Raw genomic sequence first — 57113 nt, forward strand, 5'->3', positions numbered from 1 at the left:
CACGCAGCCGATCCATGTGTTCGTTCGCGTGGTGCTGGCAGAAGAGCAACTCTCCACCTGCGGGCAGTACGGCACGCACTCGGGCAGCCGCCCCGCAACGGTCGCAACGATCGACCGCGGTCAGTGGGGTGCTTGTCAGGGTTCCTGGCATGACTCCTCCGTCCTGGCTCCCGGTCCTGACGACCGTTCGCCTGGTGTGGGGCCCGTGGTCACTCACCACGAGCTCGCTACCGCTACTTCTCAGCAGGGGTATGACTACTCTGTCAGACGTTCGGGACGGGGGCTTTGTTCCCGCGGGTGATTCTGTGTGTTTTCGATAACACGACCAGGGATTTTCGCTACGGGCGAACATTACAGGTCACGTCGTCGACCACCGCTCGATCACCACCTCGAATCGGCCGATCCAGTTGTCCACCGGGAGATTACCCGTGACCTACGACACTCACACGCTTGTTCATCTATGTACGTTGGCCGAGTGGCTTTCCGCTCGGCAAACGGGTGAGTACCGCGCGCCGTCGCTCGACGCGGAGGGGTTCATCCACCTCTCGGCGCCGCAGCAGGTGCACCTGCCCGCCAACCGGCTGTACGCGGGACGGCGGGATATGGTGCTGTTGCGCATCGACCCCAGCCGGGTGGGATCGCCCATCCAATGGGAGCCGGGCGTGCCGACCGATCCCGAGTCGATGCTCTTCCCGCACTTGTACGGCCCACTGCCGGTGGGGGCGGTCACGGCCGTCGAGGAGTACCGCCCCGCCGCGGACGGCGTGTTCGTCCCCCTCGGCAGGTGAGCTATCGGTCGCGGATCTCCCGGGCCGTGATGGCGGCCTGGACCCGCGACCGCACACCGAGTTTCGTCAGCACGCGCGAGACGTGCGTTTTGACCGTGGTCTCGCCGATGAACAGCCGGCTTGCGATCTGCGCATTGGACAAGCCGTCGCCGAGGCAGTCGAGCACCTCGCGTTCCCGCTCGGTCAAATCGTCCAGACCGTGCGGAATCGGTTGCGGCGCATCATAATTCGTCGACGCGAACGCCGAAATCACCGCCGCGGTCACCTCCGGGGCCAGCACGCCGTCACCCGCCGCTACCGCGCGCACCGCCGCGACCAGCGACTGGCCCGACGCGGATTTCAGAACGAATCCCGCGGCGCCCGCGCGCAGCGTGCGGAAGACGTACTCGTCCAAGTCGAACGTGGTCAGGATGAGTACTCTGGCCAGTCCGTCGGCCGTGATCCGCGCGGTCGCGGTGATTCCGTCCACGCCGGGCATCCGCACGTCCATCAGCACCACGTGTGGACGTAGCGCTGCGGCCTGGGCCACCGCGACGTCGCCGTCGGCGGCCTCGCCCACCACCTCGATATCCTCCTCGACGTCCAGGATCACCCGCAGGCCCGCGCGGATCGCGGCGTGGTCGTCGGCGATCACCACCCGAATCGTCATGATCCGCCCTCGATGCCGAGCGGCAGCCGTGCCAGCACCTCCCAGTAGCCGGAATGCGGTCCGGCGCGGAAGCTTCCGCCGAGCGCGCCCGCCCGTTCGCGCATGTTCACCAATCCGCGGCACCCACCCTCTGCGTCCGGACGTGGCGGCGGCACCGGCGCGGTCGGATTGCGGATCGACACGCGCAGCACCTCGTCCTCGGCGCGCACGTCGATGGAGACCTCCTGTCCCGGTGCATGTTTCATGGCGTTGGTCAACGCCTCCTGGACGATGCGGTACGCGGCCTGGTCGACCGCGCTGGACAAGGCCGCGCCGTCGAGCGTCGATCGCGCACGCACCGTGATCCCGGCCGCACGTGCCGCGTCCACCAGCATCGACAGTTGTGCGAGCCGCCGCGGCGCGGTCACCTCGTCCTCGGTGCCGCCGCTGCGCAGCAACCCGATCATCGTGCGCATCTCCTGCAGTGCGCTGACGCTGTTCGAGCGGATGGACCGCATGATCCCGCTGAGCGCGGGATCGGCGTCGCGGCGGGCCAGCACCCCCAGCGCTGCCTCGGACTGGATTGCGATCGCCGACAGATGCCCGGCGATCACGTCGTGCAGGTCGCGTGCCATCGTGGTGCGCTCGTCGGCGATGGCCGCGCGGCGGTCGAGCGCGGCGACCAGAGTCAGCGCTTGTGCGCGGGTGCGTTCGGCGTCAGCGATCTCCTTGTGCGTGCGGACCGAGTTCGCCCACCAGATCGGCGTGGCCACGAAGCTGAACACCGCCACCAGTGCCAGCGCGACCGAACGCAGATCCCCGGTCAGCGTCAGCGTCAGCGTCACGACAAAGCCGGAGAACACCGACCAGCACACCGCGGTGATCCGCGACGCCCGGCCTCCGGTGTACAGCACGGCGGAATAGATCAGGTCGGCGTAGATGATCCACACCGGCACCGTCGCGCCGAGGCAAGTGTCCACGGCCAGCGGGAGGAGGCCACCGAGCATGGCCCACACCGGTTTTCGGCGACGGAAGAAGGTCGCGACGCACAGCGCGACCAGCACGCCGAGGCGCATCCACAGCGACAGCTCCCCGCCGCGCTCGGTCATGGTGGACAGGCCGGTGCGATACAGCGCCGCGCCGCCTGCGAAAGCGCCGAGCGCACCGAGCGCGTCCCGCGTCGTCTCCGGCAACTCCGACCACCGCCTCACGCCTCAATCAGAGCACAGCTCTCTCGCCGCGCCGTCGGCCGAAGTGATGACCGCGCGGTTTATCGACTCGGACATCCGGCTAATCTGGATATCGTGAACGTCGACGTCACCGCACTACCCGGGATCGGTGTCCGCAAAGACTTCGAAGTGCGTTCCGGCCGCCGCATCGGCGTGGTCGCGCACCGTGACGGTGACATCGACCTCATCGTCTCCAAGTCCGACGATCCCGATGCCTGCGCCGCGCAGGTCCCGTTGACCACCGACGAGGCGGCGGTGCTCGCCAACCTGCTCGGCGCGCCGCAGCTGGTCGCCAAGCTCAACGACGACCACCGCGACCTGCCCGGGATCACTACCCGTCAGCTGCCGATCGGCGACGACTCTCCCTACGACGGTCGCACCCTCGGCGAGACCGAGATGCGCACTCGCACGAAGGTCTCCATTGTCGCGGTCATGCGGGCGGGGCAATTACATCCGTCGCCCGGCCCCGATTTCACCTTCACCGGAGGAGACCTGCTCGTGGTCGTCGGCACCCCGGACGGCTTGGACGCCGCCGCGAAGATTTTGACGCACGGCTGAGCACGTGACGGACACCGCGCTCGCCCTGATCGAGCTCGGAGCGGTTCTTTTCGCCCTCGGCATGCTGGGTCGCGTCGCGGGCCGAGTCGGCTTGTCACCGATTCCGCTGTACCTGCTCGGTGGTCTCGCCTTTGGTCAGGGTGGCTTCATTCAGCTCGGTGCAGCCAACGAATTCGGCCATATCTCCGGCGAAATCGGCGTCGTGCTGCTGCTGTTGCTGCTCGGCCTGGAGTACACGGCGGCGGAACTGATGACCGGGCTGCGCCGCTCATGGGCGGCCGGCCTGCTCGACATCGTGGCCAACGCGACGCCGGGCGCGCTGGTGGCGCTGATACTCGGCTGGGGGGTCAACGGCGCGATCACGATGGCGGGCGTCACCTACATTTCGTCCTCGGGGATCGTCGCCAAGGTCCTCGACGATCTGGGGCGCCTCGGTAATCGCGAGACACCGGTGATCCTGTCCATTCTGGTGTTCGAGGATCTGGGGATGGCGGTGTACCTGCCGATCCTCACGACGGTTCTCGCGGGGCTGAGCTGGGTCCGCGGATTGCCCGCGCTGGGGATTGCCCTGATGACCGTCACGGTGGTGCTCTTCGTCGCGCTGCGTTATGGCCGCCATGTCTCGGCCATCGTGGACAGCGCCGACCGCGAGGTGTTCTTGCTCAAGCTGCTCGGCGCGGCGCTGCTGGTGGCGGGCGCCGCCTCGGCGCTGAGCGTGTCGGCCGCGGTCGGCGCGTTCCTGCTCGGCATCGCGATTTCCGGCTCTACCGCGGCCGAGGCGGCGAAGCTGCTCGAGCCGCTGCGTGATCTGTTCGCGGCGATCTTCTTCGTGGCCTTCGGACTGAGTACCGACCCGAGGTCGATTCCGCCGGTGCTCGGGTGGGCTCTCGCGCTCGGGGCTACCACCATGCTGACGAAGGTCGCTACCGGATGGTGGGCCGCGAGCAGGCAGGGCATCCGCCGGATGGGCCGGGCGCGGGCCGGTGCGGCACTGGTCGCCCGGGGCGAATTCTCGATCGTCATCGCGGGGCTGGCGGTGAGCATGGGCGCGGTCGACGGGCAGCTCGCTGCCCTGGCATCGGCTTACGTGTTGCTGATGGCGGTGCTCGGCCCGGTGGCGGCGCGGGTGGTCGAACCGGTGGCCGGGCTGGTGCAGCGCCGGGTACCGCCCGAGCCCGCCGTCTCCTGATCAGGACTGTGCTGTCTCGGCGCGCATCTCGGCCTTGCGCTTCAGCCAGCGCCAGAACGTGGTCGCGGTCGCGCCGACCAGCAGGCCGATCGCGGCAGCGCACAGGTGGCCGTAGTCGGTAAAGGTCGGACCGATCCACAGTGCCGCGCCGAGCACCATCAGAATCGTCCCCGCCCACCCCAGCCGGACCACGCCGCGGAACCGGAACGCCAGCGCGGCCAGCACGGCCGAAAAGCCGTAGCTGGTGCCGACATCCGCGGCGACGGCCACTTTATGGGGAATGAGGCCGCGATCTATGGCGTTCGAGATGCCGGTGACGGTCAGCAGCGTCGCCCCGATGTGCCCGGTGGCGAACAGAAGTATCCAACGTCCGGTGCCCAGCCATCGCTCCGCGTAAGCCATCACGATCAGGAAGCCGGCGATAGTCGTCCAGGGGAAGCCGCCGTCAGTCCAGAAGGCTGAGGCCACCAACACCTGTACCGGGTTGTGCCGCATGTTGTAGAGGTTGGTCGAGGCGGAGAAGATCAGCCGGCGCTCGACTGTGCCGCCGACCCCGCGCAGCGTCCACCAGGTGACGAACAGAGTGAAGGCGTACGCGGTGCTGGCCGGGGCGGCCCCCAGGTGTTCTCGAACCGCGGGCACGATCCGACGCGGCAGTCCGGGGCGGCGTAGCCACGCCCAGGCGACGCGCAGTTCGGCGCGCAGGTCGATGGTTCTGGTCCAGGGCGACCGAAACTGGCTGAGGGTTGAGGCAACCACCCCGCAAGTGTGCCGTGCGCGGCGTCGTCGCACCGTGTGTGCTGTGTCACTGGCTCGCAGACCTCGAGGGATCTGCACCCGCTGCTGGTGAACACGGTGGTCGGTTTCATCGGTCCGAGCGCACGGTGCGCAGTCCAGGCTGGACGCACCCTGATCGACGCGATCACGCCGAGTACTCGAGGTGATCATGCCCAGCAGATACGCCATACGCGTGCACCGGCAAACGCGCGACGCCCGCATTCATCGCGCGCTGGAACGAGAAGCGGCACAACGAACACGGGCGTCGCGGCGGGGTGACCTAGTCCAGGTAGTCGCGCAGGACCTGCGAGCGGCTGGGGTGGCGCAGTTTGCTCATGGTCTTCGACTCGATCTGCCGGATGCGCTCACGGGTCACCCCGTACACCTGGCCGATCTCGTCGAGGGTGCGCGGCTGGCCGTCGGTGAGGCCGAACCGCAGGCGGACCACGCCCGCCTCGCGCTCCGACAGTGTCTCCAGCACGGACTGCAGCTGGTCCTGCAGCAGCGTGAAGCTCACCGCGTCCACCGCGACTACGGCTTCGGAATCCTCGATGAAGTCGCCGAGCTGGCTGTCACCCTCGTCGCCGATGGTCTGGTCCAGCGAGATGGGCTCACGCGCGTACTGCTGGATCTCCAGCACCTTCTCCGGAGTGATGTCCATTTCCTTGGCCAACTCCTCCGGCGTCGGCTCGCGGCCGAGGTCCTGGAGCAGCTCGCGCTGGATGCGGCCGAGCTTGTTGATGACCTCGACCATGTGCACCGGGATGCGGATGGTGCGGGCCTGGTCGGCCATGGCGCGGGTGATGGCCTGCCGGATCCACCATGTCGCGTACGTGGAGAACTTGTAACCCTTGGTGTAGTCGAACTTCTCCACCGCGCGGATCAGACCCAGGTTGCCCTCCTGGATCAGGTCCAGGAACGCCATGCCGCGGCCGGTGTAGCGCTTGGCCAACGAGACGACCAGGCGCAGGTTGGCCTCGAGTAGGTGATTCTTGGCTCGATTGCCGTCGCGGACGATCCAGTTGAAGTCGCGGCGCATCGCGACCGGCAGCTTCTCGCCCTGCTCGGTGAACTCGCGCACCTTCTCCGCGGCGTAGAGGCCCGCCTCGATCCGCTTGGCGAGCTCGACCTCCTCCTCGGCGTTGAGCAGCGCGACCTTGCCGATCTGCTTGAGGTAGGCACGGACCGAGTCGGCCGAGGCGGTCAGCTCGGCGTCCTTGCGGGCCTGGCGCAGTGCCTCCGATTCCTCTTCGTCCCAGACGAAATCGCCGGAGGCCTTGTCCGCGGCGGTCGGCTCGTCGGCACCTTCGCTTTCGGCACCTTCGCTTTCGGCTTCCTCGGCGACGTCGTCGACCAGTTCGTCGCCATCGGCGAGATCTTCCTCGGACACCTCCAGCTCGCCGAGGTCGTCGATATCGAGCGACTCGTCCCCGAGCGACTCATCGGCACCGGGCTCGCCGTCCGGACCCGCTTTCTTGGTTGCCTTCTTCGCCGGAGCCTTGGTCGCCTTGGCGGCCTTCTTGGCGGGAGCCTTCTTGGCGGCAGCGGCCTTTTTCGCCGGAGCCTTCTTGGCGGCAGCCTTACGGACCGGCCGTGCTGCGGTTACATCTGCGGAGTCGGCATCGGCCGATTCGGCGGTCTGACGGGTATTCGTGGCTACCACGTACGCCCTTTCGTGACGGTCTCGTGCGGCGTCACGCCAGAGTGGTTTCCGGCGGAGCGGTCTGTCGGGTTGCACCGGCGGAGGGCCGGTCGGGGTTTCTCCGGCTCAGCCGGGCACGTTCCATTGTAACGATCTAACCAGGGTACCTATTGCACGATGCCAGGAACGGTATCCGCCGCCGCGCCCGCGCGCCTCAGGGGGTGATTCCCGCATCGATCGCCATGGCGGCGCCGACAATGCCCGCGGTGTTCCTCAGATGCGCGGGGATGACCGGAGTTCGGTTGGTGAGCAACGGAATCCACTGGTCAGCGTCCCTGCTGATGCCGCCGCCCGCAACGAACACGACCGGCCAGAAGAGGTTCTCCATCCCGATCAGCACCGTACTCACCTCAGCGGCCCACTGCTCGTAGGACAGGTCGTCGCGGTCTTTCACCGATGCCGCGGCGCGGTGCTCGCTCTTGGTGCCGCCGATCTCCAAATGGCCGAGTTCGGTGTTCGGCACCAGCGTGCCGTGGACCAGCAGCGCGGAACCGATGCCGGTGCCGAAGGTAAGCAGCAGCACCAGGCCGGCGAAATCCTTTGCCGCGCCGTAGCGGTCTTCGGCCAAGCCGGCCGCGTCCGCGTCGTTCAGCACGGTGACTTCGCGACCGCCGAGCGCGTCGGAGAACAGTGTCCGCGCGTCGGTGCCGATCCACGATTTGTCGATGTTGGCCGCCGTCTGCGCTACGCCGCCGAGCACCACCGCCGGCAGCGTGACGCCGACCGGACCCGCCCACTCGGCCTCGGCGACCAGCTCGGCCACCGCCTCGGCGACGGCGAGGGGTGTCGCCGGATGCGGCGTCGCGATCTTGATCCGCTCGTGGACCAGGTCGCCGGTGGCCAGATCCACCGCGGCGCCCTTGACACCGCTGCCACCGATATCGATACCGAATGCGTGCCCGCGAGCGGACATGACTTACCCCTCGTTTCCTGTGCTGGCCGGTGTGATGACAGCGCCGCCGCACAGGTTCCACGGCGCCGCACGGAGGCGTTGCGGTGAGGTGCCCGACGACGGCGCTGTGTCGTGCACGACAAGAGTAATGCGAGACCGATGCTGCGCGTTCCCGAGGATCTGTGATGCGATGGGGGGCGTGCCGGAAACCTCATCGTCAGTGACCGACTACAGCTCCGAGTCCGTCGTCGCCATCGTCGCGCGCGGCGACGAGGCCGATCTGCGCCGCGTCGCGGTCGACCTCGCCGAGACCGCCGCCGCCCATGTCCGCGCCCGCCGCCCCGAAGTGTTCGGGCCCGCCGGCGTGTACGCCGACGGCGCCGTGCAGACCAAGAGCCACGCGACCGACCCGGTGACCATCGTGGACACCGAGACCGAAGAGCTGATCCGAAGACTGCTCGCCGAGCAACGTCCCAGCGACCCGATCCTCGGCGAGGAGGGTGGCGGCAGCCTCGACGACGCGACTGCGGACACCATCCACTGGGTCGTGGATCCGATCGACGGCACCGTCAACTTCCTCTACGGCATCCCCGGCTACGCGGTCTCGGTGGCCGCGCTGCGCGGCGGGCGGCCGGTCGCGGGCGCCGTGGTGGACGTCGTGCGGGCAGCGACCTACAGCGCCGGGCTCGGGCTCGGCGCACTGCGCGTCGGCGCCGACGGCGCGGTGGAGCATCTGCGGTGTACGCCGGTCGAATCGGTCTCGATGTCGTTGGTGGCCACCGGATTCGCCTACGGCAGACAGCGCAGGACCAGGCAGGCGGAGTTGGTCGCGCAGGTGTTGCCGCACGTGCGCGACATCCGCCGCTTCGGTGCGGGCGCGCTGGATCTGTGCCATGTCGCGGCAGGCCGGGTGGACGCCTACTACGAGCACGGTCTCAACGCCTGGGACTGGGGCGCAGGTGCGCTGATCGCCGCGGAGGCGGGCGCGAAGCTGACCCTTCCGCCCGCGACGGCGCCGGGCACCGACGGTGACCTGGTGGTCGCCGCCGCGCCCGGCATCGCCGACGAATTCGGGGCGCTGCTGAACCAGGTCGGCGCTACCGAGCCGATTCCCGATCGCTGATCAGCAGCGAGCCCGCCGGGCCGCGTCGAGCAGCTCGATATCGATCGAGGTCGAGTTGCCCGGCGCCGGGTTCTTCAGCGAACGCAGCACCTCCTCGGCGTCGTTGCTGGGCCGGATGTCTCGGAACAGCGACCCGAGCACCAGATCGACGGTGTCGTCGCCGCGCTGGTCCTCGATCAGCTCAGCGCATGGCGCGACCAACTGCACGGACGCGGCGGCCGGACGGCCGCTTACTCCGAAGCGGATCTGGCCGGTGCATTCCAGGTCGCCGTTGACGTATACCGAATCGTTGCCATATTGCGTCCCAGGCGCGCTCGCGAAGCCGAGGTCGCCGAGCTGGGCGGCGACGTGCGCGGCCTGGCCGCGCTGGTTGTTCGCGTTCAGCACGCGTACCTTGCTCGCCGCGAGCGCTGCGGGTTCCACGTCCTGCAGCCGACCCGCGCCGACCCGCTGGCCGAGCGGAACCGGTTGCGGCGCACCGGGGTCGGTGGCCGGACTCGGAGAGTTGCAGGCCATCGCGGTGGTGTCGGCGTCATGTGTTGTCAAGGCCTTGATCCAGACGATCCCGCAGATCAACGCGAGAACGCCGAGCATGATGAGCCAGGGCTGGGGGCGGCGCCGGAGGAAGGGTCGACCTTGCGAATCCGTCGCCCTGCCTTCGGTGATCAGTGAAACCACCAGCACACTCTACGAAAATGTGTTGCGGGAGGTGCGCAAGGTCTCGGCGAGTCCATGGATAGTGTCGATTACCCCTCAGTTTCGACTCGTCTGTGTTTTGATTGCGACTTTTTCCCCAGGGTCCGCTATTGTCTGGCGGCCCAGATCGAATCATCGGCGGCGAAATCGGTGGTCGGTCGCGGGAACAAGAAGGGCATGCCCTGCGTTTACCGATCGCTATCCGGAGTGGATCCGCCAGATCCGCCCTGATAGATGACCGGTGCACGTGTGACGTGCACCACCGGCGGGGCGGTACCGGTCGCCTCGATTTCGGCAGGAATCGGGTGTGAGCGGACCGGTCCGGGATATACGGAGTTAGGACGAGGGGAAGACGACATGGCAACCGACTATGACGCACCGAGGCGCACCGAATCCGACGATGTGTCGGAAGATTCGCTGGAGGAGCTGAAGGCTCGTCGTAACGAGGCACAGTCCGCCGTCGTGGACATCGACGAATCCGATACCGCGGAGTCGTTCGAGCTTCCCGGCGCCGACTTGTCCGAGGAAGTGCTGACGGTTCGGGTGATCCCGAAGCAGGCCGACGAGTTCACCTGTTCCAGCTGTTTCCTGGTTCATCATCGGAGCAGGCTGGCCAGCGACAAGGGCGGTCAGCTGATCTGCATGGACTGCGCTGCCTGATCTCCGACGAGATCGGGCACTATCAGGCCGCGCTCGGAAGACCGAGCGCGGCAAGGACCTGTTCGGGCCGTCGCGTACTGACCAGCCAGTACGGCGTCGGATCGTCCGGGTCGTCGAGTACGAGCAGAACCATCGGCCCGATCCAGGGGCGATGTTGTACATAGGCGGCGGGGTCGAGCTGGCGACCCAGCGCCGCGCTTTTCGCGGTGGGGGCCACGGTGGCCGCGCGGTCCACGAAATTCACCGGCAGGTGTGCGCGATCGGCGTGCAGCTCCGGTGTGCCGGCCGGATCGGGGAGCACTTCGACCCGGTGGCGGCTCAACCACAGCAGCACCCAGACCGGGACAGGAAACAACAGCACATAGGGCAGCCACGCACGCAATCCGGGTGCGCCCATATGGATTTCCGCGGCGAGCAACCCTGTGATGGCAAACGCCACCGGCCACCACCACAGTGGCACCCACAGGCGCTCACGGTAGGGGTGTGCAGGCTGCTGTTTCTCGTCCATGGTCACGGGGTTGGGCTGGTCCGACACGAGTCAACACTAAGTCACGAGGGCGATAAGCCTACGCGTAGGCTCGTCCAACGTGAGCGCACTTTCACCCATACCCATGCTGCGGCTCGATCCCGGCATCCCCATGCCCACGCGCGCCCATGACGGTGACGCGGGCGTGGACCTGTGCACCACACAAGACGTCATCCTGGAGCCGGGGGAGCGAACGCTGGTCGGCACTGGTGTCGCCGTCGCGCTACCGGTCGGCACGGTCGGGCTGATCCATCCGCGCTCGGGCCTCGCGGCCAAGACCGGGCTTTCGGTGGTGAACACCCCCGGCACAGTCGACGCGGGGTATCGGGGCGAGATCAAGGTGTGCCTGATCAATCACGACCCGCGCACGCCGATCGAACTGCGCCGAGGCGACCGGATCGCGCAGCTCTTGGTGCAGCGGGTGGAGCTGGTGGATTTCGTGGAGGTCGACTCGCTGGACGAGACGACACGGGGTACGGGTGGCCACGGCTCCAGCGGAGGCCACGCGAGCCTGACCGCGCGGACGAGTGGGGCGGGCCGGGCGACCGGCAAGGAGGCATGACGGGAATGTTCGGAAAGAGAAAGAAGTCGTCGAACCAGTACGCGGACGACCGATACGACGAGGCCGACGACTACGAGGCCGACGACTACGAGGCCGACGAATACGAGCCGGCCGACGACTACGACTACGACGATGCCCCGACCGACGAGCGCTCGTACGCGGGAGTGGACTTCGACGCCGACACGGCGCAAGGGCGGCCCGGCCCGTACGACTACGAGGACGTCGCCGAGCTGCTGGAGAAGGTGTCCGAGCAGCGGCTCGACCTGGGATCGGTGCTCCTGCCGGTCCCACCGGGCGGACAGCTGCAAGTCGAGATGACGCCGGATGGTCAGCCGCAGGCGGTGCACTTGGCCACCGAGCACGGCCGGATCACGGTCGCGGCCTACGCCGCGCCCAAGTCGGAGGGTCAATGGCGTCTGGTTGCCGCGGACCTCGCCGAATCGCTGCGCAAGGACGGCGCCAGGGTCTCGGTGGAGAACGGGCCGTGGGGCCGCGAGTTGCTGGCCATCACCGAGGGCGCCGACCTGCGTTTCATCGGCGTGGACGGCTACCGCTGGATGCTGCGACTGGTCGCGGCCGGCCCTTCGGGGGCGGCGAATGACGGCAGTCCGCTGGTCAGGGCAGCGCGAGCCATCCTGAGCGAGACCGTGGTCCGGCGCGGCGAAGATCCGCTGCCGGTGCGCGAGCCGCTGCCGGTGGTGTTGCCACAGCAGCTGTCCGAGCAGTTGGCCGCGGCCCATCAGCAGCAGGTCGAAGCGCAGCAGCAGGCGATGTCGGCGCAGGCGGCCGCGGCGCAGTCCGGGCCGCCGAGCGTCCTGCCCCCACGCATGCCCGAGGGCCCGCGGCGCGGCGCGGACGGCTCGGCCATGCAGCAGCTCGGCCTGAACTGAGCGGGCCTGAATTCAGCCGAAGGCGCCGATCCCCACGTGCCCCAGGATCGCGGGGTCGGCGCCCAGTTCGTCCAAGGTGATCCGGTGCAGCCGCGAACGCGGCACCAGCGCCGCCCACTCCTCGGCCACCGCCACCGGATGCACCGGGTCGTCCACGGCGGTGATCACGGCGACCGGCAGCGCGAAGGTGGCCAGCCGTTCGGCGTCCGGCCACTTGTAGTCGGCGGCCTCCTGCAGCGCCTCGGGCAGATGCGGCCATTGCGCCCGCCACGACTGAGTGAGTGCGTCGGCCAGCCACCGCGGGCTGCTGGCTCGCATTCGATCGATCACGTCGGCCAGACCTTCGGTACGTAGCTGCGCCGCGGTGGCCGCTGCGCTCAATGCGGCCGGACATGCGGCGGTGTCGGGTCCGGTCCACCCAGGCAGCGCCGCGACCACGCCCACGACCCGATCCGGATGCTCGGCCGCCCACTCCAGCGCGATCGCGGCGCCCAGCGAGATCCCCGCCACCAGCACCGGCCCCGAGCGTGCCGCCACGTCCAGCCCGGACCGGCAGCTGGCGACCACTCCGCGCGGATCGGGTTCCACCACGATCAGGCCGAGACCGCGCGCGGCGCTGGCCGGGCCGAACGCGCGCCTGGCGAAATCGGCGTCGGACCCGGTACCGGGCAGCGCTACGACGCGAGCGACGTGTGCGGAGTCGAACATCGGTCCGAGCGTAGCGGGGGTGGCCGAGCCCATCTACAGTGGCGGTGTACGGCCCAGCCGGTCGTGAATTGGAAACCGATGATGGTGTGCGACCCATGCCATCTGCTCTATGCAGGAGAGCGTGCACAATGTCCGCAGCCTCAGGTTATTTTCGACGTCTGGGCCGCAGACTGACCGAAGACATCGATCAGTTGGATGCCGAAGAATTGGCCGAGACATCGGAGGCATCAGGAGCTTGTCGGGCGTCGGAGTGTCGGCGCGGTGACGAGGCCACGATGCTCGGTAGGCTCCGCAGTGTCGAAGCGTGTCCCAAATCCGCGGGCGCCAGTGTGCAGGCGGAGTTCTTCGACGGCACCGATGCCATCACCTTGGTGTGGATCGGGCGCAGGCGCATTCCCGGTATCGAGCCGGGTCGGCGCATCCTGGTCCGCGGCCGCGTGGGCGACCGTGACGGCCGCAAAGTGATCTACAACCCTTACTACGAATTGCGCGGGAACAGCTGACGTATGCCATCGAGCAACGACAACGCAGGCTCAGGCGATCGCACCGGGCTGAATGCGCCCGACGGCCGTGCGGAAGAACGTGCCGAGCAGACCCTCCTCGAACAACTGGGCGGATTCAGCGGCCTGATCTACTCGACACTCCCGGTTGTCGTGTTCGTCCCCGTGAACAGTGTCGCCGGGCTGGCCGTGGCGATCTGGGCGGCCCTCGGAGTGGCCGCCGCCATCCTGATCTGGCGCCTGGTGCGGCGTAATCCCGTTCAACCGGCCATCTCCGGGTTCTTCGGCGTCGGGATCTGCGCCTTCATCGCGTACCGGATGGGTGAGGCCAAGGGGTTCTTCCTGTTCGGCATCTACACCAGCCTCGTCTACGCCGGGGTGTTCCTCGTCTCCATCCTGGTCCGCTGGCCGCTGGTCGGCGTGATCTGGGGCGTGCTGAACGGCCACGGCTCGGATTGGCGGTCCGACCGGAGATTGGTGCGCTACTACGACCTGGCCACCGTCACCTGGATCGTGGTGTTCGGCGCCCGCTACCTGGTCCAGTCTCAGCTCTACGACACCGACCGGACCGGGTGGCTCGCGTTCGCGCGCATCGCCATGGGGTGGCCGCTGACCGCGGTGGCGCTGGCCGTCACCGTCTGGGCCGTCCGCCGCGCGGGCCATCTGCCTACCAAGACGATGGCCGTGACGGAATAGGCCTGAACGTTAACCCTTTGCCGTAGCCCGGCGAAAACCACGGGGGTGGGGTGAGTCCCACCGCCGAGGTGGGTGGTTACCCACCCTGGGGTGCCTGGTTCCGGCCCCGAGTCCGTCAGACGATCAATGCGTACCGAAAACACGCACTGATCGGCAAGGGAGGACTCGGACGTGGCTACCGAGCACTACATCGCGGCACTGCCCGAGAACGACAACACCGCTCTGTCGGAGAGCCACCGGGTATCGGCCGAGGTGGACAAGCTGATCTGCCCCGCGGTCGAGGGCGACCGCCAGGCGGTCACCGAGATCGTCCGGATGGTGCACCCGCTGGTCCGCCACTACTGCCGTGCGCGCCTCGGCAACACCGCCCATTTGCAGGTCACCGTCGATGATGTCGTACAAGAAGTCCTGCTGGCCACAGTCAACGCCATCCCGCGCTATCACGACCAGGGCAAGTCGTTCCTGGCCTTCGTCTACGGCATCGCGGCCAACAAGGTCGCCGACGCGTTCCGGCGCAAGCAGCAGCACCCCACCTACCCGATGGCTGACGTTCCTGATTTCGCGTCGTCCGCCGCCGGACCGGAGGAGTGGGCGCTGGCCTCCGAACGCAGCACGGCCACAAGGGAACTCATGAAGGTGCTGGCGCCGGTCCACCGCAAGGTCCTGGTCATGCGGATTATGCTCGGCTGGTCGGCGGCACAGACCGCGGAGGCCATCGGCACGAGCCCCGGCGTGGTCCGGGTCATGCAGCACCGCGCGCTGAACAAGCTGCGCGCCGAGCTGAAGGTGGCCGCGTAACCGCCGACCGATCAGGGCATCGGCCGTATCGGAGGGTTATGGGCGGATGCCGTGATTGGCGAGTTCCAACCGGAGGTCTTCCTCGGCCTCCAGCGAGGTCACGAACAGTAGTTCGTCGTCGCCTTCGAACGGGTCGTCGGGCTGTGGCACGATCACCCGTCCGCCGCGCAGGATCGTCACCAGGGCGGCGTCGCGCGGGAGGGTGACCGTGCGCACCGGCTTGCCCGCCAGCGCGGTGTCCGCGGGCAGCGTTATCTCCACCAGGTTCGCCTGGCCCTGACGCAGCGTCATCAGGCGAACCAGATCGCCTACGGACACCGCCTCCTCGACCAGCGAGGCGAGCAGCCGCGGCGTGGACACCGCGACATCGACGCCCCAGGACGCGTCGAAGAGCCATTCGTTGCGCGGGTCGTTCACCCGCGCAACCACCCGGCGCACCCCGAACTCGGTCTTGGCGAGGAGGCTGTGCACCAGGTTGGCCTTGTCGTCGCCGGTGGCGGCGATGACCACCTCGTAGGTTTCCAGCCCGGCGTCCTCGAGCAGTGCGAGTTCGCAGGCATCGGCGTGCACCCAGACGGCGTCCGGGATCGCGGCGGGATCGAGGTGCTCGCGCTGACGTTCCAGCAGCATGACCCGGTGCCCGCCGCGAAGGAGCTCCCTGGCGATCGATCGGCCGACGGCACCTGCTCCGGCGATGGCTACTTTCATGTTCAGTCCTCGCTCGCTGGGGGCTTCGCCGCCAGGGCGACGGCCTCGCCCACGGAGCCGGACGCCGCGGCCACGTAGACGATGTCGTCGGCCTGGACGATGGTCTTGCTGTCGGGCAGCAGTCCTCGGCCGAATCGGATGATGAACGCTACTCTGGCGGCGACGGTCTGCTCCAAGTCGCGGACGGTGCGGCCGTACCACTCCTCGTGCAGCGTCAGCTGCGTCACCGCAACTGTTCCGGTGGGATCGCGCCATGTGGTGGTGCTGGGGTCGCCGATGAGCGCGCGCAGAAACCGGTCGGTGGTCCACGGCACCGTCGCGATGGTCGGGATACCGAGGCGCTCGTAGACGGCGGCGCGCTTGGCGTCGTAGATCCGGGCAACCACGCGCTGCACGCCGAACATCTCCCTGGCCACCCGGGCGGCGATGATGTTGGAGTTGTCCCCGGAGGAGACGGCAGCGAACGCGTCCGCCCGCTCGATTCCCGCGGTGATCAGCACATCTCGATCGAAACCGACACCGGTCACCTGTTCGCCGGGGAAGTCCGGGCCCAGGCGCAGGAAGGAGCTGGGGTCCCGGTCGATCACGGTGACGTCATGCCCCACACGGACCAGGGCGTGGGCCAGCGACGAACCGACGCGTCCGCAACCCATGATCACTACGTACACCGTGCAACCTCGTTCCTGGAACCATGGTGTTCGGTCTGCTCTTGCTTGTTCGGTCGAACGGTACCCGTCGAATGATTCCACCGGCCACGTTCCCCTTCCAGCAGACGGGCAAACCTGCAAGCCACCCGCGCGATCCACCGTCCGGGGGCCTATGCTCGCTCCAGTGTCCAAATTGACGACGGCAGCGAAACGAGTGCTGCTGGGTAGGCCTTTCCGCAGCGACTCGCTGGGCCACACCCTGCTGCCGAAGCGAATCGCGCTCCCGGTGTTCGCCTCCGATGCCATGTCCTCGGTCGCGTACGCACCCGAAGAGATCTTCCTCGTGCTGTCGGCCGCGGGCATCTCGGCCTACCTGTATGCACCCTGGGTCGGCCTCGCGGTCGCCTTCGTCATGGCCGTGGTGGTGGCCAGCTACCGGCAGAATGTGCATGCCTATCCGTCCGGCGGCGGTGATTACGAGGTCGCAACGACGAACCTCGGTCCCAACGCGGGCTTGACCGTAGGCAGCGCGCTGCTCGTGGACTACGTGCTCACCGTCGCGGTGTCGATCTCCTCGGCGGCGTCCAACATCGGCTCGGCCATTCCGTTCGTCGCCACACACAAGGTGTTGTTCGCGGTCGTGGCGATCGCGACGCTCACCGCGATCAACCTGCGCGGCGTGCGCGAATCGGGCTCCGCCTTCGCCGTCCCCACCTACGCCTTCATCATCGGTATGTTCGTCATGCTCGGCTGGGGGCTGTTCCGGATCTTCGTGCTCGGCGAGGAGTTGCGGGCCGAATCTGCCGGTTTCGGGTTGCATGCCGAGGGCGAGCACCTGTACGGACTCGCGTTCGCCTTCCTCATCGCGCGGTCGTTCTCTTCCGGCTGTGCCGCGCTGACCGGTGTGGAGGCAATCAGCAACGGCGTGCCCGCGTTCCGCAAGCCCAAGTCGCGCAACGCCGCGACCACGCTGCTGATGCTCGGGACCATCGCGATCGTCCTGCTGATGGGCATCATCATCGTGGCTCAGAAGATTGGAATCGTGTACGCGCACAACACTTCCGATTTGATCGGCGCGCCCGCGGACTATCATCAGAAGACGCTGATCGCCCAGCTTGCCGAGACCGTGTTCGACGGCTTCCCGATCGGGTTCTTCTTCATCACGACCGTGACCGCGCTGATCCTCGTGCTCGCCGCCAACACCGCGTTCAACGGCTTCCCTGTGCTCGGCTCGATCCTGGCACAGGACCGTTACCTGCCCCGACAGCTACACACCAGGGGTGACCGACTGGCGTTCAGCAACGGCATTCTCTTCCTCGCCGGTGCGGCCATCGCGTTCGTGGTGCTCTTCGGCGCCGAGGTTTCCAAGCTGATCCAGCTGTACATCGTCGGCGTGTTCGTCTCCTTCGTGCTGAGCCAGACCGGCATGCTGCGGCACTGGACGCGGCTGCTGCGCACCGAGACCGATCCGGGACAGCGGTCGCGGATGCTGCGGTCGAGGGTGATCAACGCGGTGGGTCTCAGCGCGACCGGCGCGGTGCTGGTCATCGTGCTGATCACCAAATTCTTCGCGGGCGCCTACATCGCCATCTGCACCATGGTCGCGATCTTCATCGTGATGAAATTGATTCGCAGGCACTATGATTCGGTCGCGCGCGAGCTGGATGAGCACGACTGGGACGGCGTGCTACCCAGCCGCTCCCACTCCATCGTGCTGGTGTCACGGCTGCACCTGCCCACCCGCCGCGCGCTGGCCTACGCTCGCGCAACCCGCCCCGACACGCTCGAGGCGGTGACGGTGAACGTCGACGAGGCCGACACCAGGGCACTGGTGCGTGAGTGGGAGCAGAGCGACATCACCGTGCCGCTCAAGGTCATCGAGTCGCCGTACCGCGAGATCACCAAACCAGTCCTCGATTACGTCAAGCGTGTGCGCAAGGACTCCCCGCGGGACGTCGTGACCGTGTTCATCCCCGAGTACGTGGTCGGCCACTGGTGGGAGCAGGTTCTGCACAATCAGAGCGCACTGCGGTTGAAGGGCAGGCTGCTGTTCGAGCCTGGCGTGATGGTGACCAGCGTCCCTTGGCAGCTGAGTTCGTCTACCCGGGCGAAGACTCCGGGGGTGGTCAATGCAGCCGGTGCGGTGCGGCGCGGGTACGAGGATCGGACATGACATACGCGGGTCGTCCGGGATGAGCGGCTGGCTGGGAAACACCTTCGAGGTGCGGCTCGGGCCGCCTGGGCACGGCGGTTTCTGCGTAGCTCGGCACGAGGGACGTGTGGTGTTCGTCCGGCACGGCCTGCCCGGTGAGCTGGTGCGCGCGCGGGTCACCGAAGACCGGGGCGGCTCATTCTGCCGGGCCGACGCCGTCGAGGTGCTGGAGGCGTCACCTGATCGGGTTCCGGCCACCTGCCCGGTGTCCGGGCCTGGCGGCGCGGGGTGCTGTGATTTCTCCTTCGCCAGGCCGACAGCGCAGCGGGCGCTGAAGGCCGCCGTGGTCGCTGAGCAGCTGCGGCGGTTGGCCGGGATCGACCGCGCGGTGCTGGTGGAGCCGATCACCGGTTCCGGCGACGTGACCGGGGGGTGGCGCACGCGCGTGCGGCTGGCGGTCGACGCGCAGGGGCGTGCCGGTGTGCACCGGTACCGCAGCACTGAGGTGATCGCGGATCTGCGCTGCCCGCAACCGATTTCGGGGGCGCTGGATGGCGTCGCGGATCGGCTGTGGACGCCCGGCGGGGATCTGGTGATCGCGGTGGACGGCGACGGGATTCGACACGTCGTCGAGCTGGCGCCCGCTCCGGATGCCGAGCGCGGCGGCCGCGGCGGCGATCGGCGCGGCCCAGGCGGGAGTGGGCCTCGGGCGGATTCCGGCAGTGCGGAAGCTCGCTACCCGCTCGGGGAGCGCAACCGTTACAGAGATAGGCACGGCCGCGGTCGGCGCGGTGACGAACGAGACAGCCGCGATCAGCGAACTGGCGGACGACGCGGCTCCGGTGGCCGCGGCGGCGATCGGCGGGGAAGCGACTGGGCCGCAGCGGATTCCACGCGGCGCGACGAGCGGCGAAACGCGGCTGCGCGGCGGGCCGCCAGCCACGCGGCCCGCGACGAGTGGGTGTTCGCGGGAAGCGGACGTGCGGTGGAATATGTGGCGGGCCGTCGGTGGGAGATCAGTGCGACGGGCTTCTGGCAGGCGCACCGGAATGCGGCGCAATGCTATTCGGACCTGGTGGCCGAGTGGTCGAGCCTGGCTCCCGGTGGGCGTGCCTGGGATCTCTACAGTGGCGCAGGCGTATTCGCCGCGCGGCTGGCCGAGCAGGTCGGCCGGACCGGCGCGGTGCTCGCGGTGGAATCCGCCCGCCCCGCCGTCGCGGACGGGGCCGCCGCGCTGCGTGATCTTCCGTGGCTGGAACTGCGTGCGCAGCGCGTGGAGCGCTGGGTGGTCGAGCACGTGGATACGGCGGCGCCGGATGTCGTGGTGCTCGACCCGCCGCGCGCCGGTGCGGGCAAGGAAGTGGTGGGCGCGGTCACCGCGAGCGGGCCGATTCGAATCATCCATGTCGGGTGCGACCCCGCGGCGTTCGCACGTGATGTCGGCCTGTATCGAGCAGCGGGCTACCGGCTAGCGGACCTGCGTGCATTCGACGCGTTTCCGGCGACGCACCACGTCGAATGCCTTGCGCTGCTGGAGCGTTGAGGATTCAGTCCTCGTAAACGGGCGGACGGCGATCGCGGCGGGCGCGGATAGCCTCGTCGAAATTACCGGTGGTGAGGCGGTGTGTCGACGCACGATCGGCCCATGACCCACGCTCCGCACGGCCGGAACGATGATCTGGCGATACACCACGTGCCATTGGGTTGTCCCGCAGGCGCGGAGGACCAGCAGCGTGGCTTCTACACCGGTGTGCCCGGATGGCCGCCGTGCACGGGCTCCCAGCCGGCAGAGGCGTGCTGCGGCGATCCGCCGTGCTGTGTCAATCCAGCTGCCAGGTGACGCGGATTCCCGCGGAGATCTCGCTTTCGCCCAGTTCGACCGGGACGGGGGCGGCGCCGTAGGCGTTCATCGGGGCGGACAAGGCCGCCACGCGGGGGATGGCGGGGGGAGCGGAGGAGGCGTTCTCGGTGATTTCGAGGACCCTGCCGACAGAGCATTGCGCGCGGCTCGCGTATTGCTCGGCCTTGGCGACGGCGTTCTCCCATGCGGCGTCGCGCGCCTGGGCGAGCAGGGACTCCTGGTCGGCGAAGGTGAGACTGAGGCCGCCGAGGCGGACGTCGTCACCGCCCGCGTCGACGCAGTCGGCGATGATCGCGGCGGGGCCGGGATCGGCATTCTCCCCGATGTCGCGCAGGGCGATGGTCAGCGATGTGCTGGCGAGATAGCCGGTGATGCGACTGCCCTGGCCTTCGGTCCACACCGTTTCGGTGTGCACCGACAGTCCGCTGGTGGCGATGTCGGTGCCCGCAACGCCATCGGACCGCAGCGACTGCGCGACCGCGGCCACACGCTCACCGGCCTGGTTGTAGGCGAGCGCGACTTTGCTCGCCCGCGATTCGATGGAGATCGTCACCCGCATCAGGTCCGGGGTGGCGCGGGCGGTGCCGTACCCGAAGATCGTGACGGTACCTGCGCGCGAATCGGACTTCTCGCTCACGAATTCTCCTCGATGGTCGCTCCGAACTGCTCAACGGACCGTGCCGCACAATCGTCCCTGCCGCGCGTGTCGATGATCACCTCCGCGCACCGCGATTGCCTGGACTGCCGCGTCTATCTGCGCATAGGCCTCCGCCGCGAGCCCGCCGCCGACACCGCTCTTTGCGGGTAGGCCAAAGGTGGTCACCCAGGTGGTCACCCAATCGCCCACCGCGTTGTACCTGCCGCAGGTGGTCATCACGCTGAGCACCCGCTCGGTCGGCGTCGCCGAGAGCGCGCGTCCGAGGTCGTGGGATTGCGCCCGTTGTCGGCCAGCGTCGCGGCCATCAACGCTAGGTCGTGGCAGGTCATTGTGATCGAGCACTGGCGGAAATAGCGGTCGACCGCCTCGTTCGGCTCGATGATGCCGAACGCGCACAGCAGGCAGCCGATGGTGCGGTTGCGGAACCCGGTGCGGGCTTCGGAGGCGTAGACCGCGTTGTTCATCGTCGGCTCGCGGTCGGCGAAGCGGGTGTAGCACCACCGGAAGCGCTCGAAGCGCTCGGCGGGGTCGCGGCCGTTGATCAGCGACGCCGCGGTGATCGTGCCCGCGTTGATCATGGGATTGCGCGGTCGTTCGGTCATCGGAGCCAGGCTGATGTCGTTGAACGGCTCGCCGGACGGCTCGACATGGATATGCTCCGCGACCGCGCCGGGGCCCTGGTCGGCCGGCGCGAGCGCGTAGGTGAACGGCTTCGACTGGATGGTGAACTCGGTCGCGACGTCGCCGAGGCCGTAGACCCGGGCCGTCGGCGGTGGCCAGACACAGGCCGAATGAATCGGGTTGCACCGCAGCCAGTTCGGGGATGTAGTCGGCCAGCGCACCGGAGTCGTCGCCGCTGCACAGCCGGTGTACGTCCTCGACGACCCGCGCCACGACGCCGGGTTCGATTGTCCGCGAGACCACTTGCTCGGGCTGGGCCACCCTGTCACTGTAGGCCGGGTACCGTATGTCGAGGCTCACATTTCGGCGCGATGTCGGCTGGTGGTGACCGTTCTCGTGCGGGGGAATCGGGCGCCGCTCCGTAGACTGATCGGATCAGATGCGCTATCCGGAGGGAGCGAGTTCAGGTGGGAGTGCTTTCCCGGGTCGACACGCCCGAAGATCTGCGTCGGCTGACCGTGCCGCAGTTACGCGAACTGGCGGAGGAGATCCGTGAGTTCCTGGTGCGCAAGGTCGCCGCGACCGGGGGCCACCTCGGGCCCAATCTCGGTGTGATCGAACTCACTATCGCCCTGCACAGGATCTTCGACTCGCCGGCCGACCCGGTGATCTTCGACACCGGGCATCAGGCCTACGTGCACAAGATCCTGACCGGTCGCAAGGCCCAATTCGACTCGCTGCGCAAGCATGGCGGTCTGTCTGGCTACCCGAGCCGGGCGGAGAGCGCCCACGACTGGGTCGAGTCCTCGCACGCGTCGGCGGCGCTGTCCTACGCGGACGGCCTGGCGAAGGCGTTCGCGCTGAACGGGCAGGACCGGCATGTGGTCGCGGTCGTCGGCGACGGTGCGCTCACCGGCGGCATGTGCTGGGAGGCGCTGAACAATATCGCTGCCGCCCCGGACCGGCCGGTAGTCATCGTGGTCAACGACAATGGCCGCTCCTACGCGCCCACCATCGGCGGTTTGGCCGACCGGCTGACCGCATTGCGCACACAGCCCGTCTACGAGCACGCGCTGGACGCGGGCAAGCGCATCCTGAAAAGCATCCCCCGTGTCGGCGAGTCCGCGTACTCGATGGTGCATGCGGTGAAAGCCGGGATCAAGGACGCGGTCAGCCCGCAGGAGCTGTTCAGTGACCTGGGTCTCAAATACGTCGGCCCGGTGGACGGCCACGACATCACCGCCATGGAGGCGGCGCTGCGCCGGGCCAAGGACTTCGGCGGACCGGTCGTGGTGCACGCGGTGACACAGAAGGGCCGCGGCTATGCCCCCGCGGAGAACCACGTGGCCGACCAGATGCATTCGTGCGACCCGATCGATCCGCTGACCGGCGTTCCGGTCGGTGGGGTGAAGGCGCTCGGCTGGACCTCGGTCTTCTCCGAGGAGCTGATCGCGCACGCCGAGCGTCGCGACGACATCGTCGCCATCACCGCCGCGATGCCGGGGCCGACCGGGCTCGCGGCGTTCGGTGAGCGGTTCCCGGAGCGGATGTTCGACGTCGGCATCGCCGAACAGCACGCCATGGCCTCGGCGGCAGGTCTCGCACTCGGCGGAATGCATCCGGTGGTCGCGATCTACTCGACGTTCCTCAACCGCGCCTTCGACCAGCTGCTGATGGACGTGGCGCTGCTGAAGCAGCCCGTGACCATGGTGCTGGACCGTGCGGGCATCACAGGCTCCGACGGAGCAAGCCACAACGGCATGTGGGATCTGTCGGTGCTCGGCATCATCCCCGGGATCCGGGTGGCCGCGCCGCGGGACGCCGCGACGCTGCGCGAGGAGCTGGCAGAGGCGTTGGCCGTGCACGACGGGCCGACCGCGCTGCGGTTCCCGAAGGGCAGTGTCATCGAGGACATCTCGGCCGTCGAACGGCTGGACGGGGTGGATGTGCTCCGGATGGCCGAGCCGGAGGGCGGCTCCGTCCAAGCGGTGCACGGCGATGTATTGCTCGTCGCGGTGGGCTCGTTCGCGTCGATGGCGCTGGAGGCGGCGAATCTGCTGGAGGCCGAAGGGGTTTCGGTCACCGTCATCGACCCGCGCTGGGTGCTACCGGTATCCGACACCCTGGTGAAGCTCGCCGAGAACTACCGGCTTGTGGTGACGCTGGAGGAGGGTGGCCTGCACGGTGGCATCGGCTCAACGGTGTCGGCCCGCCTGCGTAACTCCGGGCTGGACATCCCGACCCGCGATCTCGGTGTGCCGCAACAGTTCCTGGACCACGCGTCGCGCGGCGAAGTGCTCGCGGAACTCGGGTTGACGGCCCCCGACATCGCCCGCCGGATCGGTGGGTGGCTGGCCGCCCGCTGACATCGCCTGGCCACCGAATCCACGCGCGCTCCTCGGTCGAGGTCGCCGTGTCCTGCGTCAGTCGACGGACAGCAGCGCGACCGTCAGCACCGGCACCGCCAGCTCGCGCTGCCAAGGCCGGGCGCCACCGGCCTTCAGGAACCCGTCGACGGCCGCGGAGAGTTCGGCGGGAAGGTCGGGCCGGTTGTAGTCGGGTAGCCCGTCCCAGCACAGGCGACGGACCAGATCCGGTGCGAGCAAGTTCTCCACCGGAATCGCGTGCTCGGTCGACAGCTCACCCATCGCGGTCCGCGCCCTGGTCAGGCGGGCGGCGGCCGACGGGTCGCGCCGCTCCCAACGGTTCACCGGCGGCGGACCGTCGAACGGTTGGGTCAGCGGCGGCAGCTCACTGTCCGGCAGGGCACGGCCGCGCTCCACCGCGGCGAGCCATTCACGGGAGTACCGGCGCTGGCGCGGCCCGCCGAACACCGGAAGCGCGCGCAGCTGAGCGATCGACTTCGGCTCCGCGGTCGCCGCGGCGATGATCGCGGCATCCGGGAGGATGCGCGCGGGTGCCACGTCGCGGGCGCGGGCCAGCGCGTCGCGGGTGGCCCACAGCTCGCGCACCACCGCGAGTTGCCTGGTCCGGCGCAGCGTATGGATGCCGGAGGTACGCCGCCAGCGCTCGGCTTTCGGCGCAGGCGGCTCCATCGTGCGGATGTGCTCGAATTCCTGTGCCGCCCAATCGGATTTGCCCTGTGCCGCCAAGTCGGCGGCCACCACGTCACGCAGCTCGAGGAGCAACTCGACATCGAGGGCGGCGTAGTTCAGCCAGTCGTCCGGCAGCGGCCGGGTGGACCAGTCGGCCGCACCGTGGCCCTTGCGCAGCGCCCGGCCGAGCAGGCGTTCCACCATCGCGGCGAGCCCCACGCGTTCCAAACCGGCCAGCCGGCCGCCCAATTCGGTGTCGAACAGTCGCGCCGGGCGTAAGCCGAGTTCTGCGAGCCCCGGCAGGTCCTGGTCCGCCGAATGCAACACCCACTCCAGCTCGTTGATCGCCTCGGCCAGCGGAGCCAGCTCGCCGGTGACCGGAATCGGATCTATGAGGAACGTGCCCGCGCCCGCCCGGCGCAATTGGATCAGATACGCGCGCGCCGAATAGCGGAAACCGGAGGCGCGCTCGGCGTCCACGGCCAGGGGGCCGGTGCCCGCGGCGAGGCGGGCGGCGGCTGCGGCGATGGCGGCTGCGGTGTCCAGTACCGGTGGCACGCCCTCCGCCGGCGCGAGCAGGGGTGTCGCGGCCGAGGGTTCGGTTTCGTCTGGTACGGACATGGTGTTGCACTTTACGTGCCGTCGCGCGGGCGCCGCCGTCCTATCGGGCATCTGTGTGTCGATCGACCGCCCTCGGTGCACCTGGTCCACCATGGAACGGCGACTCGGCGCTGGTCATAGCTCGGTGCCGGCGCACTCACCCCTGGTCGCCGGGCATGCCCGGCCGCATCTGGGTGATCCCGGCGGGCGGCAGGCCCGCAGCGTAGGCCAGCACCTCGCAGAAGGCTTCCACATGCGGGCGCATGTCGGTGGTGACCGCGGTCCAGGAAGCGCGTAGCTCCAGCTGGTGCGCGCGCGGCGGACCGGCGATATCGCCGTAGCGCACCGAGCTGGTCGAGGTCACGGTGCCGCCCAGCGCGGTGAACGGCTCGGTGCGTGACTCCAGCGCGTCCACCAGCCAGCTCCACGCGACCTCGGGCAACAGCGGGTCGGTGGCCAGCGCGGCATCGATGTCGGCCTGGATGTAAGCGACCAGCCGTAAGGTGCCGTGCCACGTGTCGTCGCCGTCCGGGTCGTGCAGCAGGATCAACCTGCCGAACGCGTCGCCCTCGGAGTCAATCGGTACCACACCAATTTCCGAGTGTTTGACCTCGGCGCCGACGGCGTAGGAATACGGTGCGAGTCGTTGCGGAGGCCGGATGGGCGCGAGCTCGATCCGGGGGTGCACGGTAGCGGTGCCCATCGCATCGACCGCGGCGCGAAACTGAGCTGGCTCGCCATGGGGTCCCTCGGTCGGTGCGGCGCCGTCGCGGAAGTCGAGCGGTGTCACGAAAAGTGACGGTAGACCTTGTGCACCCGGCGCAGTCGGAGGCGCGCCGCTGTACTCGTTGCGGCGTATGCGGGGCCCATCGTAGTTATGCACACTGCTGCCTCCGGGTCGGTCGCTCCCGCCGGACCTGCTTACGATAGCCGTGATGAGCACTCATACCCGCCGCCGGTTGACCGATGCCCCGTTCCTGGCCGCCGCCACCGGCGCGCCGCCGAGCAGGCGTCCGGTGTGGTTCATGCGCCAGGCCGGCCGCTCCCTCCCCGAGTACCGCGAACTGCGCGCAGGCATCGGGATGCTCGAATCGTGCTTCGATCCGGAGCTGGTGTGCGAGATCACCTTGCAACCGATCCGCAGGCACAACGTCGACGCGGCGATCCTGTTCTCCGACATCGTCGTTCCGCTCAAGGCGGCCGGCATCGACCTGGACATCGTGCCCGGCGTCGGGCCGGTGATCGCGTCGCCGGTGCGGACCGTCGGTGACGTGCACGCGCTGCCGCGGCTGCGGCCCGAGGAGGTCGGCGCGGTGACCGACGGCGTGCGACTGCTGGTCGACGCGCTGGACGAGACGCCGCTGATCGGGTTCGCCGGCGCACCGTTCACGCTGGCCTCCTACCTGGTCGAGGGGGGGCCGAGCAAGAACCATGAGCGCACCAAGGCACTGATGTACGCCGACCCGCAGACCTGGCATGCGCTGCTCGGGGTGCTCACCGACATCACCGTCGCGTTTCTCCAGGCCCAGCTGTCCGCGGGTGTCGACGCGGTGCAGCTGTTCGACTCCTGGGCGGGCGCGCTCTCGCCCGCCGACTACCGCAACTTCGTTCTTCCGCACTCCGAGCGGGTGTTCGCCGAGATCGCTGACGCGGGCGTGCCGCGCATCCACTTCGGCGTGGGCACCGGGGAGCTGCTGGGCGCTATGGGAGAAGTGGGGGCAGACGTGGTCGGTGTCGACTGGCGGGTGCCACTGACCGCTGCCGTCCGCCGCGTCGGAGCAGGAAAAGCGTTGCAGGGCAACCTCGATCCGGCCGTGCTGTTCGCCGGCTCGGCGGTGATCGAGGCGGAGGCGCGCCGCATCGCCCGCGAGGCGGACGAGGCAATCACGCTCGGTGCCGCCGGACACATCTTCAACCTGGGGCACGGCGTACTTCCGGACACCGACCCCGGAGTGCTGACCGCGCTGGTGGAGCTCGTCCACGAACTGTGAGTCCCGGGGCAGCGCCGTGCCGGCGGGTGAGGAAAGCGACATAGGCGCGATGATCGGCGGGTGCCGCGCACGATACGGTCGCAGTATGCGTGTAGCGGTGGTCGGCGGTGGGATCAGTGGGCTGGTGGCCGCGTATCGGCTCCGGACGCTCCTCGGGCCGGAAGCCGACGTGCTCGTCCTCGACCGTGCCGACCGGGTCGGCGGAATCCTCTATACCGGTGAATTGGCCGGCGAGCCACTGGATCTCGGAGCCGAGGCGTTCGTCGGGCGCCGGCCGGAGGTGCCCGCACTGCTGCGTGAGCTCGAGCTCGAGTCGCAGTTGGTGACGCCCGCGGGCCTGCGGCCGCTGGTGTGGTCGGCCGATGCCGCGCATCCGCTGCCGGTGGGCACGCTGATGGGTGTGCCGGCGACCGCCGAGTCGATGCGCGGGCTGGTCGACACCGCGACGCTGGACCGGATCGCCTCCGAGCCCAGCAGGCCGCTGACCTGGGAACCCGGCTCCGACACCGACGTATACGGCCTGGTTGCCGACCGATTCGGCGCGCAGGTCGCCGAGCGCAGCGTAGATCCGCTGCTGGGCGGTGTGTATGCGGGCAGCTCGCGCACTATCGGCGTCCGCGCCGCGCTGCCCACGCTGGCAGCGGCCCTGGACAACGGCGTGCCCAGTCTCGCCGCCGCCGTCGGCGCCGCGCTGCCGCCGCCTTCGACTGCGCCGGTCTTCGGCGGAATCCGCGACGGCTACCGAGTACTCCTGGACGCGCTCACCGCGCAGTCGGGTGCGAAATTCGTCACCGCGACACCGGGTACCCGCCTGGCGAGGGGGCTGCGCGGCTGGGTGGTCGACCCGATCGGGGCCGTCGACGCGGTGGTGCTCGCCACCCCCGCCCCCGTGACCGGTCGGCTGCTGGGCGCCGTCGCCCCTGCCGCTGCGACGGAACTGGCGGGCATCGAACTATCCTCATCGGTAGTGGTCGCTCTCGCGCTGCCACGCGACACCGCGTTGCCGCGGAACTCCGGCATCCTGGTGGCTACCGGAGAACCGTTGCGTGCCAAGGCCTTCACTCTCTCCAGCCGCAAATGGACCCATCTCGGTCAGCGCGAAACCGCGCTCGTTCGAGTCTCTTTCGGCAAGTTCGGAGACGATTCGACGCTGTCGTGGTCCGACGTCGAGCTGGTCACCGCCGCGGCCGAAGACCTGGCCACTGTCACAGGGGTTGCCATCGAGCCCTGCTCGGCCGTCGTCCAGCGTTGGCCCGGTGGCCTGGCCCAGTACGCACCCGGCCACACCGCCCGCATCGCGGCCGTCGAAGCCGAGATCGGTGCACTGGACGGTCTCGCCGTCGCCGGTGCGTATCTGCACGGCGTCGGCGTGCCCGCGTGCGTCGCTTCCGGCACTGCCGCCGCGCATCGGATCGCGGCGGGAGTGGAAGCGTCCACCGCGCGCTGAACCGCGTCCAACTCGTTCCGCCCCCGCGCGACCGAGCCGCTCTGCCCGGAGCGTATTCGCCGCCACCGAAATCTGTTATCGGCCAAAGACTCCCGCGGTGCGGCATGCGCGCGTCGACCTCGCGGTGCGCACCCTCCTCGAGGACGCCGACATGTACGTCTGCGAGTCGACCGGGTTCTTGGACGAGCCGGGCATAGCGGAACGTTCGGTGACCGGGGCGGTACATCGAGCAGTTCATGCCCGGGAAGCTGGGCTCTTCTGGGCGGGTGGAAAGATACCCCCCATGGCGCGCCTCGACTATAAAGCTCTGAACTCCACCATCCGTTACCTGATGTTCTCGGTATTCCAGGTACAGCCCGGAGTGCTGGGCGAGGAGCGGGACGCTGCGACCAAGGAGGCCCGCGCGTTCTTCGACGGCCTCGCCGACCGCGGCGTCGTGGTGCGCGGCATCTACGACGTGGCGGGCGTGCGCGCCGACGCCGACTTCATGATCTGGTCGCACGCCGAACGCGTCGAGGACCTGCAGTCCGCCTACTCGGATTTCCGCCGCACCACCGAATTAGGCCGCGCCAGCGTGCCCGTGTGGAGCAACGTGGCGCTGCACCGGCCCGCCGAATTCAACAAGAGCCACATCCCGGCGTTCCTCGCCGGTGAGGAGCCGGGCAACTACATCTGCGTCTATCCGTTCGTCCGCTCCTACGAGTGGTACCTGCTGCCCGAGGAAGAGCGCCGCACGATGCTCGCCGACCACGGCAAGGCCGCGCGCGGCTACCCGGACGTGCGGGCCAACACGGTAAGTTCGTTCGCGCTGGGAGACTACGAGTGGATCCTCGCCTTCGAGGCGCCGGAACTGCACCGGATCGTCGATCTGATGCGTGATCTGCGGGCGACCGAGGCCCGGCGGCACGTGCGCGAGGAGGTGCCGTTCTTCACCGGCCCGTGGGTGCAGATCGAGAAGCTGATCGCCGCCCTGCCCTGAGCAGGTCGGGCCTCTGGACGGGGGTCGCGGCAATCGTGGCCTGGGCATGTGGCCCGTGGCTACCGACCGGCACGAACGCGCCGCACCAGCCCATGCCCCGGGTTTTCGGGGCATGCGCGTGATGCGGCGAATCCGTATTCTTCCCCACAGCGCCAGGCTGTTACTCCGCTGCGCTGTCCGAGGGGTGCAGCCGCAGGGCGACGGAGTTGATGCAGTAGCGCTTGTCGGTGGGCGTGTTGTACCCCTCGCCCTCGAACACGTGGCCGAGGTGGCTGTGGCAGTTCGCGCACAGCACTTCGACCCGATGCATGCCGAGCGAGTCGTCCGACCGGAGAATCACCGCAGCGGACGCCGCCGGATCGAAGAAGGACGGCCATCCGCAGTGCGAATCGAACTTCTCGGTGCTGCGGAACAGCTCGGCGCCACAGGCCCGGCACATGTAGACACCTTCGGTCTTGGTGTCGGTGTACTCGCCGGTGAAGGGACGCTCGGTGGCAGCCTCCCGCAGCACCGCGTATTCCTCGGGGCTCAGCTGCGACCGCCACTCCTGTGGCGTGAGCTGGATCCGCGGCGCGGGCAGGGGCGTGCCGGTTTCGGAACTCATTGCTCCACGCTAATACGGTTCTGCTCCACCGGTGCCGATCCATTGCGTGACCTGGGGGGATCGACGGCCGCGGCCTCGGAGCGTACGGAGGAGGACACGGGCGGCGACTCCGGCGCCTCGTCACGCGAATCCGGGGCAGAGCTCATCCAGGCGGGATCGATCCCGAACGGCAGCCGGCCTTCCCGCCGCGCGGCCAGGTAGCGGTCACCCAGCACGCAGAACACCACGATCAGCAGCAGACCCCAGCCGAAGGTGATGCGCAGGTACTCCAGGTTGCGGCCGACGTTCTGCCAGCGGTCCGAGAGCCACTTGTCGTAGCTCATGAACCCGAAGACCGCCAGCCACGCGGGCCAGTTGCGCAGCACCGAATTGCGCAGCACCACCGTCATCAGGAGCGGGAACAGCATCATCGAGTAGTACATCTGCCCGAGCGAGCTGAGCAGGAACGACGCGGTGAGCAGCACGCCGGAGGAGGTGCAGACGAAGAACAGCTCGTCGTCCCGGTAGTAGCGGTACAGCAGCCACAACGTCAGCAGGACGATCACGCCCATCACCAGGCGCATGCCCCAGGTCAACCAGGGTGGCAGACCGTAATACTCACCGTTGCCGACGATCGCGCTGTTGAAGTAGTCGCGGGATTCGAAGAGGTAGGGGAAGGTGCGGGTGAAGAACTTGTCCGCGTCCTTGGACAGTGGCCAGGCGATCGCGGTCAGCGCGACCGGCACGCCCAGCGCGGTGACGAACACCTTCCACTGCCCGCGGACCAGCGCGATCAGCAGCAGTGGAGCCAAGGTCGGTTTCACCGCGATACTCAATCCGAGCACCACGCCTGCCCAGAGATCCCGCCGTTTCAACAGCAGGAAGATGAAGACCAGCTCCGCAAGCAGCACGCAGCCGTTGACGTTGGTGAAGACCAGTGTGTTGATCACGGTCTCGGACAGGAACATCGCCAGCAGCAGCGCGGGCGCGGCGACCGAGTTCAGCGTGTACCGGAACAGCCGCAGCAGCAAATACCACGCGATGAGGATCGCGATCGCGTTCAGTGCGATGAACAGCCAGCGCGACTTCTCGTAGTCGATGGCCGCGATCGGCGCGATCAGCAAAGTGCCGCTCGGCGGGTACAGGTAGTGCGGGTCGACCGAGTCGAAATTCGCGGTGTAGACCGGTCGTCTGTTGAGGAAGTCCAGGGATGCCTGGTAGACCGGCCGGTAGTCGTCGGTGATGAAACCATTGACAGCCTTGATGAAGACCCGGTTCAGCACGGTCATGACCGCCAGGGGCCAGAGTGCGAACTTGATCACCTCGGCGGTGGTGCGAGCCGTCCGGGGCTCGAGCTGTCGAAGGAACACTGGGGCACGGTACACCGGATCCGATTCCGGTGGTTGCCGGGACCTGTCCGACGCGCCGCCCGAGCAGGCCGCGCGCCCCGGGGTCAGGCGGGGCAAGCGGTCCCGTCGGCGGGGAGTTTGCCGTCCTTCAGATAGTCAAGCAGTGCCCGCTGCGCGCAGCCGGAGTGGGCCGCGACCGGATGGCCCCAGCCCTGCCAGGTGAGTGTCGCGTGCCGCGCCCCCGCGGCGCCCAACGCGCCGGTCACCGACGACTGGCCGCCGTTGCCGACTACGGGGTCGGCGACGCCGCCGAGTACCAGGACCGGGATGCTCAGCTTCTCCGGCAGTGGCGGCGCGGTCGATACCGGCCAGGCCACGCACGCCAGCAGTGCGATCGCCGCCGCCTTGCCGAACACCGGGAACTTGCCGCCCCAGGTGCCCGCGAGTTCCGTGGCCCTGGCCGGGCTCGGCGGCAGCTGCGTGTCGGTGCAGCGGCTGACGAACTGGCCGTCGCCCGCCGTGGCGGCCGCCTCGCGCAGGATCAGGTTACTCAGCGGACCACGATCGCCGCGTCCCGCCGCGGCGAGCGCGTCGGACAGTTCACCAACCCGGTTGGCCTGGTCGGCGCGCGGGCTGCCGAGAAAGCCCGACAGCGCGGTGCGCAACGCGTTCGCCGAGATGTCGCCGAGCCCGCCCGATCCGGCCTTGTTCATCAGATCGGTGATCGCCGCGCGCGGATCCGCACCGAGTGAACAGCCCATGCCGACGCATCGCTGGGCGAACGCGGTCAGCGCGGCTTCGGCTCCCTGGACGGTCTGTTCGGCACGGGTCGTGGCGTCCGCGCCGACCGGCTCGGGGGAGTCGAGCATCAGGCGCGCGAGATGGTCGCCGTATTTGCGGGCGTAGCTGAGCGCGACCTTCGCTCCGTTGCCGGTGCCGAGCAACGCGATGTGCTCGACCTGCCACTGCCTGCGCAGCTGCTCGATGTCGTCGGCGGCATGCTGCACGTCGAAGGTGCCCTCGTAGGGCTGCAGGAAGTCACGGCAGGAGATGGTGCCGTCCTGGCTCGAGGTGGTCATCGCCGCTACCGGATCGTCGGCCCCCGGTCCGAATTGGGCGTTGTCGGCCAGGCTGCGGCGGACCTGGGGATCCAGGCAGTCGATCGGCTGGGAGGTTCCGAGACCGCGCCGGTCCACCGCGACAATCGGGCGACTGGCCAGCAGCGCTCCGGCCGGGCCCATGGCGAGTCCCGCGAGGGTGGCGGTCGAAGAGCGGTCCGAGCCGGAGGTGAGCACCAGCGGTGGCGCATCGGCCGGGGTCTGCGCCAGGCGGGCCCGCATCGCGCCGGTCCGGAAACTGCCGAGCACGGCCCCCGCCGCATCGATCGGGGTCGAGTACTCGGCGCAGTCGAGCACCAGTCCCGTGGGTGCGGGGCCGAGCCCGAGCAGGTCCAGGGTCGGTTGGGTGCACTCGCGCCAGCTCAGATCGGTCTTCGGCAGCTCGGCGTTCGGCGTCGGGGGCGGAGCGGCCGAGGTCGTGGCGCCGCCCGCAACGGGCGGACGCTGGACCGCGACTCCGGGGCGGTCCGACGGTCCCGCCCCGCAACCGGCGATCACGATCGAGAGTGTCGAGGCAAGCACGGCGGCCCGAGTCCAGCGCATTGCTACAGCCTGCCAGGTTCGTGCGGTTGTTTCATCGACGGGCCCACCGGGTGAGCATGGTGCCATCATCGTCCAGCAGGACGTGCACGCGAGTCATATGGGTGCGGAACTCGTGCGCGGACAGCGAGATTCGCCGCGCCGTACCGCCGACCAGCAGCGGCGCGGTGGTCAGGCAGAGCTCGTCGACCGCGTCGGCTTCCAGCAGTTCGCCGAACAGATGAGGCCCGCCCTCGGTGAGCACGCGCAGCAGGCCGCGCTCGCCGAGCGCGCGCAGCAGGCCCTTGGGCGTCACCGCGACGTCCCCCGCTTCGATCACGTCGGCGCCCGCGTCCACGAGTTGCTGCTTGCGGTCGGCGGGGGCGATAGCGGTGGTGATGATCAGCGGCGGCACCCGGGTGTCGGTGAACAGTCGTGCACCGGGCTCGAGCGCGGCACTGGCGGTGACCACCGCGATCGGGGGCGGTGCGCCGTCGGGATGGCCGCCGATCCCACGGTCGTGGAGTGCGCGGCGGCGCCGCGGGTCGGTGCGGGCTCCGCCGTAGTTCTCCGAGCGCACCGTGCCCGCGCCCACCAGAATCACGTCCGACAGATCGCGCAGCATCATGAACACCGTCCGGTCGGCAGGGCTGCCCAGCCCCTCACTCAGGTTTCCGCTGGTGGCGGCGCCGTCGATGCTGGAGACGAAATTGGCTCGCACCCAAGGGGCATCGAGCTGGGCCGGGAACGCGTACAACTGCGCGAGGTCGTCCGGGCTCAGCCCTGTGAGCTGGATCGCATTGTGGATACGCTGCATGAAACTAGATCACACCACGTCTTTAGGCTTCGTCCATGCAAGAACGCCTCGTCGATCGCCACCCGGAGGTTCCGGCCGACCAGCTCGTCGCCCAAATGGTGCCTCCGCCCATGTTCGACGAGGTGAGTTTCGCCTCCTACATTCCCGACCCGAAAGAACCGAGCCAGGCTGCCGCGGTCCGCAAAGCCGAGGAGTTCGCCGGGCAGGTCGCCAAGATCCACAAGGCCGCGAGCAAGAAGAGCCTGTTCGGCAAGCGGAAGCAAGTGACCGGCGCGGGTCTGTACCTCGACGGCGGTTTCGGCGTCGGGAAGACCCACCTGCTGGCCTCGATCTACCACAGTTCGCCCGCGCCCAAGTCGTTCGGCACCTTCGGTGAGCTGACCAACGTGGTCGGTGCGCTGGGCTTCGCCAACGCGGTCGAACGGCTCTCGGCCAACAGTGTGCTGTGCATCGACGAGTTCGAGCTCGACGATCCGGGCGACACCATGCTGGTTTCGCGGCTGCTGACCGAACTGTCCGCGGCTGGGGTCTCGATCGCGGCCACGTCGAACACACTGCCGGGTCAGCTCGGCGAAGGACGTTTCGCCGCACAGGATTTCCTGCGCGAGATCAAGAAACTCGGTGCGATCTTCGAAGCTGTGCGCGTGGACGGACCGGACTACCGCCACCGCGACCTACCGCCGGCGCCCGAACCGACCTCGCCCGAGGACCTCAGCGAACGGGCCACCGGCACAACGGGTTCCACGTTGGACGAGTTCGACGCACTGCTGAAGCACCTGAGCACGTTGCACCCGTCCAAGTACGGCGCGCTGATCTCCGGGGTGTCGTCGGTGTTCATCTCGAACGTGCACCCGGTCACCGATCAGGCTGTGGCGCTGCGCATCGTGGTGCTGGCCGACCGGCTCTACGATGCGAGCGTCCCGGTCACTGTGTCCGGTGCGAAGCTCGACGAGATATTCTCGGCCGAGATGCTCGAAGGCGGTTACCGCAAGAAGTACCTTCGCGCCATCTCGCGGCTGCTCGCGCTGTCGCGGTTCGAGGTCCCGGCGTAGGGACGTCGGGACCGAACCGCGGGGAGTGGGGTCGACCAGATGATTGGAGCAGTCGCATGGCCCATCGTTCGCTACGTGCCCCGGTTGCCCTGGCCACAGGGTTGGTCGTCGTCCTCGGACCGATGGCCGGTGCGGCGCTCGCCGATCCACCCACGGCCTCGGCCGTCGCGTTCGATCGGTCGCTGCACCTGCAGGGCGTGCAGAACGTACGCGACATCGGCGGGTACCACACCTCCGACGGCCGGACCGTGCGCACCGGCTCGGTGTACCGCGGTGGGCAGCTGAAGGACGCCACCCCGGACGATCTGGCCGCACTGACCGATCGCCGGGTCCGTGTGGTGCACGACCTGCGGACGGTCTACGAGCGCGAGCTCGGCCCGGACCGGATTCCGGCGGGTGCGACGGCACACTGGGACGACGTGATCGGCCATGCCCCGCCTCAGGTCATGGCCGCCACCCTGACCGGGGGTGAGGGGCTCTACCGTGCGTTCATCACCGCTCCGGGCGCCGACGAGGCATTCGCCGCGGTGCTGCGCGACATCATCGACACCACCGACGGCGCCGTACTGTTCCACTGCACCGCGGGCAAGGACCGCGCCGGCTGGACCGCCGCCGTGCTGCTCACTGTGCTCGGTGTCGATCGTGCCACTGTCACCGAGGACTACCTGCTTTCCAACCAGTTCCGCAACGCGAGCCCGGATGACCAGCTCAACGGCGTGCGGCAGTCCTGGCTCGACGCCGCCTTCGACCAGGTGAACCAGACCTACGGCAGTTTCGACAGCTATGTCCGCGACGGACTGAAGTTGACCGCCGCCGACGTCGCTGCCTTGAAGGCCGAACTGCTGGCCTGAACCGCTGACGCACCGAGACTCCGTGGCGCCCGGTGTTTCAGGAGGGGTTGCGCTCGGCGTCCCAGCGGTCGATCAGCGCGGGCAGTTCCTTACCCATCCAGACGAAGAACTCGTGCATCTCCCGCAGACGGGCGGCCTCCCTGCCGTTCGGGTCGTCGAACAGGGCCAGCCCGCGCGAGCTCATGGCGGTGAGGTCGCTGTACATGGTGCTCTGCTTGCGGGTCAGCTCGGGCAGGACGCCGGGGCGGATCGAGTAGTAGTCCCTGCGGTCGCCCGGCTTGGAGGTCTTGTCCACCCAGCGCATGGTGACCAGGGACTTCAGCGCATTGGAGATGGAGCCCTTGGATGCCTGCAGCGCGCCGGCGATCTGACCGAATGTTTGCTCTGGTGGATCGGAGATCAGTAGCCAGCCCGCAGCCCGGCCGGTCATGCGGACCAGGCCCATGCGTTCGAGCACGAGCGCGAAGTCCTCGACGAAGGCCAGCTGTGGGGGCGTGGGGGTGTCCGTCCGGTTCTCTTCCGTGGTGCTCATCGGTCGAGTATCCCTTCGGTGTCGGAGAGCGCGGAACATAGGGACGGTCTGGCCGTTGTCCTCGGCCTCGGTCACCAGGCCGAGGAAGCGTTGTTGCAGCAGCGGATCCAGGCCGCAGGTGGGCTCGTCCAGGATCAGCGGGTCGAGGCGGTGCATGAAGGCGGCGATAATGCCGACCTTTGCTTGTTGCCCCGGATCACCGAACTGGCCGACCTGCTCGACCTCGACCTGTCCGAGAGGGTCTGATCCATGTCGAGGTGCCCGGCGATCACCTGATGGCTGTGGCTGGCTCCCGCCTTCCACACCGCCCTCGTGGATTTCGTTCGGTGAGCCCGGCCTAGAAGACCAGGCGCATCACGTAGTCGTGGTGCAGCTGTGCGCCCACGGTGAACATCCTGGTGCCGACCGTCGTGAACCCGTATTTCGCGTAGAAGCGCTGAGCCTGGACGTTCTCCTGGTTGACGCCGAGCCACAGGCCGGGATAGTCGTCCTCTTTCGTCCGGTCCAGTGCGGCCCGCATGAGCGCGGTCGACACCCCGGTGCCGTGGTGGCCGGGCAGCACATACATCTTGCTGATCTCCACCACCGGATGCAGGCCGACCGCCTCGGCCACCGCCGGGTCGGCGGGATCGGCAGCCACGAGCATCGCGTAGCCGACGATGTCGTCGCCCGCGATCGCTTTGAGCACAGTTCGTGCCGGATCGCTCAGATACTCGCCGAAGCGTTCCCCCGACAGCACGTCGGTGAGAAAGATCTCGATGTCCTCCGGCGTCGCGTCTGGCGGACACGAGAGTGGAAAGGTCGTGGCCGCAACGTCACTGAGAGCCTCCGCGTCCCACAGCCCGGCCCGGTCGACGGTGACTGGGATGTTGCTCATTCGTCCAGTAGAGCATGTTCCTCCGCGGGTGCGGGAAGTTTGCCCTCCTCCCGGTAAGAATGGAAGACGCGGGCGAGCACGATCAGGGTGGCGGCGAAGGACAGGGGGATCATGAACCCTGCGCGGTGTCCGAAGATCGCCGCGACGGCGCCGACCACGCCGCCGCCGACCAGGGTTCCCGCATAGTTGAACAAGTTGAGGCGGGCGATCAGCGCGTCGAGTGCGCGGCCCTCGGCGAGCTGTCCGGCCGCACTGAAGCACAGCGGCGCGATCACCGGCATGCCGATACCCGCGACGAGGAATCCGACGATCGCGACCATCGGTCCCGGCGCGGCCACCACGATCGCCAGTCCCAGCACGCCGACGATCGCGGCGGTTCGGACCACCCGCCGCGGGCCGAAGCGGCGTACCAGTGGGTCGCCGCCCAGCCGCGCGATCAGCGACGCGCCCTGATAGGCGGCCAGCGCGAGCGCCCCGGTCGCGGAATCGGCAAGCAGGTCGTCGGTGAGATACAGCGCCGACCAGTTGCCTACAGCGAGGTCGATGGCGAAGACCAGCGCCATCGCGATGCCGAACGCCAGATAAGCGCGCACCGCGACGGTTCCGTCGTCGGTGGTGACCGTCTCGGCGGGACTCGTCTCCGCGTCTCGGGCGGCAAGAAGTCGCGGACCGAGCAGCAACCCGGCCACGAGCACGATCCCGGCCGCCCCGAGCAGTGATTCGCGCAGCGGCACCTCCAGAGCCTCACACCCGGACACGAACAGCGCTCCGGCGATCGATCCCGCGCTCCACGCCGCGTAGAACGAGGACAGGATGAACGTTCCGTACCCGTGCTGGATGAACACCGCCTGCATATTCGTGCTGGCGTCGACGATGCCTACCGCGATCCCATAGCAGCCCAGCGCGATCAGCAGCACGGCCGTGTTCGGCGCGAACGCCGCCATCGTGCCGGTGAGCGCGATGAGTAGCAGGCCGATGCGCACGGTGTCACGGCTCGACCGGTGCCGTGCCAGCCGCTCGGCCGCCACGCTGCCGCCGCCCGCCAGCAGCGAGACCAGCACCACCGAGCCGACGATCAGCCCGTCTGACAGGCCGAAACGCTCCTTCTGCTGCGGCAATTCGGTAAGCACGACGGCGAAGAAGAAGCCCTGCAGGCCGAATGCGAACGAGTTCGCGATCCGGGCGCCCCGCAGGACGGGCGCGATCGAACTCATCTGCGCAGGGTAGCGGGCCCGCGGCGGAGGCGCGTATGGAACCTGGCGCCGGCGATCGACAGCGGCGATCGGTCGGACGATCCGCCTGCCCCGTCGTGCTCACCCGGTTGGTGTCGCAGCCTGCGGCCGCGGCTGGCGTGGACGACGCGGACCTGTGCTGCGGGCAAGTATCCTGATCCGCGGCCTGCTCGATCTGCCGGTGGCCTTCTCGAGTGCGCCTGCAATACGCTCGAGCGCGGTTTCGGCCGACCGACTTTGCTGCGCGGCGCTGGCGACGTAGTCTCCTGCGCATGACAAGCGGAAGCCGCGTCGCGATCGTCGGTGCGGGTATCGCAGGTCTCGCCTGCGCGAAAGTGCTGAAACAGGAGGGTTTTCCGGTCGAAGTATTCGACCGCACACCCGATGTCGGTGGCGTGTGGAGTGTGACCCGGCGATACCCGGGCCTGCGGACGCAGAACTCCAAGGACACCTATCACTTCTCCGACTTCCCGATGCCCGCGGACTATCCTCGTGTGCTGGACGGACAGCAGATGCAGGCGTATCTCGCTGCCTACGCCGCCCGCTTCGGGCTGACCGAGCATCTGCGTCTGCAAACCGAGGTAGTCGCCGCTGATCCGGTCGACAGCGGGTGGTTGCTCGAAATTCGCGACGGGGGCGGAATTCACCGGACCTCGTGTGACCACCTGGTGATTGCCAACGGTGTGTTCAGCGACCCGGCGATGCCGGATTATCACGGCGCGGACTTGTTCCGCGCGGCGGGCGGACGAGTGGTGCACGCGTCGGAATTTCTCGATCTGGAATCGGTGCGCGGTAAGTCGGTCGTCGTGGTCGGCTACGGGAAGTCCGCCTGCGACATCGCGACCGCGGTGAGCGATGTTGCCGCGTCTACTTCGGTAGTGGCCCGGCGGCTGTTCTGGAAAGTGCCGCGCACGCTGGCCCGGGTGATCGATTACGAGCACCTGATGCTGACCCGTTTCGGCGAGTCGCACTTCCACTACCTCCGACCCGGTCGGATGGACCGGTTTCTGACCGGTCCCGGCGAATCGGTGCGGATCAGCAACTTCGATCTGATCCAGGAACTGGCCACCAAGCAGATGCGTCTGCGCGAACTCGGTCTCGTGCCCAGCGGCCGTGTCGAGGAGATCGCCGAGAGCACCATCAGTCTCGCCACCGAGGGCTTCTACGAGCAGGTCGCCAACGGACGCATCGCGGTGTACCGCGACACCACTATCACCGAGATGGGCGGTGGCCCCAAGGCGGCTCCCGCGGTGCGATTGTCCACCGGGCAGGTGCTACAGGCGGACGTCGTGGTGTGCGCCACTGGTTTCCACCAGCGGGTTCCCTTCCTCACGCCGTACGTGCAGCGCAGGCTGACCGATGAGCGCGGCAACTTCCGTTTGCACCGCCAGATCCTGCCGCTGGACGTGCCGAATCTGACTTTCGCAGGCTACAACTCGTCGGTGATCAGCACGCTCAACGCCGAGGTCGCCGCGCACTGGACCGCCGCGCTGCTCACCGGCAGGCTCGCTCTGCCGCCTGCCCAGCAGCTGAACGAGCAGATAGACACCCGCCTGCGCTGGATGGAGGAACGCGCCAACGGCCACCACGCGCACGGCACGGCAATCACTCCGTTCGCTATCCAGAACATCGACGAGATGCTCGCCGACCTGAAGTTCCGCCTGCCTCGCCGGACTCGGCTGGCCCAATGGTTCCGGAGGGTCAAGCCGGAGTCCTACCGGGGCTTGAACCGGCCCAAGACGGGTACCGGTCCCGCCGCGCCGCGACAGTTTCCGATCGAGGCGGAGTCGTTGGCGAGTGAAGAGGAAGGCGGCCGGGTCAGCCGATAAGCGGCGGATGCTCGGCTGCGCGCCCTGGTCGGGGGTCGTGGCTGGGCGAACGGCGCCGCCGCCCTCGGTGCCCGATGCCGCCGACAGCGCGCGGCCTTCGACTACGCTCACGGTGCCGGCTGGAGGATTGCTTACCAACGTGGTCGCGCCGTCGCCCATGGAGACGATGGTGATCGGGCCGCGGCCTCCCTCGGTCGCACCAGTGCGTCGGTCGACGCGTCGTACACGCTCAACAGTGCGTCGAGGAAGCGGGATCCGTGTCGTGCGCGACCCCGCCGTTGTCCCACCCGAGGCGGTCGGTCACCGCGACGTGCACCGGCTCGGCGTGTCCGTTGGCGGGATGGCTGACGTCGATTTCCAGACCGTGCGTACGGCGTCTGTGGTCGGGAGAGGAGTGGCGACGAAGAGCCGGGAACCGTCCGGGCGAGCGCGACACTGCGATGGCTGCGACTCGCCCCGGAGTATCACGAGTGCAATGTCCGTAACCACTCATTGCATTGGTGATAATCCAAGGGTGGATGCGCTGGATATGAATCTGCTCGTAGCCCTCGACGCGCTCCTGGACACCAACAGCGTCACCCTGGCCGCGCGGCGCCTGCATACCTCGCCGCCCGCGATGAGCCGGACCCTGACCCGGCTGCGCCGTGTGCTCGACGATCCGCTGCTCGTGCGAGCTGGTAGATCGCTGGTGCCGACCCCACGCGCGCTGGAATTGCGCTACGAGGTCAGCACCCTGGTCGAGCAGGGACGCTCGCTGCTGACCCCGCGTGGCGAGCTCGATCCGTCGGCGCTGAGGCGGACCTTCGCGGTCCAAGCGGGCGACATGGTGCTCACCGAACTGGCCGCGCCTCTGCTGGCCGCGGCGCGTGCGCAGGCGCCCGGCGTAACACTGCGGTTCCTGCCCGACACCCTCGAGGGCACCTCGGCTCTGCGCGACGGACGCGTCGACCTCGAGGTCGGCGTGATCGACCAAGCGGATCCGGAGACCACGGTCCGCAGGGTGCTCGCCGACCGGGTGATCGGTGTGGCCGCGGCCGACCACCTGCTGGTCACCGATCGCGTCACCGTCGCCGCCTACGCCGCGGCACGGCATCTGAGCATCTCGCGCCACGGCCGCGCGCACGGACCGATAGACGACCGTCTTGCCTTGCACGGCCGCACTCGGCGTGTGGTGGCCACCGTGCCGAACCTGACCAGCGCGCTGTTCGCCGTGCGGGGCAGCGACCTGGTCTGTTCGGCGCCCGCCCTGCTCAGCGCCTCCGCGCTACCCGCGCTCGGGCTGGGCGCGTTCGAGATCCCGCTACCGCTGCCGGAGGTCGCGATCGGGATGGCGTGGCATCCGCGTAACAGCGCCGACGGCGGTCATCGCTGGCTGCGCGATCTCGTTCATGAGATCCTGCTGCGGTCGGCCGGCGCGGTCCGGCCGCCGAAACAGCGGCGCGGTAGGGGTGATCAGGACACCGGCGGCGGGCTCGAGAGCCGGTAGTCGTTGGACCTGCGGGGCGGGTCGGTGCGGTCGGACTGGTAGCCGGTCGAGTTCGGGTCGCCCGCCGGCGGTCCGAAGATATCGGAGCGGCCGAGCGGAGCGGCGGCGGTCCGCTTGAGTTCGTCGAGCATGGCCTGCAGCTTGTCCACATGGGAGTTCTCGACCGGCGCCCGGTCTTCGTCGGTGGCGCGGTGCGCGCCCGTGAGCCCGGTGGCGTGCGCATCGGGAGCGGTCCCGTTCCCGGAGCGGCCATGGTTCCGGCCCGGGTCGGCGTCGTCGACGGAGGCGATGATGCTCTCGTACGCGGGGTTCTCTCGAGACAGGGTGGGTTGCGGCGACGCGACGGTTTCACGCGGTGCGGTGAGCGATTCCTGGTGCGCGGTGATCGGTTCCCGCGGCGTCGGCGAGTCGAGCGTGGGTTCGCGAGACGTCGGCGCGGTGAAGTTGGGCGCGGGTTCGCGCGGGGTGTGTGCGGTGAAGTTGGGAACGGGGGCGGTGAAGCTCTGTCCGGAAGTGGCGTTCGGGTCCAGCGCGGTCACCACGGGTTCGCGGGTCGGGGTGAAGCCCGACGGCGGAGCGGAGTTCAGCTCCTCTGCCATGCGAACCGGCTCGCGCGGTACGTTCTGTCGAGGCACGCCGTTTCGGGAACCGCTCGAGCTTTCGCGCGATTCGCTTGCCCCGGAAGTCTGGGCTGGTGTGGCGTGGCGCTCCCACTGTCCTGCGCCGCGTCGACCGGCGGCCGCCCGAGGTAGGGTCGCCGGGCGCTCGTCCACGCTCTCGCGATCTACGGACGGCGTGTCCTGACCGGACTCCAGACGCTCCACTCTGGCATCGATGCCGGAAATGTCCTGGCCGACATGGAAAGCCCACGCCTCCAGCTTGGCCAACCGGCCCTCGATGGTCTGCTCGTCCGCCACGGCGGGCGCACCGTCCATCCGGGCCGCCACCGCGTCCAGCTTGTCGCTGACCTCTCGGAGGGTCGACGCGATACTCGATAACATCGCGCCGATCGACTCACCGGTCTGCTGACCGTGCTCCATCCAATACCTACTTCCCCGTATCGGCCCAGCTCGCACTCGGCCGGACGATTCTATCCGCCCCGTTGGTCATCCGCGGCTCGCGAAGGATCGGCGGTGCGCCGATCCGTTGACCTGATCAAAGCAGCGTATGCGCACGGATTTTGGTCCACGCAGGCGGACGGCACCGCGATCCCGTTTGTCCGGAACAGTGCAAGTCCCGCCGGCCTGCCATTGTCCTGCAGGATCGCCTCGCCCGCGATGAGGGCGTACAGACGCGGCCGAAGCGGGCGATCGGCAGTGGATGGCCGCACAGTGAATCCGCCGATACCAGCGCGTTTTGCGGGACCGCATGGCATTATGAAATTCCTTGTGCCGCAGCGTACATCGCCCACTCCACCGAATGCCATCGTGCGTGGCACACCCGAGCGCGGGGTAAAGGGGGCTGGCGAGGTAGCGAAGTCTGACGCACTCTTGATCTATGGCGTGGGTCGCCGGGCCTGCGGTGGTTTGTGCGGAGAGTGGTCGCGTGAGAACGAAGCAGCGGGCGGACATCGCCTGCGGGCGCAGAGCGATGCTCGCCGAATTGGGTATCGGGGACTGGCCGGGCCGGGCTCGTGGGTCGTCGGTCGGCTACGCGTGCAAGTGTCCGGAATGTACCGCCGCTCAGTGGGATATGCAGCGGCTGAAGTACTGGCTGTGCGGCAGGCTGCTCGCCTATGGCGCCGACGAGGCCGAGGTGGATCACCGGATCGGGACGCTGCCGGTGGATGTCTACTGGCGTACAGGTGATCGGGAGTATGCGATCGAGGTGCGCGGCGGGCCGTTGGAGCGCACGCTCGCGCAAGAGCACACCGCGCGACTGCGCGCCGCCGGTTGCGCGGACGTGCTGTGGTTGTGCCCTCCCGGCTACTGGGTGCCGTACCTGCACGCGCTGGGCATCGCGGACTTCGAGCCCGCCGCCTGCGATTATCGCGCGATCACGGGCGTATTGGACACCGAACACGCAATGGCGGCGCCGCGGCGCGAGCCCTTCGAGCTGCGTGACTTCATCGAGGGATGGGTGCGCGGTGACATCGTCTGGGGCTATCGGGATGAGAGGACAGGAGGCTGGGCCACCGTGACCGATTGGGAGCACCACACGAGGACACAGGCCACCGTCATTGCCCGGCAGCGCCAGGAGCTGGTCAACCAGCGAACCGCACTGGCGGTGACCCGGAAAACGTTGCGGGACAGGCAGAAGCACCTGGCGAAGCTCACCACGCGGCTGGAACGCGCGGAGCAAGCCGCGCAGGAGCGGGCCGAGGCCCTCGCTGCGGCTCGCCGAAAGATCGCCGACCACCACCGGGTGGACAATGCCCTGCGCAGCACCATCGTCAACCTTCAGCAGACCATCGGTCACTGGCAGCTGGTCACCTGCTGCGCGATGCTGCTGATCGTCACGTTCGTGGCCGGGGCGATGGTGGTGCGCTGAGCCGGAATGGGGCGCGGTCCCACCGCCAGTCGTTGCGCAGTACCAGCGTGAGGAAGTCCAGCAGTTCCAAGCCGGTCGCACCGCGGACCTGGCGCAGTGCGGTCCAGTGCACCGGGCCGCGCGCGACCAGGTCGCGCAGCGTGCTCTCGGTTGCCGGGGCGACCGGGCGCGCGAGCAGGTCGGGGATGCCGATCCGACTTCCCGTCCATACCAGCCACCCCCACCCGTTGGCGTGCGCGTACGCGCGACCCGCCGACGCCTTCGTCCGGTTGACGTGGAAGGCGACATGGCCGAGCGGCTCGACATCGATGAGCACCACCCGGCCGTCGGTGAGGCGGGCGGCGATGCTCGGATAGAGGACGCGCTCCGCACCGTCCAGGTCGTAGCCGACCGCGGCGGGTTGCTCCTGGAACGTCTCGACCAGATCGCTCGCGTTGAGGATCCACAGCAGCCGGGCCTCCAGACCGGAGTCGAACGGCACGTCGCGTCCGACCTTGTCCAGGTAGAAGCGCCCGCGTCCGTCGTCATCGCCGTCCACTGTGCGCGCGCAGGACGTGGGCACCGCGGCGGCATCCGTCCCTGGCCAATCGACCTGTGCCAACCAGGGATCGAGCTGACTGGTCGCGCGCGGCTCGGCATCGCGCAGCTTGGCCAGGCGCCGGTTCGTCTTCTTCTGCCATGCCGCGATCCGCTGGGCCACGAACCCGGCGATCCGCTTCGCGTCCTCCGGCGCGTGCCCGGCCAGCCGCAGCTTCAGGTACGAAAGCTCGGTGGCGGCGACGTCGGTGTCGGTCATGTACGTCTCCACCAGCAGTGCCCGCACCAACTGCCGATCCATGGCGTCGAGCGGGTACCGCGCGCCGAGCACGGCGGGAGCCCGGTGCCCGGTCAACTGCGCCATCCGGATCATCTGGCCGACCGCCTTGGTGTGCAGTTGCCGCACCCGGTCGCGGGACAGGTCGTAGCGCGCGCCGATCCGTGCCAGCGTTTCGGGCTTCTCGCCGCGGATCCCGAGCCGCGCGGCCAGCAGTTCTCCGTCCTTGGCTTTACGCTCGGCCTGCATCGCGATCAGTTCGGCGAGCACTTCGTTGACCTCTTCGAGCCCGAACGAGATGTCGTCCTGCAGATCGAGCAGTTCGAGATCGGTGTCCTCGGCAGCCGTCTCTCTGTGTGTGACCCCCGCGCTGACCGTCACGCGACAACCCCCTGACTCGGCTCCGGCTATGTGGGGCACAGCGTATCCCCGTCCACCGACATCCCATCTTCGCCGCGAAACTGCTGGGCGCCACCGAGGTGTCGTGCCCGCACGGGCCCCGTACCTGCACAGCAAAACCGTAGGCATCGTGAGAGACCGCCGCGCTCACCTCTCCGTGCGCCCGCGAAATCTTCCGCTCGTACCGGAATGGGCCATCACAACGCTTGGGAACGTCTGGACGAACTCGCACTCGGCATCGCCGAGGTCGACAGACTCCACCGGAGCCGCCAGTCTCCTCGACTTCGGTTTTACGACGCTCGATTTCTGGTTGGGGGCAGGATCCGTCAGTAGATCTGTGCCGGACCGGCTCGGCGTGATAATGGTGCGCGACCTCCACGACGGCTGGGGCTGCGGCGCTGAAGGGCATTCCGTGACAACCAGCCCGCATCCCAGTCGCGAATGAGAATCTGCTCGACACTTGTGTCCGGCTCGGAGGATTGCGCCCGTAGCAGGTGGGGTTCCCGGCGGATCAGCAAGGCGTTCACCCCAGGCAGGGTGCAGGCAAGGGCATTTGCTGATGCTGGTGTCGAGTTGTGTGGCTGGTGTTCACGAACGATGAGATGAGAGGTCCGTCGGGCACAAACAAAATCAGACCCGGTAAAACCGGGTCTGACCTGATATTACGTGGTGCGCGATACTGGGATTGAACCAGTGACCTCTTCCGTGTCAGGGAAGCGCTCTCCCGCTGAGCTAATCGCGCGAGGTGGAGACGGGAATCGAACCCGTGTGCACGGCTTTGCAGGCCGTTGCCTCACCACTCGGCCACTCCACCGCGCAAAGGGGGACGGCGTACCAATGTTGCCTGGCCCTACCTCTCGAGCGGATGACGGGATTCGAACCCGCGACCCTCACCTTGGCAAGGTGATGCGCTACCAGCTGCGCTACATCCGCATTTCGACCTCTCGGGGGCCTGTTCCGGCCTCCGTGGTGCGAGACAGAACATTAGCGGACGCTTCTCGAAAGGTACAAATCCGCTGGTAGAAAGGGGTAAATCGGGGAGGATGCCTACTGTGACCGCAGTGGCATATGTGGTTGGTGAGGGATGAGGGGCTCGTCGGATGGTGCCATCGCCAGACGTGGAGATGACATCGACGAACTCCACTCCGCATGGATCGGGTGCCGGGGAACGAAGTCGGGTCGAGATCAGCCTCAGCTGACTCGAATCGTGTTCGGGCGCCGAGAGGGTGACCGCCTCTCGCCGATGCCTTGGACCGTCCCTGTCCAGGTGGCGATTTGGTGGACCGCCCGTGGTGCGTGCTAATGTTTCGTCTCGTCCGGAGGGCATCCCGCCCGGAATGAAACTCAGGTCTCATAGCTCAGCGGGAGAGCGTCCGCCTCACACGCGGAAGGTCGCTGGTTCGATCCCAGCTGGGACCACTTCATCGAACAAGACCGGTGCGTTCCTCGCCCGGTCTTCTTTCGTCTCTCGGTCGATCGGCATCGCCGATGCGCCGGCGACTCCGGCCGCTGGGCCAAACATGCGACGTCTCTGCAAACCATTTTGCGGCACTGTGACCTGGGTCACAGTTTGGTAGCGGTTGTCCTCGGGGGTAGCAAAAACCTTTCCATGTGCTTTGCGAAGTCTTTACTATCAGTCGGACCTTCGCGTCATGGGTCGCCGCTCCACGAGCGGTCGAGCGGCTCGCCGCACGCATTCGATGCCAGAACATGTTTGACCGATGAACCGGATCGACTCGACCCGGCGAAGGAGAAATATGTCCACCGACACCGATTCCGCACCGCTGACGCCGCCGCGCGTAGGCCTTTCCGCACGCATGGCCAGTATCGGTCGCAACGACCTACCTGCCTCGATCGTGGTTTTTCTTGTCGCCCTTCCCCTTTCGCTCGGCGTCGCGGTAGCTTCGGGCGCCCCCGTCGCCGCGGGGCTGATCGCGGCCGTCGTCGGCGGCGTCGTCGCCGGACTGCTCGGCGGCTCCGCGGTTCAGGTGAGCGGGCCGACCGCGAGCCTCACCGTGGTCGTCGCCGAGAGCGTGCACAACTTCGGCTGGGCCGCAACCTGTTTCATTACCATCGGTGCCGGGATCCTGCAGATCCTGTTCGGGCTCAGCCGTGTGGCGCGCGCCGCACTGGCCATCGCCCCGGTAGTGGTGCACGGCATGCTCGCGGGCATCGGCGTGATCATCGCATTGCAACAGGTGCACGTGCTGCTCGGCGGGAGTTCGCTCAGCTCGTCGTTCGCCAGTCTCGTCGCCCTGCCGAATCAGCTGAGGTCCGTGCACAAGGGCGACCTCTGCATCGGCCTCGTCGTCATCGTCATCCTGATGGCCTGGCGGTTCGTCCCCGGTCGGATCAGGGTGATTCCAGGACCGCTGGTAGCGGTAGTGGCCGCGACTGTGTTGTCACTGGTCGTGCCGACCCACGTCGAGCGCATTGTGCTGGACGGCTCGCTGCTGGATTCCGTCGGCCTGCCTGCGGTGCCCTCCGGTAGCTGGACGGTCATCGTGCTGACCATGATCACGATCGCTCTGATCGCCAGCGTGGAGAGCCTGCTGTCGGCCATCGCAGTGGACAAGGCACGGCCGGGCACCCGTACCGACTTCGATCGAGAACTGATCGGGCAGGGATCGGCCAACGTCGTCTCCGGCCTGCTCGGCGGCCTGCCGATCGCGGCGGTCATCGTGCGCAGCATCACCAATGCGCACGCGGGCGCGCGCAGCAGGGCGGCGACGGTGCTGCACGGAGTCTGGATCCTGCTGTTCGCGGTGGCATTGGCCGGGCTGGTGCGGCAGATCCCCACCGCGGCGCTGGCGGGGCTGCTCATTCTGATCGGTATGCAGCTGATCAAGCTGGCGCATATCCGGCTGGCCAGGCGCACCGGCGACCTCTATGTCTACGCGACGACGGTCTCGAGCGTCGTCTTCCTGAACCTGTTGCAGGGCATGGTGATCGGGCTCGCGCTTGCGTTTGCGCTGCTGTTGTGGCGGGTGGTCCGCGCGACAATCACCGCAGAGCAGATCCCCGGCTCACGGCGCTGGGTGGTCACTATCGACGGCACGTGCACCTTTCTCGCGCTGCCGAAGCTGACCGCGGAACTGGCCAAGGTGCCTACCGACGCCGACGTGACCGTGGAGATGACCGTCGACTTCCTCGACCACGCCTCCTATGAACTGATCACCGATTGGGCTTGTCGGCGCGAATCCGCCGGCAGCACGGTCGAATTCGCCGAGATCGGCAGCGCGCGGATGGCCACGGCCCTGGCCGGACCGCCCGAGCGTGGGCATTCCAGGCAGGTCATCGACCAGGTGATCGGACCGTGGCGGCGCACCGGCAACCGGGAGGATCCGATCGTGGCGGGCATCGCTGCCTACCACCGTGGCCACGCTCATCTCCTGCGCCCACACCTGGACGGGCTGCGGCACCGGCCCGAAGCCGACTCGTTCTTCCTCACCTGCGCGGACGCGCGCATCGTGCCCAACGTCATCACCAACAGCGGACCGGGTGACCTATTCACCGTCCGCAACGTGGGCAACCTGGTCCCGACGCCGGGCGGCGACGTCTCGGTCGAGGCTGCGCTGATCTACGCGCTGGAGAAGCTGGACGTGCGCGCGGTGGTGGTCTGTGGCCACTCCGCATGTGGGGCGATGGACGCACTGCACCGCGAGGTGCAGGCGGGGCCCGGGCTCGGTGACTGGCTCGCCCACGCGCGGCCGAGTCTGGAGCGCTACCGGCTCGGGCATCCGGTGGCCGACGCGGCGGCGCGTGCGGGGTTCGGTGAGGTGGACCAGCTGGGCATGGTGAACGTGGCGGTGCAGCTCGAGACGCTGCATGCGCATCCGGTCGTGCGCAGAGGCACCGAGGAGCGCGGCGTCGCGGTGTCGGGGCTGTTCTTCGACATCGCCACGGCGCGAGTGATCGAGGTCACCATCGACGGCATTGCGGAGTTCGGCGATGAAGAGACCGCGGCGGAGCCGGTCTGACAGCGGCGGAGCGGAAATGCACCGGTCCTGGTACCGGCGCGGCGCGGTTGTGCGGCAGGTCACAGTGATAACGGCGAGCGAACAGTGGGGAATTACACACAATCCGCTAACTTCTCAGGCTTTGCTAAGTCTTTACCAATAGACTTGTTGCGGTTTACATCTCAACCCATCGCTGTGTTGGGAACTACTTCACCGCGAGATGCCGGTTCGCGGTCTTGTGCCCTGCTGGACATGTTGATCGTCAACCGACCTCGGCGAACCTGCCGAGTCGGCGAAGGAGAGTCATGGCTATCGATCACGTAGCCCCGCCACTGTCACCGCCCACAGAGACGGGCTCGGTCCGCAGCTCTGAACCCTTATCCGGCCGCTTCACCTCGATTCTTCGACATGATGTGCCCTCGTCGATCGTGGTCTTCCTGGTCGCGCTGCCGTTGTCCCTCGGCATCGCCGTCGCTTCCGGCGCCCCGGTCGCTGCAGGCCTGATCGCCGCCGTGATCGGCGGTATCGTCGCTGGACTGCTCGGCGGCTCGCTCCTGCAGGTGAGCGGCCCCGCCGCGGGCCTCACTGTCGTCGTGGCCGAGACGATCAGCCAATTCGGCTGGAAGACAACTGGTTTCATTATCTGTGCGGCCGGTCTGCTGCAAATCCTGTTCGGGCTCAGCCGGATTGCCAGAGCGGCATTGGCGGTGGCGCCGGTGGTGGTGCACGCGATGCTCGCCGGTATCGGCATCACCATTGCGCTGCAACAGGTTCACGTGCTGCTCGGCGGTTCGTCGCACAGTTCCGCGTGGAAGAACATCACCGAGCTGCCTGAACAACTGATGTCGCTGCACGGCGGTGGCACATTCATCGGCGTGGTCGTGATCGCGATCATGATCGGCTGGAAGTACCTGCCCGCCAAGGTCCGTGTGGTTCCCGGCCCACTGGTCGCGGTTCTCGCGGGCACCGTGTTGTCGCTGGTATGGCCGACGGGCGCCGAGCGAATCGTCTTGAACGGCTCGCTGTTCGATGCGATCGGCCTCCCGCAGCTGCCCAGCGGAAACTGGTCGGCATTGGTGGTCACCATCATCACCATCGCGCTGATCGCCAGCGTGGAGAGCCTGCTGTCCGCGGTGGCGGTGGACAAGATGCACTCCGGCAAGCGCACCAACTTCGACCGTGAGCTGATCGGCCAGGGGTCGGCCAACGTACTGTCGGGCCTGCTCGGCGGCCTGCCGGTCACCGGAGTGATCGTGCGTAGCGCCACCAACGTCCAGGCGGGCGCGCGGAGCCGGGCGTCGGCCGTGTTGCACGGCGTCTGGGTCCTGGTGTTCTCGGTGGCGCTGGCCTCGGTGGTGGAACAGATCCCGAAGGCGGCGTTGGCCGGTCTGCTCATCGTGATCGGCACCCAGTTGGTGAAGCTGGCGCACGTCAGGATGGCCCGGCGGACCGGCGATCTGCTGGTGTACGCCGTCACAGTGCTCAGCGTGGTGTTCCTGAACCTGCTCGAGGGTGTCCTGATCGGTCTGGGGGTGGCGTTCGGCCTGCTGCTGTGGCGGGTGGTCAAGGTATCCATCACCGCCGCGCAGATCCCTGCCTCGCAGCGCTGGCTGGTCTCCATCGACGGCTCGGCCACCTTCCTCGCGCTGCCGAAGCTGTCGACGGAGCTCGCGAAGGTGCCCGCGGACGCCGACGTGACGGTCGAGATGACCGTCGACTTCCTCGACCACGCGGTCTTCGAGGCCATCGAGGAATGGGCGCGCCAGCAGGCGAACAACGGCGGCAGCGTCGATTTCGTGGAGATCGGCGGCGCCAGGATGGCCAACGCGACCGCGGGGCCGCCCGCGCGCAGCTTCGCCCGTTCGGTCTGGGACGACATTCTCGGCCCGTGGCGCCGCGACGAGGCGCACGCGAACCCGGTTGCGGCGGGCATAGCGGCCTACCACCGCCGCCACGCGCACGTGGTGCGACCGCACCTGGACGTGCTGCGCGATAAGCAGGACCCGGATTCGTTCTTCCTGGCCTGCTCGGACTCGCGGGTCGTGCCGAATGTCATCACCAACAGCGGTCCCGGTGACCTGTTCACCGTGCGCAACGTGGGCAATCTGGTGCCTGTCGAGGGTGACGCGTCGGTCGAGGCCGCGCTGGTCTTCGCGCTCGAGCAGCTCAACGTCCGCTCTGTGGTGGTGTGCGGACACTCCTCCTGTGGAGCGATGGCGGCGCTGCATACCGGGACCGAGGTCCCGGGCGTCGACGCATGGCTCGCGCACGCCCGGCCGAGCCTGGAGCGGTTCCGCCTCGGCCATCCGGTGGCGGTCGCGGCGCAGGCAGCCGGGTTCGGCGAGGTGGACCAGCTGGGCATGGTGAACGTCGCGGTGCAGTTGGAGATGCTGCACCGGCACCCCGCGGTGCGCAAGGCGGTCGCCGAGCGCGGCGTCACGGTGTCGGGGCTGTTCTTCGACATCGCCACCGCGCGGGTCGTCGAGGTGACCGTGGACGGGCTGGCGAACATCGATGATGCTGGTCGCCGCGACGCTCCGGAGCTCGTGTGATCGATGGGGATGGGCGAACCCGACCGGGCTGCACCGCTCGGGCGGGTTCGCCGCAACCGGGCACATGGGAGCGGAATTCGGTGTGGTCGAATTCTCGTACCCTGGGGATGTGACCGCGGATCTGGAAACCAGCTCGACGGACAAGCAGACCGGCTGGCGCGCCTTCCGAACCCGGCTTGCGCGCCGACCTACGCTGAACCTCGCCTACCGGATCGGGGTCGCGGTGGCCGGGGTCGCCGTGCTCGCGGTGGGCATCCTGGCAATTCCCTATCCCGGTCCCGGCTGGGCGATCGTGTTCGCCGGGCTCGGCATCCTCGCCACCGAATTCGCCTGGGCGCGCCGGATACTCGGCTGGCTGCGGGTCAAATACCAGCAGGGTATGGCGTGGTATTCCGCTCAGGGTCCGGTCATGCGAGTATTCGCTGCGTTCGCCACCGCCGCGTTGGTCCTGGCGACACTGTGGGCATTGGGAACGTTCGGGATCGTGGGTAGCTGGATCGGAGTCGAATGGGAATGGTTGCGCAGCCCCATGCAGCGGTGAACAACGTCCCGGGGCGGAGGCTCACCGAGCCCGAGTGGCTGGCCGCGCGGATCGCGGAGATGGGCCGCTCCTGGGGGACCGCATCGCCCCGGATCGCGGGCACGCTGTGGTGGTGCATGGTCGCCTCCGCGCTGGTGGAAGGGATCGCGCGGGCGTACGCGCACGGTGAGCAGGCGCCGGATGCCGCGCTGGACCGGCTGGACTGCGAGGTGCGTTCCGACGGCGGCGTCGAACGGGTGCACAGCCGCTCGGCCGACGAGCCGGTCGGCCGCGCCACGGCGCTGGGCGAAACGCTGGCCGCGGTGATCGCGCCGGTCGCCGAGGTGTCCGGCGCGGGCGTGCCATCGCTGTGGGCGATTGCCGCCGATGCGATCGGCAACCGAGCGCTGGACGCTGGGTCGCCCGACGTGGGCGCGCGGCTGGCTGCCGAAATCGGCGGCAAACTGCCGGCGCCGCGATTCGTCGAGATCGGCGGACGCACCTTTGTGCGCCGCATCTCCTGCTGCCTGGTGTTCGAGCTGCCCGGCTGCGAAATGTGCATCAGCTGCCCGAAACGACCCGCCGCCGAGCGAAATGCATTGCTCGCGGACCTCGCCGCCGAGAACTGAGGAAACACCGTGAATGTTTCGGCCGAAGTGACAACCGAAGTGACAACCGATTTCGTGCGGACATGGGTAACTCGCCGGGTACGCCCAGAACCGGAGTGGCACCCAACGCAGGACTTGAACGCGGTCCTGCGTCACCCGACCAGTTCGGCCTGAAGACCCGGAGAGGCGGGGAGCGCCCAACGCAGGGCCTGAACGCGGGTCCTGCGTCACCCGACCAGTTCGGCCTGAAAACCGGCGAGGTGGGGGACCGCCAAACCTAGGACCTGAACACAAATCCCGCGTCATCCGACTAGTACGGCGTGAAGCGTCGAAGATGCGGGACAGTAGCATGGTCGCGCCGGAGCCAACACGCGATCGGCCCCCATCCAGCGGGAACCAGCCCGCACACGAGAACGCCAAGGAGAGCGCAGCCGTGACCACCTCAGCCCCCATCAGCCCAGTCGCCCTCGTCCGGGTGCCGGCCGGGACGACGGCGGGCGCCGCGGTGCGTGCGGCGGGACTGCCCACCAAAGGCCCGGACACCGTCGTCGTCGTCCGCGTGGATGGTGAGCTGAAGGACCTGTCCTGGACCGCCGACGTCGATGTCGACGTGCAGCCGGTCGCGGCGAACACCGACGACGGCCGCAACGTCATCCGGCATTCCACCGCGCACGTCCTGGCCCAGGCCGTGCAGCAGGAGTTCCCCGACGCCAGGCTGGGCATCGGCCCCTACATCAGGGATGGCTTCTACTACGACTTCCAGGTGCAGCGGCCGTTCACCCCGGAGGATCTGGCCAAGCTGGAATCCAGGATGAAGAAGATCGTCAAAGGCGCGCAGCGGTTCTCGCGCCGGGTGGTCGAGGTCGAGGATGCCAGGGTGGAACTGGTGAAGGAGCCGTTCAAGCTGGAGCTGATCAGCGACAAGTCGGGTATCGACGACCCCGAGGTCATGGAGGTCGGCGGCAAAGAGCTGACCATCTACGACAATCTTGACCCGCGAACCGGTGAGAAGGTCTGGGGCGACCTGTGCCGCGGACCGCACATCCCGACCACCAAGTTCATCCCGGCGTTCAAGTTGACCCGCAGCTCGGCCGCGTACTGGCGCGGTGACCAGAGCCGCGAAGACCTGCAGCGCATCTACGGCACCGCGTGGGAGTCCCAGGAGGCGCTCGACGAGCACATGCACCTGCTGGCCGAGGCCGAGCGCCGCGACCACCGCAAGCTGGGCCTGGAACTGGACCTGTTCAGCTTCCCCGACGAGCTCGGCTCCGGCCTTCCGGTGTTCCACCCCAAGGGCGGTATCATCCGCAAGGAGCTCGAGGAGTACTCGCGACGCAGGCACGTGGCGGCGGGTTACGAGTTCGTCAACACCCCGCACATCACCAAGGGCCACCTGTTCGAAGTCTCCGGTCACCTGGACTGGTACCGCGACGGTATGTTTCCCGCGATGCACCTGGACGCCGAGCTCAACGAGGACGGCACCGTCCGCAAGCCCGGCCAGGACTATTACGTCAAGCCGATGAACTGCCCGATGCACAACCTGATCTTCCGCGCCCGCGGCCGGTCGTATCGGGAGCTGCCGCTACGGCTGTTCGAGTTCGGATCGGTCTACCGCTACGAGAAGTCCGGCGTGGTGCACGGCCTGACCAGGGTGCGCGGTATGACTCAGGACGACGCGCACATCTACTGCACCAAAGAGCAGATGCACAGCGAGCTGACCGACACGCTGCGGTTCGTGCTGGACCTGCTGAAGGACTACGGCCTCGACGACTTCTACCTCGAGCTGTCCACCAAAGACCCGAAGAAGTCCGTCGGCTCCGACGAGATCTGGGAAGAGGCCACCGAGACCCTGTCCAAGGTGGCGTCGGCCTCCGGCCTGCAGCTCGTGCCCGATCCGGGCGGCGCCGCGTTCTACGGCCCGAAGATCTCGGTGCAGGCCAAGGACGCGCTGGGCCGCACCTGGCAGATGTCGACCATCCAGCTGGACTTCAACCTGCCGGAACGGTTCGGGCTGGAGTACACGGCCTCCGATGGCACCAAGCAGCGGCCGGTGATGATCCACCGCGCGCTGTTCGGCTCGATCGAGCGATTCTTCGGTGTGCTCACCGAGCACTACGCGGGCGCGTTCCCGGCCTGGCTCTCGCCGGTGCAGGTTGTCGGCATCCCCGTCGCGGAAGCCTTTGCGCCGCACCTGGATCGGGTTATCGAGCGGTTGCAGGACGAGGGTATCCGCGCGCAGGTTGATCGCAGCGACGACCGGATGCAGAAGAAGATCTTCAACAACACCGCGCAGAAGGTGCCGTTCATGCTGCTCGCCGGTGAGCGCGACGTGAACGCACACGCCGTGAGTTTCCGGTTCCGCGACGGTACCCAGGTCAACGGTGTGCCGATGGACGACGCGGTGGCCACCATCGTCGCGTGGATCGCGCACCGGGAGAACGCGTCGCCGACGGCCGAGGGTTTCGAGATTCGATCAGCGGACAAGGGTCGGGCATGAGCGAGCGAACCGTTGATGCAGCCGCGTTCTCGGTCATGGCGGGGCCGAGTGTCAGCGAGGCGCGGGCATGACCGAGCGCACCGCGCCGGACGGGCTCGCGGATCTCGGCGAGACCGCGGCGTCGGACGAGCAGAAAAGCATCGTGGACACGGGCGCAGGGGAACCGGATCGGCTGCTTCGGTTGTGGACGCCGTATCGGATGTCCTACATCGCGGAGGCGGCCACACCGGGTCCCAAGGATTCGACGGGCCACCCGTTCACGGACATCCCGAAGATGTCCGACGAAGACGGATTGGTCATCGCCCGCGGCGAGCTGGTGTACGTGGTGCTCAACCTGTACCCGTACAACCCAGGGCACATGATGGTGGTGCCCTACCGCAAGGTGGCCGACCTGGAGGACCTCACCGAGGCCGAGAGCGCCGAGCTGATGGCGTTCACCCAGCAGGCCATCCGGGTGATGAAGAAGGTGTCCCGGCCGCACGGCTTCAACGTCGGGCTGAATCTCGGTGGGGTGGCGGGCGGTTCGCTGGCCGACCACCTGCACCAGCACATCGTGCCCCGCTGGGGTGGTGACGCGAATTTCATCACCGTCGTCGGCGGGGTGAAGGTGATGCCGCAACTCTTGCGTGAGACCAGGGCGCTGCTCGCGGCGGCCTGGAAGGAGGCGTAGATGAGCGGGCTGGACCGACTGTGCTGAGCTTCTTCGGCCGCGAAACGTTCGCCAAGGCGACGGCGCCGCTGGGCAGGGCACTGGTCAGCACGGGACTCACTCCCGATGCGGTGACGCTGATCGGCACGACCGCCTCGATTGCCGCCGCGGTCACGTTGTTCCCGACCGGACACCTGTTCTGGGGAACCATCGTGATCTGGCTGTTCGTCATGTTCGACATGCTCGACGGCGCGATGGCCAGGGCGCGCGGCGGAGGCACGAAATACGGTGCGGTGCTCGACGCCACCTGTGACCGGGTGGCCGACGGCGCCATCTTCGCCGGCCTGGCCTGGTGGGCGGTCTTCCATGAGCAGCACAGGCCGCTGTTCTTCGCGACGCTCGTCGTCCTGGTCACCTCGCAGGTGATCTCCTACGCCAAAGCCCGTGCCGAGGCCAGCGGGCTGTCCGCGGACGGCGGCATCATCGAGCGACCGGACCGGCTGATCATCGTGCTGGTAGGCGCGGGATTCACCGGCATCGGCGGCTACTGGGGCATCGACTGGCTCACCTACGCCGTCCACCTGGCGATGTGGATTCTCGCGGTGCTCAGTATCGTCACCGTCTTCCAGCGGGTGCTCGCCGTGCGCAATTCGCCGGGGGCGCGCGACGTGATCCCCTCCGGCCACCCGCGGAATCCGAGCACGGGAGCCGCCGACGCCCCGGGGCTCCCGTCGTGAC

The 57113-nt window shown here is 68.1% G+C and carries 52 protein-coding genes, 4 tRNA genes and 1 pseudogene (1 of these 57 only partly in view); 30 read left to right on the forward strand and 27 right to left on the reverse strand.

The window, feature by feature from the left end:
- On the reverse strand, positions 1-151 hold the 5' portion of the coding sequence (locus AB4Z47_RS01745; protein ID WP_036538000.1) for a DUF7455 domain-containing protein. Its footprint begins 44 nt before the window's first position; only the first 151 of its 195 coding nucleotides appear in the window; the start codon lies at positions 149-151; its stop codon lies beyond the left edge, outside the window.
- Between the two features lie 277 nt (positions 152-428).
- Here AB4Z47_RS01745 and AB4Z47_RS01750 point away from each other — a divergent pair, with 277 nt between their 5' ends.
- The gene (locus tag AB4Z47_RS01750; RefSeq protein WP_441947386.1) at positions 429-788 is read left to right on the forward strand and encodes a DUF952 domain-containing protein; all 360 of its coding nucleotides are present in this window, start codon (positions 429-431) and stop codon (positions 786-788) included.
- 1 nt (position 789) lies between these two features.
- On the opposite strand, the gene AB4Z47_RS01755 is transcribed toward AB4Z47_RS01750, so the two are convergent.
- Positions 790-1437 (reverse strand): response regulator, encoded by a 648-nt coding sequence (locus AB4Z47_RS01755; RefSeq protein ID WP_441947387.1) that lies wholly within the window; start codon positions 1435-1437, stop codon positions 790-792.
- Positions 1434-2627, reverse strand: coding sequence for a sensor histidine kinase (locus AB4Z47_RS01760; protein WP_441947388.1), 1194 nt, complete (start codon positions 2625-2627; stop codon positions 1434-1436). Before AB4Z47_RS01760 ends, AB4Z47_RS01755 begins: the two co-directional genes overlap by 4 nt.
- Before the next feature lie 93 nt (positions 2628-2720).
- Here AB4Z47_RS01760 and AB4Z47_RS01765 point away from each other — a divergent pair, with 93 nt between their 5' ends.
- Both AB4Z47_RS01765 and AB4Z47_RS01770 read left to right on the forward strand, forming a co-directional pair.
- Positions 2721-3203 carry a cation:proton antiporter regulatory subunit gene (locus AB4Z47_RS01765; protein WP_441947389.1) on the forward strand — a complete coding sequence of 161 codons (483 nt, stop codon included), beginning with the start codon at positions 2721-2723 and terminating at the stop codon, positions 3201-3203.
- Positions 3204-3207: 4 nt separating this feature from the next.
- Complete coding sequence (locus tag AB4Z47_RS01770) at positions 3208-4392, forward strand: cation:proton antiporter (RefSeq protein WP_441947390.1); 1185 nt, start codon at positions 3208-3210, stop codon at positions 4390-4392.
- On the opposite strand, the gene AB4Z47_RS01775 is transcribed toward AB4Z47_RS01770, so the two are convergent.
- The 3 genes from AB4Z47_RS01775 to ppgK all read right to left on the reverse strand — a co-directional run bounded on the left by AB4Z47_RS01775 (position 4393) and on the right by ppgK (position 7784).
- On the reverse strand, positions 4393-5151 hold the full coding sequence (locus tag AB4Z47_RS01775; RefSeq protein ID WP_441947391.1) for a rhomboid-like protein: 759 nt from the start codon (positions 5149-5151) through the stop codon (positions 4393-4395).
- Positions 5152-5449: 298 nt separating this feature from the next.
- Positions 5450-6832: an RNA polymerase sigma factor gene (locus AB4Z47_RS01780; RefSeq protein WP_441947392.1), complete on the reverse strand. Its 1383-nt coding sequence runs from the start codon at positions 6830-6832 to the stop codon at positions 5450-5452.
- Positions 6833-7025: 193 nt separating this feature from the next.
- Positions 7026-7784, reverse strand: coding sequence for a polyphosphate--glucose phosphotransferase (ppgK, locus tag AB4Z47_RS01785; RefSeq protein ID WP_441947393.1), 759 nt, complete (start codon positions 7782-7784; stop codon positions 7026-7028).
- Positions 7785-7983: 199 nt separating this feature from the next.
- Here ppgK and AB4Z47_RS01790 point away from each other — a divergent pair, with 199 nt between their 5' ends.
- The gene (locus tag AB4Z47_RS01790; protein ID WP_441947394.1) at positions 7984-8886 is read left to right on the forward strand and encodes an inositol monophosphatase family protein; all 903 of its coding nucleotides are present in this window, start codon (positions 7984-7986) and stop codon (positions 8884-8886) included.
- Here the strand turns inward: AB4Z47_RS01790 and cei are convergent, their stop codons facing one another.
- Complete coding sequence (gene cei / locus AB4Z47_RS01795) at positions 8887-9564, reverse strand: envelope integrity protein Cei (protein WP_441947395.1); 678 nt, start codon at positions 9562-9564, stop codon at positions 8887-8889.
- A gap of 375 nt (positions 9565-9939) precedes the next feature.
- On the opposite strand from cei, the gene AB4Z47_RS01800 reads away from it, so the two are divergent.
- Positions 9940-10242 (forward strand): DUF4193 domain-containing protein, encoded by a 303-nt coding sequence (locus AB4Z47_RS01800; RefSeq protein ID WP_138447349.1) that lies wholly within the window; start codon positions 9940-9942, stop codon positions 10240-10242.
- A gap of 22 nt (positions 10243-10264) precedes the next feature.
- Here AB4Z47_RS01800 and AB4Z47_RS01805 read toward each other — a convergent pair whose 3' ends face one another.
- Positions 10265-10750: a DUF3093 domain-containing protein gene (locus AB4Z47_RS01805; protein WP_441947531.1), complete on the reverse strand. Its 486-nt coding sequence runs from the start codon at positions 10748-10750 to the stop codon at positions 10265-10267.
- A gap of 103 nt (positions 10751-10853) precedes the next feature.
- On the opposite strand from AB4Z47_RS01805, the gene dut reads away from it, so the two are divergent.
- Both dut and AB4Z47_RS01815 read left to right on the forward strand, forming a co-directional pair.
- A complete protein-coding gene (gene dut / locus AB4Z47_RS01810) occupies positions 10854-11330 on the forward strand; it encodes a dUTP diphosphatase (protein ID WP_441947532.1) in 477 nt (158 codons plus the stop codon).
- A 5-nt stretch (positions 11331-11335) separates the two neighbouring features.
- Positions 11336-12220 carry a DUF3710 domain-containing protein gene (locus AB4Z47_RS01815; protein WP_441947533.1) on the forward strand — a complete coding sequence of 295 codons (885 nt, stop codon included), beginning with the start codon at positions 11336-11338 and terminating at the stop codon, positions 12218-12220.
- A 12-nt stretch (positions 12221-12232) separates the two neighbouring features.
- Here the strand turns inward: AB4Z47_RS01815 and AB4Z47_RS01820 are convergent, their stop codons facing one another.
- On the reverse strand, positions 12233-12928 hold the full coding sequence (locus tag AB4Z47_RS01820; protein ID WP_441947396.1) for a serine aminopeptidase domain-containing protein: 696 nt from the start codon (positions 12926-12928) through the stop codon (positions 12233-12235).
- Positions 12929-13056: 128 nt separating this feature from the next.
- Here AB4Z47_RS01820 and AB4Z47_RS01825 point away from each other — a divergent pair, with 128 nt between their 5' ends.
- From AB4Z47_RS01825 to AB4Z47_RS01835, 3 genes are all read left to right on the forward strand, one after another.
- Positions 13057-13431: an OB-fold nucleic acid binding domain-containing protein gene (locus AB4Z47_RS01825; RefSeq protein ID WP_327119346.1), complete on the forward strand. Its 375-nt coding sequence runs from the start codon at positions 13057-13059 to the stop codon at positions 13429-13431.
- Positions 13432-13434: 3 nt separating this feature from the next.
- Positions 13435-14124 carry a DUF3159 domain-containing protein gene (locus AB4Z47_RS01830; protein WP_441947397.1) on the forward strand — a complete coding sequence of 230 codons (690 nt, stop codon included), beginning with the start codon at positions 13435-13437 and terminating at the stop codon, positions 14122-14124.
- Between the two features lie 171 nt (positions 14125-14295).
- Positions 14296-14922, forward strand: coding sequence for a sigma-70 family RNA polymerase sigma factor (locus tag AB4Z47_RS01835; protein ID WP_441947398.1), 627 nt, complete (start codon positions 14296-14298; stop codon positions 14920-14922).
- A gap of 36 nt (positions 14923-14958) precedes the next feature.
- On the opposite strand, the gene AB4Z47_RS01840 is transcribed toward AB4Z47_RS01835, so the two are convergent.
- Both AB4Z47_RS01840 and AB4Z47_RS01845 read right to left on the reverse strand, forming a co-directional pair.
- Positions 14959-15630, reverse strand: a complete 672-nt coding sequence (locus AB4Z47_RS01840) for a potassium channel family protein (protein ID WP_441947399.1) — start codon at positions 15628-15630, stop codon at positions 14959-14961.
- 2 nt (positions 15631-15632) lie between these two features.
- Positions 15633-16298, reverse strand: a complete 666-nt coding sequence (locus AB4Z47_RS01845; RefSeq protein WP_441947400.1) for a potassium channel family protein — start codon at positions 16296-16298, stop codon at positions 15633-15635.
- 163 nt (positions 16299-16461) lie between these two features.
- Between AB4Z47_RS01845 and AB4Z47_RS01850 the strand changes: the two genes are divergently transcribed.
- Positions 16462-18450, forward strand: coding sequence for an APC family permease (locus AB4Z47_RS01850; protein WP_441947401.1), 1989 nt, complete (start codon positions 16462-16464; stop codon positions 18448-18450).
- 19 nt (positions 18451-18469) lie between these two features.
- Positions 18470-19972: a class I SAM-dependent RNA methyltransferase gene (locus AB4Z47_RS01855; protein WP_441947402.1), complete on the forward strand. Its 1503-nt coding sequence runs from the start codon at positions 18470-18472 to the stop codon at positions 19970-19972.
- A 277-nt stretch (positions 19973-20249) separates the two neighbouring features.
- On the opposite strand, the gene AB4Z47_RS01860 is transcribed toward AB4Z47_RS01855, so the two are convergent.
- Entirely contained in the window at positions 20250-20927 is a 678-nt protein-coding gene (locus AB4Z47_RS01860) for an SIMPL domain-containing protein (protein WP_441947403.1), read from the reverse strand.
- A gap of 102 nt (positions 20928-21029) precedes the next feature.
- Positions 21030-21890, reverse strand: a pseudogene (locus AB4Z47_RS01865) (glutaminase); the annotation flags it as partial.
- 146 nt (positions 21891-22036) lie between these two features.
- Between AB4Z47_RS01865 and dxs the strand changes: the two are divergent.
- Entirely contained in the window at positions 22037-23935 is a 1899-nt protein-coding gene (gene dxs, locus AB4Z47_RS01870) for a 1-deoxy-D-xylulose-5-phosphate synthase (protein ID WP_441947404.1), read from the forward strand.
- Positions 23936-23992: 57 nt separating this feature from the next.
- Here the strand turns inward: dxs and AB4Z47_RS01875 are convergent, their stop codons facing one another.
- Positions 23993-25246 carry an HRDC domain-containing protein gene (locus AB4Z47_RS01875; protein ID WP_441947405.1) on the reverse strand — a complete coding sequence of 418 codons (1254 nt, stop codon included), beginning with the start codon at positions 25244-25246 and terminating at the stop codon, positions 23993-23995.
- 136 nt (positions 25247-25382) lie between these two features.
- A complete protein-coding gene (locus tag AB4Z47_RS01880; RefSeq protein ID WP_441947406.1) occupies positions 25383-26015 on the reverse strand; it encodes a DUF3000 domain-containing protein in 633 nt (210 codons plus the stop codon).
- A gap of 145 nt (positions 26016-26160) precedes the next feature.
- Here AB4Z47_RS01880 and hemE point away from each other — a divergent pair, with 145 nt between their 5' ends.
- From hemE to hemQ, 3 genes are all read left to right on the forward strand, one after another.
- A complete protein-coding gene (gene hemE, locus AB4Z47_RS01885) occupies positions 26161-27216 on the forward strand; it encodes a uroporphyrinogen decarboxylase (protein ID WP_441947407.1) in 1056 nt (351 codons plus the stop codon).
- Between the two features lie 85 nt (positions 27217-27301).
- On the forward strand, positions 27302-28663 hold the full coding sequence (locus AB4Z47_RS01890) for a protoporphyrinogen oxidase (RefSeq protein WP_441947408.1): 1362 nt from the start codon (positions 27302-27304) through the stop codon (positions 28661-28663).
- A gap of 283 nt (positions 28664-28946) precedes the next feature.
- Positions 28947-29642, forward strand: a complete 696-nt coding sequence (gene hemQ, locus AB4Z47_RS01895; protein WP_441947534.1) for a hydrogen peroxide-dependent heme synthase — start codon at positions 28947-28949, stop codon at positions 29640-29642.
- A 160-nt stretch (positions 29643-29802) separates the two neighbouring features.
- On the opposite strand, the gene msrB is transcribed toward hemQ, so the two are convergent.
- From msrB to AB4Z47_RS01915, 4 genes are all read right to left on the reverse strand, one after another.
- Entirely contained in the window at positions 29803-30246 is a 444-nt protein-coding gene (gene msrB, locus AB4Z47_RS01900; RefSeq protein WP_441947409.1) for a peptide-methionine (R)-S-oxide reductase MsrB, read from the reverse strand.
- Positions 30243-31595, reverse strand: a complete 1353-nt coding sequence (locus AB4Z47_RS01905; protein ID WP_441947410.1) for a glycosyltransferase family 87 protein — start codon at positions 31593-31595, stop codon at positions 30243-30245. Before AB4Z47_RS01905 ends, msrB begins: the two co-directional genes overlap by 4 nt.
- A gap of 83 nt (positions 31596-31678) precedes the next feature.
- Entirely contained in the window at positions 31679-33235 is a 1557-nt protein-coding gene (locus AB4Z47_RS01910; protein ID WP_441947411.1) for an alpha/beta hydrolase, read from the reverse strand.
- Between the two features lie 31 nt (positions 33236-33266).
- Positions 33267-34028 carry a pyrimidine reductase family protein gene (locus AB4Z47_RS01915; RefSeq protein ID WP_441947412.1) on the reverse strand — a complete coding sequence of 254 codons (762 nt, stop codon included), beginning with the start codon at positions 34026-34028 and terminating at the stop codon, positions 33267-33269.
- A gap of 35 nt (positions 34029-34063) precedes the next feature.
- Here AB4Z47_RS01915 and zapE point away from each other — a divergent pair, with 35 nt between their 5' ends.
- The gene (gene zapE / locus AB4Z47_RS01920) at positions 34064-35080 is read left to right on the forward strand and encodes a cell division protein ZapE (protein WP_441947413.1); all 1017 of its coding nucleotides are present in this window, start codon (positions 34064-34066) and stop codon (positions 35078-35080) included.
- Between the two features lie 56 nt (positions 35081-35136).
- On the forward strand, positions 35137-35931 hold the full coding sequence (locus AB4Z47_RS01925; protein WP_441947414.1) for a tyrosine-protein phosphatase: 795 nt from the start codon (positions 35137-35139) through the stop codon (positions 35929-35931).
- A gap of 37 nt (positions 35932-35968) precedes the next feature.
- Here the strand turns inward: AB4Z47_RS01925 and AB4Z47_RS01930 are convergent, their stop codons facing one another.
- Positions 35969-36463, reverse strand: coding sequence for a GbsR/MarR family transcriptional regulator (locus AB4Z47_RS01930; protein ID WP_441947415.1), 495 nt, complete (start codon positions 36461-36463; stop codon positions 35969-35971).
- A gap of 18 nt (positions 36464-36481) precedes the next feature.
- Between AB4Z47_RS01930 and AB4Z47_RS01935 the strand changes: the two genes are divergently transcribed.
- Complete coding sequence (locus tag AB4Z47_RS01935; protein ID WP_441947416.1) at positions 36482-36709, forward strand: hypothetical protein; 228 nt, start codon at positions 36482-36484, stop codon at positions 36707-36709.
- Positions 36710-36800: 91 nt separating this feature from the next.
- On the opposite strand, the gene AB4Z47_RS01940 is transcribed toward AB4Z47_RS01935, so the two are convergent.
- Positions 36801-37340 (reverse strand): GNAT family N-acetyltransferase, encoded by a 540-nt coding sequence (locus tag AB4Z47_RS01940; protein WP_441947417.1) that lies wholly within the window; start codon positions 37338-37340, stop codon positions 36801-36803.
- Complete coding sequence (locus tag AB4Z47_RS01945; RefSeq protein WP_441947418.1) at positions 37337-38554, reverse strand: MFS transporter; 1218 nt, start codon at positions 38552-38554, stop codon at positions 37337-37339. Before AB4Z47_RS01945 ends, AB4Z47_RS01940 begins: the two co-directional genes overlap by 4 nt.
- A 290-nt stretch (positions 38555-38844) precedes the next feature.
- Between AB4Z47_RS01945 and AB4Z47_RS01950 the strand changes: the two genes are divergently transcribed.
- Together AB4Z47_RS01950 and AB4Z47_RS01955 are read left to right on the forward strand one after the other, a co-directional pair.
- Positions 38845-40401 carry a flavin-containing monooxygenase gene (locus AB4Z47_RS01950; protein WP_441947419.1) on the forward strand — a complete coding sequence of 519 codons (1557 nt, stop codon included), beginning with the start codon at positions 38845-38847 and terminating at the stop codon, positions 40399-40401.
- 523 nt (positions 40402-40924) lie between these two features.
- Positions 40925-41887, forward strand: coding sequence for a LysR family transcriptional regulator (locus AB4Z47_RS01955; RefSeq protein WP_441947535.1), 963 nt, complete (start codon positions 40925-40927; stop codon positions 41885-41887).
- Here the strand turns inward: AB4Z47_RS01955 and AB4Z47_RS01960 are convergent.
- Positions 41854-42927, reverse strand: a complete 1074-nt coding sequence (locus AB4Z47_RS01960) for a hypothetical protein (RefSeq protein WP_441947420.1) — start codon at positions 42925-42927, stop codon at positions 41854-41856. The two genes, AB4Z47_RS01955 and AB4Z47_RS01960, sit on opposite strands and share 34 nt — an antisense overlap.
- Positions 42928-43432: 505 nt before the next feature.
- Between AB4Z47_RS01960 and AB4Z47_RS01965 the strand changes: the two genes are divergently transcribed.
- The gene (locus AB4Z47_RS01965) at positions 43433-44377 is read left to right on the forward strand and encodes a hypothetical protein (protein ID WP_441947421.1); all 945 of its coding nucleotides are present in this window, start codon (positions 43433-43435) and stop codon (positions 44375-44377) included.
- Here the strand turns inward: AB4Z47_RS01965 and AB4Z47_RS01970 are convergent.
- The 4 genes from AB4Z47_RS01970 to AB4Z47_RS01985 all read right to left on the reverse strand — a co-directional run bounded on the left by AB4Z47_RS01970 (position 44343) and on the right by AB4Z47_RS01985 (position 46523).
- Positions 44343-45572 (reverse strand): sigma factor-like helix-turn-helix DNA-binding protein, encoded by a 1230-nt coding sequence (locus AB4Z47_RS01970; RefSeq protein WP_441947422.1) that lies wholly within the window; start codon positions 45570-45572, stop codon positions 44343-44345. The genes AB4Z47_RS01965 and AB4Z47_RS01970 overlap by 35 nt on opposite strands.
- A 685-nt stretch (positions 45573-46257) precedes the next feature.
- A tRNA-Val gene (locus tag AB4Z47_RS01975) sits at positions 46258-46332 on the reverse strand.
- A gap of 1 nt (position 46333) precedes the next feature.
- Positions 46334-46404: transfer RNA gene (locus AB4Z47_RS01980), tRNA-Cys, on the reverse strand.
- Positions 46405-46450: 46 nt separating this feature from the next.
- Positions 46451-46523 (reverse strand) — tRNA-Gly (locus AB4Z47_RS01985).
- Between the two features lie 414 nt (positions 46524-46937).
- Here AB4Z47_RS01985 and AB4Z47_RS01990 point away from each other — a divergent pair.
- From AB4Z47_RS01990 to pgsA, 8 genes are all read left to right on the forward strand, one after another.
- Positions 46938-47009 (forward strand) — tRNA-Val (locus AB4Z47_RS01990).
- A 338-nt stretch (positions 47010-47347) separates the two neighbouring features.
- Complete coding sequence (locus tag AB4Z47_RS01995) at positions 47348-49570, forward strand: SulP family inorganic anion transporter (protein ID WP_441947423.1); 2223 nt, start codon at positions 47348-47350, stop codon at positions 49568-49570.
- A 284-nt stretch (positions 49571-49854) separates the two neighbouring features.
- On the forward strand, positions 49855-52101 hold the full coding sequence (locus tag AB4Z47_RS02000; protein WP_441947424.1) for a SulP family inorganic anion transporter: 2247 nt from the start codon (positions 49855-49857) through the stop codon (positions 52099-52101).
- 109 nt (positions 52102-52210) lie between these two features.
- Entirely contained in the window at positions 52211-52642 is a 432-nt protein-coding gene (locus AB4Z47_RS02005) for a TIGR02611 family protein (RefSeq protein ID WP_441947425.1), read from the forward strand.
- The gene (locus AB4Z47_RS02010; protein WP_441947426.1) at positions 52639-53250 is read left to right on the forward strand and encodes a (2Fe-2S)-binding protein; all 612 of its coding nucleotides are present in this window, start codon (positions 52639-52641) and stop codon (positions 53248-53250) included. The genes AB4Z47_RS02005 and AB4Z47_RS02010 overlap by 4 nt, the downstream gene beginning before the upstream one ends.
- 412 nt (positions 53251-53662) lie before the next feature.
- Positions 53663-55726: a threonine--tRNA ligase gene (thrS, locus tag AB4Z47_RS02015; protein ID WP_441947427.1), complete on the forward strand. Its 2064-nt coding sequence runs from the start codon at positions 53663-53665 to the stop codon at positions 55724-55726.
- A 67-nt stretch (positions 55727-55793) separates the two neighbouring features.
- On the forward strand, positions 55794-56396 hold the full coding sequence (locus AB4Z47_RS02020; RefSeq protein ID WP_441947428.1) for an HIT family protein: 603 nt from the start codon (positions 55794-55796) through the stop codon (positions 56394-56396).
- A gap of 20 nt (positions 56397-56416) precedes the next feature.
- Entirely contained in the window at positions 56417-57112 is a 696-nt protein-coding gene (gene pgsA / locus AB4Z47_RS02025; RefSeq protein ID WP_441947429.1) for a phosphatidylinositol phosphate synthase, read from the forward strand.
- Position 57113 lies beyond the last annotated feature (1 nt).

Source organism: Nocardia sp. 2TAF39 (assembly GCF_052114905.1).
GTDB lineage: Bacteria > Actinomycetota > Actinomycetes > Mycobacteriales > Mycobacteriaceae > Nocardia.

Coding starts and splice junctions, on each gene's coding strand:
- hemE (WP_441947407.1), top strand. CDS start 26,161: ATGAGCACTCATACCCGCCGCCGGTTGACCGATGCCCCGTTCCTGGCC.
- AB4Z47_RS01995 (WP_441947423.1), top strand. CDS start 47,348: ATGTCCACCGACACCGATTCCGCACCGCTGACGCCGCCGCGCGTAGGC.
- dut (WP_441947532.1), top strand. CDS start 10,854: ATGCTGCGGCTCGATCCCGGCATCCCCATGCCCACGCGCGCCCATGAC.
- AB4Z47_RS01960 (WP_441947420.1), bottom strand. CDS start 42,927: ATGGAGCACGGTCAGCAGACCGGTGAGTCGATCGGCGCGATGTTATCG.
- AB4Z47_RS01910 (WP_441947411.1), bottom strand. CDS start 33,235: ATGCGCTGGACTCGGGCCGCCGTGCTTGCCTCGACACTCTCGATCGTG.
- AB4Z47_RS01855 (WP_441947402.1), top strand. CDS start 18,470: ATGAGCGGCTGGCTGGGAAACACCTTCGAGGTGCGGCTCGGGCCGCCT.
- AB4Z47_RS01820 (WP_441947396.1), bottom strand. CDS start 12,928: ATGTTCGACTCCGCACACGTCGCTCGCGTCGTAGCGCTGCCCGGTACC.
- ppgK (WP_441947393.1), bottom strand. CDS start 7,784: ATGTCCGCTCGCGGGCACGCATTCGGTATCGATATCGGTGGCAGCGGT.
- AB4Z47_RS01945 (WP_441947418.1), bottom strand. CDS start 38,554: ATGAGTTCGATCGCGCCCGTCCTGCGGGGCGCCCGGATCGCGAACTCG.
- AB4Z47_RS01940 (WP_441947417.1), bottom strand. CDS start 37,340: ATGAGCAACATCCCAGTCACCGTCGACCGGGCCGGGCTGTGGGACGCG.
- AB4Z47_RS01890 (WP_441947408.1), top strand. CDS start 27,302: ATGCGTGTAGCGGTGGTCGGCGGTGGGATCAGTGGGCTGGTGGCCGCG.
- AB4Z47_RS01950 (WP_441947419.1), top strand. CDS start 38,845: ATGACAAGCGGAAGCCGCGTCGCGATCGTCGGTGCGGGTATCGCAGGT.
- AB4Z47_RS01815 (WP_441947533.1), top strand. CDS start 11,336: ATGTTCGGAAAGAGAAAGAAGTCGTCGAACCAGTACGCGGACGACCGA.
- AB4Z47_RS01805 (WP_441947531.1), bottom strand. CDS start 10,750: ATGGACGAGAAACAGCAGCCTGCACACCCCTACCGTGAGCGCCTGTGG.
- AB4Z47_RS01825 (WP_327119346.1), top strand. CDS start 13,057: ATGTCCGCAGCCTCAGGTTATTTTCGACGTCTGGGCCGCAGACTGACC.
- AB4Z47_RS01800 (WP_138447349.1), top strand. CDS start 9,940: ATGGCAACCGACTATGACGCACCGAGGCGCACCGAATCCGACGATGTG.
- AB4Z47_RS01930 (WP_441947415.1), bottom strand. CDS start 36,463: ATGAGCACCACGGAAGAGAACCGGACGGACACCCCCACGCCCCCACAG.
- AB4Z47_RS01840 (WP_441947399.1), bottom strand. CDS start 15,630: ATGAAAGTAGCCATCGCCGGAGCAGGTGCCGTCGGCCGATCGATCGCC.
- AB4Z47_RS01830 (WP_441947397.1), top strand. CDS start 13,435: ATGCCATCGAGCAACGACAACGCAGGCTCAGGCGATCGCACCGGGCTG.
- AB4Z47_RS01875 (WP_441947405.1), bottom strand. CDS start 25,246: ATGTCCGTACCAGACGAAACCGAACCCTCGGCCGCGACACCCCTGCTC.
- AB4Z47_RS02020 (WP_441947428.1), top strand. CDS start 55,794: ATGACCGAGCGCACCGCGCCGGACGGGCTCGCGGATCTCGGCGAGACC.
- hemQ (WP_441947534.1), top strand. CDS start 28,947: ATGGCGCGCCTCGACTATAAAGCTCTGAACTCCACCATCCGTTACCTG.
- zapE (WP_441947413.1), top strand. CDS start 34,064: ATGCAAGAACGCCTCGTCGATCGCCACCCGGAGGTTCCGGCCGACCAG.
- msrB (WP_441947409.1), bottom strand. CDS start 30,246: ATGAGTTCCGAAACCGGCACGCCCCTGCCCGCGCCGCGGATCCAGCTC.
- AB4Z47_RS02000 (WP_441947424.1), top strand. CDS start 49,855: ATGGCTATCGATCACGTAGCCCCGCCACTGTCACCGCCCACAGAGACG.
- AB4Z47_RS01925 (WP_441947414.1), top strand. CDS start 35,137: ATGGCCCATCGTTCGCTACGTGCCCCGGTTGCCCTGGCCACAGGGTTG.
- AB4Z47_RS01755 (WP_441947387.1), bottom strand. CDS start 1,437: ATGACGATTCGGGTGGTGATCGCCGACGACCACGCCGCGATCCGCGCG.
- AB4Z47_RS01915 (WP_441947412.1), bottom strand. CDS start 34,028: ATGCAGCGTATCCACAATGCGATCCAGCTCACAGGGCTGAGCCCGGAC.